General features: G+C 67.8%; 54 protein-coding genes and 4 tRNA genes. 28 read left to right on the top strand and 30 right to left on the bottom strand.

The window, feature by feature from the left end:
• Nucleotides 1-47 precede the first annotated feature (47 nt).
• On the top strand, nt 48-599 hold the full coding sequence (locus MicroSTF_RS02200; RefSeq protein ID WP_167254070.1) for a type IV toxin-antitoxin system AbiEi family antitoxin: 552 nt from the start codon (nt 48-50) through the stop codon (nt 597-599).
• Here MicroSTF_RS02200 and MicroSTF_RS02195 read toward each other — a convergent pair.
• From MicroSTF_RS02195 to MicroSTF_RS02160, 8 genes are all read right to left on the bottom strand, one after another.
• Nucleotides 586-2,838 carry a RelA/SpoT family protein gene (locus tag MicroSTF_RS02195; protein WP_029259269.1) on the bottom strand — a complete coding sequence of 751 codons (2,253 nt, stop codon included), beginning with the start codon at nt 2,836-2,838 and terminating at the stop codon, nt 586-588. The two genes, MicroSTF_RS02200 and MicroSTF_RS02195, sit on opposite strands and share 14 nt — an antisense overlap.
• A gap of 66 nt (nt 2,839-2,904) precedes the next feature.
• A complete protein-coding gene (secF, locus tag MicroSTF_RS02190) occupies nt 2,905-3,894 on the bottom strand; it encodes a protein translocase subunit SecF (protein ID WP_021200635.1) in 990 nt (329 codons plus the stop codon).
• The gene (gene secD, locus MicroSTF_RS02185; RefSeq protein WP_322953279.1) at nt 3,894-5,642 is read right to left on the bottom strand and encodes a protein translocase subunit SecD; all 1,749 of its coding nucleotides are present in this window, start codon (nt 5,640-5,642) and stop codon (nt 3,894-3,896) included. Before secD ends, secF begins: the two co-directional genes overlap by 1 nt.
• A 55-nt stretch (nt 5,643-5,697) precedes the next feature.
• Nucleotides 5,698-6,096 carry a preprotein translocase subunit YajC gene (locus tag MicroSTF_RS02180; RefSeq protein WP_021200637.1) on the bottom strand — a complete coding sequence of 133 codons (399 nt, stop codon included), beginning with the start codon at nt 6,094-6,096 and terminating at the stop codon, nt 5,698-5,700.
• 78 nt (nt 6,097-6,174) lie between these two features.
• Complete coding sequence (ruvB, locus tag MicroSTF_RS02175) at nt 6,175-7,200, bottom strand: Holliday junction branch migration DNA helicase RuvB (protein WP_322953277.1); 1,026 nt, start codon at nt 7,198-7,200, stop codon at nt 6,175-6,177.
• On the bottom strand, nt 7,193-7,816 hold the full coding sequence (ruvA, locus tag MicroSTF_RS02170; protein WP_021200639.1) for a Holliday junction branch migration protein RuvA: 624 nt from the start codon (nt 7,814-7,816) through the stop codon (nt 7,193-7,195). The genes ruvB and ruvA overlap by 8 nt, the downstream gene beginning before the upstream one ends.
• 9 nt (nt 7,817-7,825) lie before the next feature.
• Complete coding sequence (gene ruvC, locus MicroSTF_RS02165; protein ID WP_021200640.1) at nt 7,826-8,410, bottom strand: crossover junction endodeoxyribonuclease RuvC; 585 nt, start codon at nt 8,408-8,410, stop codon at nt 7,826-7,828.
• A gap of 45 nt (nt 8,411-8,455) precedes the next feature.
• Nucleotides 8,456-9,217, bottom strand: coding sequence for a YebC/PmpR family DNA-binding transcriptional regulator (locus MicroSTF_RS02160; protein WP_021200641.1), 762 nt, complete (start codon nt 9,215-9,217; stop codon nt 8,456-8,458).
• 86 nt (nt 9,218-9,303) lie between these two features.
• Between MicroSTF_RS02160 and MicroSTF_RS02155 the strand changes: the two genes are divergently transcribed.
• Nucleotides 9,304-10,014, top strand: coding sequence for an alpha/beta hydrolase-fold protein (locus tag MicroSTF_RS02155; RefSeq protein WP_029259271.1), 711 nt, complete (start codon nt 9,304-9,306; stop codon nt 10,012-10,014).
• On the top strand, nt 10,011-10,934 hold the full coding sequence (locus MicroSTF_RS02150; RefSeq protein ID WP_322953272.1) for an aminoglycoside phosphotransferase family protein: 924 nt from the start codon (nt 10,011-10,013) through the stop codon (nt 10,932-10,934). The genes MicroSTF_RS02155 and MicroSTF_RS02150 overlap by 4 nt, the downstream gene beginning before the upstream one ends.
• Here the strand turns inward: MicroSTF_RS02150 and pdxT are convergent, their stop codons facing one another.
• Both pdxT and pdxS read right to left on the bottom strand, forming a co-directional pair.
• The gene (gene pdxT / locus MicroSTF_RS02145; protein ID WP_322953270.1) at nt 10,935-11,555 is read right to left on the bottom strand and encodes a pyridoxal 5'-phosphate synthase glutaminase subunit PdxT; all 621 of its coding nucleotides are present in this window, start codon (nt 11,553-11,555) and stop codon (nt 10,935-10,937) included. It lies immediately after the preceding gene.
• On the bottom strand, nt 11,545-12,438 hold the full coding sequence (pdxS, locus tag MicroSTF_RS02140) for a pyridoxal 5'-phosphate synthase lyase subunit PdxS (protein ID WP_021200645.1): 894 nt from the start codon (nt 12,436-12,438) through the stop codon (nt 11,545-11,547). Before pdxS ends, pdxT begins: the two co-directional genes overlap by 11 nt.
• 90 nt (nt 12,439-12,528) lie before the next feature.
• Here pdxS and MicroSTF_RS02135 point away from each other — a divergent pair, with 90 nt between their 5' ends.
• Nucleotides 12,529-13,836, top strand: a complete 1,308-nt coding sequence (locus MicroSTF_RS02135) for an aminotransferase class I/II-fold pyridoxal phosphate-dependent enzyme (protein ID WP_322953267.1) — start codon at nt 12,529-12,531, stop codon at nt 13,834-13,836.
• A gap of 46 nt (nt 13,837-13,882) precedes the next feature.
• Nucleotides 13,883-14,734, top strand: a complete 852-nt coding sequence (pdxY, locus tag MicroSTF_RS02130) for a pyridoxal kinase PdxY (RefSeq protein WP_029259275.1) — start codon at nt 13,883-13,885, stop codon at nt 14,732-14,734.
• An 81-nt stretch (nt 14,735-14,815) separates the two neighbouring features.
• On the opposite strand, the gene MicroSTF_RS02125 is transcribed toward pdxY, so the two are convergent.
• Together MicroSTF_RS02125 and thrS are read right to left on the bottom strand one after the other, a co-directional pair.
• Nucleotides 14,816-15,370: an HIT domain-containing protein gene (locus MicroSTF_RS02125; protein ID WP_322953264.1), complete on the bottom strand. Its 555-nt coding sequence runs from the start codon at nt 15,368-15,370 to the stop codon at nt 14,816-14,818.
• Entirely contained in the window at nt 15,367-17,292 is a 1,926-nt protein-coding gene (gene thrS, locus MicroSTF_RS02120; protein WP_322956308.1) for a threonine--tRNA ligase, read from the bottom strand. Before thrS ends, MicroSTF_RS02125 begins: the two co-directional genes overlap by 4 nt.
• 181 nt (nt 17,293-17,473) lie before the next feature.
• On the opposite strand from thrS, the gene MicroSTF_RS02115 reads away from it, so the two are divergent.
• From MicroSTF_RS02115 to MicroSTF_RS02090, 6 genes are all read left to right on the top strand, one after another.
• Entirely contained in the window at nt 17,474-17,887 is a 414-nt protein-coding gene (locus tag MicroSTF_RS02115; RefSeq protein ID WP_021200650.1) for a hypothetical protein, read from the top strand.
• Between the two features lie 34 nt (nt 17,888-17,921).
• Entirely contained in the window at nt 17,922-19,274 is a 1,353-nt protein-coding gene (locus tag MicroSTF_RS02110) for a deoxyribodipyrimidine photo-lyase (RefSeq protein WP_322953261.1), read from the top strand.
• Nucleotides 19,275-19,338: 64 nt separating this feature from the next.
• Nucleotides 19,339-19,944: a hypothetical protein gene (locus tag MicroSTF_RS02105; RefSeq protein ID WP_051667849.1), complete on the top strand. Its 606-nt coding sequence runs from the start codon at nt 19,339-19,341 to the stop codon at nt 19,942-19,944.
• Nucleotides 19,945-20,065: 121 nt separating this feature from the next.
• Nucleotides 20,066-20,683 (top strand): copper resistance protein CopC, encoded by a 618-nt coding sequence (locus MicroSTF_RS02100; RefSeq protein WP_315067724.1) that lies wholly within the window; start codon nt 20,066-20,068, stop codon nt 20,681-20,683.
• Between the two features lie 11 nt (nt 20,684-20,694).
• A complete protein-coding gene (locus tag MicroSTF_RS02095; RefSeq protein WP_029265333.1) occupies nt 20,695-21,228 on the top strand; it encodes a copper chaperone PCu(A)C in 534 nt (177 codons plus the stop codon).
• Entirely contained in the window at nt 21,228-22,454 is a 1,227-nt protein-coding gene (locus tag MicroSTF_RS02090; protein WP_029259281.1) for a Dyp-type peroxidase, read from the top strand. Before MicroSTF_RS02095 ends, MicroSTF_RS02090 begins: the two co-directional genes overlap by 1 nt.
• Nucleotides 22,455-22,618: 164 nt before the next feature.
• Here the strand turns inward: MicroSTF_RS02090 and MicroSTF_RS02085 are convergent.
• From MicroSTF_RS02085 to MicroSTF_RS02075, 3 genes are all read right to left on the bottom strand, one after another.
• Nucleotides 22,619-22,690, bottom strand: a tRNA-Val gene (locus tag MicroSTF_RS02085).
• A 26-nt stretch (nt 22,691-22,716) separates the two neighbouring features.
• Nucleotides 22,717-22,787: transfer RNA gene (locus tag MicroSTF_RS02080), tRNA-Cys, on the bottom strand.
• 54 nt (nt 22,788-22,841) lie between these two features.
• Nucleotides 22,842-22,914: transfer RNA gene (locus tag MicroSTF_RS02075), tRNA-Gly, on the bottom strand.
• A gap of 151 nt (nt 22,915-23,065) precedes the next feature.
• On the opposite strand from MicroSTF_RS02075, the gene MicroSTF_RS02070 reads away from it, so the two are divergent.
• The 3 genes from MicroSTF_RS02070 to MicroSTF_RS02060 all read left to right on the top strand — a co-directional run bounded on the left by MicroSTF_RS02070 (nt 23,066) and on the right by MicroSTF_RS02060 (nt 25,387).
• Nucleotides 23,066-23,141 (top strand) — tRNA-Val (locus MicroSTF_RS02070).
• Nucleotides 23,142-23,609: 468 nt separating this feature from the next.
• Nucleotides 23,610-25,256, top strand: a complete 1,647-nt coding sequence (locus tag MicroSTF_RS02065; protein WP_322956306.1) for a sodium:solute symporter family protein — start codon at nt 23,610-23,612, stop codon at nt 25,254-25,256.
• Nucleotides 25,256-25,387 carry a putative transporter small subunit gene (locus MicroSTF_RS02060; protein WP_021200657.1) on the top strand — a complete coding sequence of 44 codons (132 nt, stop codon included), beginning with the start codon at nt 25,256-25,258 and terminating at the stop codon, nt 25,385-25,387. The genes MicroSTF_RS02065 and MicroSTF_RS02060 overlap by 1 nt, the downstream gene beginning before the upstream one ends.
• A gap of 142 nt (nt 25,388-25,529) precedes the next feature.
• Here MicroSTF_RS02060 and MicroSTF_RS02055 read toward each other — a convergent pair whose 3' ends face one another.
• Nucleotides 25,530-26,687: a PQQ-dependent sugar dehydrogenase gene (locus tag MicroSTF_RS02055; RefSeq protein ID WP_322953255.1), complete on the bottom strand. Its 1,158-nt coding sequence runs from the start codon at nt 26,685-26,687 to the stop codon at nt 25,530-25,532.
• A gap of 90 nt (nt 26,688-26,777) precedes the next feature.
• On the opposite strand from MicroSTF_RS02055, the gene MicroSTF_RS02050 reads away from it, so the two are divergent.
• Nucleotides 26,778-27,215, top strand: a complete 438-nt coding sequence (locus tag MicroSTF_RS02050) for a GIY-YIG nuclease family protein (RefSeq protein ID WP_021200659.1) — start codon at nt 26,778-26,780, stop codon at nt 27,213-27,215.
• A gap of 75 nt (nt 27,216-27,290) precedes the next feature.
• Here MicroSTF_RS02050 and MicroSTF_RS02045 read toward each other — a convergent pair whose 3' ends face one another.
• Complete coding sequence (locus MicroSTF_RS02045) at nt 27,291-27,677, bottom strand: SPW repeat domain-containing protein (RefSeq protein ID WP_021200660.1); 387 nt, start codon at nt 27,675-27,677, stop codon at nt 27,291-27,293.
• 277 nt (nt 27,678-27,954) lie between these two features.
• Here MicroSTF_RS02045 and MicroSTF_RS02040 point away from each other — a divergent pair, with 277 nt between their 5' ends.
• Nucleotides 27,955-29,112: a DUF1611 domain-containing protein gene (locus tag MicroSTF_RS02040; RefSeq protein WP_322953251.1), complete on the top strand. Its 1,158-nt coding sequence runs from the start codon at nt 27,955-27,957 to the stop codon at nt 29,110-29,112.
• Here MicroSTF_RS02040 and MicroSTF_RS02035 read toward each other — a convergent pair.
• From MicroSTF_RS02035 to zapE, 3 genes are all read right to left on the bottom strand, one after another.
• Nucleotides 29,078-29,662 (bottom strand): type II toxin-antitoxin system PemK/MazF family toxin, encoded by a 585-nt coding sequence (locus MicroSTF_RS02035; protein ID WP_021200662.1) that lies wholly within the window; start codon nt 29,660-29,662, stop codon nt 29,078-29,080. The two genes, MicroSTF_RS02040 and MicroSTF_RS02035, sit on opposite strands and share 35 nt — an antisense overlap.
• Nucleotides 29,663-29,682: 20 nt before the next feature.
• Nucleotides 29,683-30,921, bottom strand: coding sequence for an ammonium transporter (locus tag MicroSTF_RS02030; RefSeq protein ID WP_021200663.1), 1,239 nt, complete (start codon nt 30,919-30,921; stop codon nt 29,683-29,685).
• Between the two features lie 134 nt (nt 30,922-31,055).
• Nucleotides 31,056-32,093: a cell division protein ZapE gene (gene zapE, locus MicroSTF_RS02025; protein WP_029259286.1), complete on the bottom strand. Its 1,038-nt coding sequence runs from the start codon at nt 32,091-32,093 to the stop codon at nt 31,056-31,058.
• A gap of 146 nt (nt 32,094-32,239) precedes the next feature.
• Between zapE and MicroSTF_RS02020 the strand changes: the two genes are divergently transcribed.
• Entirely contained in the window at nt 32,240-33,133 is an 894-nt protein-coding gene (locus MicroSTF_RS02020; RefSeq protein ID WP_021200665.1) for a sulfurtransferase, read from the top strand.
• Nucleotides 33,134-33,152: 19 nt separating this feature from the next.
• Nucleotides 33,153-33,584: a SufE family protein gene (locus MicroSTF_RS02015; RefSeq protein ID WP_021200666.1), complete on the top strand. Its 432-nt coding sequence runs from the start codon at nt 33,153-33,155 to the stop codon at nt 33,582-33,584.
• Here the strand turns inward: MicroSTF_RS02015 and MicroSTF_RS02010 are convergent.
• Nucleotides 33,568-34,722: an alpha/beta hydrolase family protein gene (locus tag MicroSTF_RS02010; protein WP_322953245.1), complete on the bottom strand. Its 1,155-nt coding sequence runs from the start codon at nt 34,720-34,722 to the stop codon at nt 33,568-33,570. The two genes, MicroSTF_RS02015 and MicroSTF_RS02010, sit on opposite strands and share 17 nt — an antisense overlap.
• Nucleotides 34,723-34,747: 25 nt before the next feature.
• Here MicroSTF_RS02010 and MicroSTF_RS02005 point away from each other — a divergent pair, with 25 nt between their 5' ends.
• From MicroSTF_RS02005 to MicroSTF_RS01985, 5 genes are all read left to right on the top strand, one after another.
• Nucleotides 34,748-35,329: a DUF3000 domain-containing protein gene (locus tag MicroSTF_RS02005; RefSeq protein ID WP_021200668.1), complete on the top strand. Its 582-nt coding sequence runs from the start codon at nt 34,748-34,750 to the stop codon at nt 35,327-35,329.
• Nucleotides 35,322-36,515: a ribonuclease D gene (locus tag MicroSTF_RS02000; RefSeq protein WP_322953242.1), complete on the top strand. Its 1,194-nt coding sequence runs from the start codon at nt 35,322-35,324 to the stop codon at nt 36,513-36,515. The genes MicroSTF_RS02005 and MicroSTF_RS02000 overlap by 8 nt, the downstream gene beginning before the upstream one ends.
• A 72-nt stretch (nt 36,516-36,587) precedes the next feature.
• A complete protein-coding gene (locus MicroSTF_RS01995; protein WP_322953240.1) occupies nt 36,588-37,793 on the top strand; it encodes a thiolase family protein in 1,206 nt (401 codons plus the stop codon).
• 8 nt (nt 37,794-37,801) lie between these two features.
• Complete coding sequence (locus MicroSTF_RS01990; protein ID WP_322956304.1) at nt 37,802-39,946, top strand: 3-hydroxyacyl-CoA dehydrogenase NAD-binding domain-containing protein; 2,145 nt, start codon at nt 37,802-37,804, stop codon at nt 39,944-39,946.
• A 50-nt stretch (nt 39,947-39,996) separates the two neighbouring features.
• Complete coding sequence (locus MicroSTF_RS01985; RefSeq protein ID WP_322953238.1) at nt 39,997-40,176, top strand: hypothetical protein; 180 nt, start codon at nt 39,997-39,999, stop codon at nt 40,174-40,176.
• Here MicroSTF_RS01985 and MicroSTF_RS01980 read toward each other — a convergent pair.
• From MicroSTF_RS01980 to MicroSTF_RS01970, 3 genes are read right to left on the bottom strand one after another with little or no spacing between them, the layout of a single operon-like run.
• Nucleotides 40,161-41,792 (bottom strand): GMC family oxidoreductase, encoded by a 1,632-nt coding sequence (locus tag MicroSTF_RS01980; protein WP_322953236.1) that lies wholly within the window; start codon nt 41,790-41,792, stop codon nt 40,161-40,163. The two genes, MicroSTF_RS01985 and MicroSTF_RS01980, sit on opposite strands and share 16 nt — an antisense overlap.
• A complete protein-coding gene (locus tag MicroSTF_RS01975; protein ID WP_029265314.1) occupies nt 41,785-42,690 on the bottom strand; it encodes a YegS/Rv2252/BmrU family lipid kinase in 906 nt (301 codons plus the stop codon). The genes MicroSTF_RS01980 and MicroSTF_RS01975 overlap by 8 nt, the downstream gene beginning before the upstream one ends.
• A 1-nt stretch (nt 42,691) precedes the next feature.
• Entirely contained in the window at nt 42,692-44,314 is a 1,623-nt protein-coding gene (locus tag MicroSTF_RS01970) for an FAD-binding oxidoreductase (protein ID WP_322953233.1), read from the bottom strand.
• A gap of 20 nt (nt 44,315-44,334) precedes the next feature.
• Here MicroSTF_RS01970 and MicroSTF_RS01965 point away from each other — a divergent pair, with 20 nt between their 5' ends.
• The 3 genes from MicroSTF_RS01965 to MicroSTF_RS01955 all read left to right on the top strand — a co-directional run bounded on the left by MicroSTF_RS01965 (nt 44,335) and on the right by MicroSTF_RS01955 (nt 47,194).
• A complete protein-coding gene (locus MicroSTF_RS01965) occupies nt 44,335-44,913 on the top strand; it encodes a helix-turn-helix domain-containing protein (RefSeq protein ID WP_322953231.1) in 579 nt (192 codons plus the stop codon).
• Nucleotides 44,910-46,361, top strand: a complete 1,452-nt coding sequence (locus tag MicroSTF_RS01960; RefSeq protein ID WP_322953230.1) for a glycerol-3-phosphate dehydrogenase/oxidase — start codon at nt 44,910-44,912, stop codon at nt 46,359-46,361. The genes MicroSTF_RS01965 and MicroSTF_RS01960 overlap by 4 nt, the downstream gene beginning before the upstream one ends.
• A 71-nt stretch (nt 46,362-46,432) precedes the next feature.
• Complete coding sequence (locus tag MicroSTF_RS01955; RefSeq protein WP_231494445.1) at nt 46,433-47,194, top strand: SPFH domain-containing protein; 762 nt, start codon at nt 46,433-46,435, stop codon at nt 47,192-47,194.
• 39 nt (nt 47,195-47,233) lie between these two features.
• On the opposite strand, the gene dxs is transcribed toward MicroSTF_RS01955, so the two are convergent.
• From dxs to dut, 5 genes are all read right to left on the bottom strand, one after another.
• On the bottom strand, nt 47,234-49,174 hold the full coding sequence (dxs, locus tag MicroSTF_RS01950; RefSeq protein WP_029259296.1) for a 1-deoxy-D-xylulose-5-phosphate synthase: 1,941 nt from the start codon (nt 49,172-49,174) through the stop codon (nt 47,234-47,236).
• Nucleotides 49,175-49,343: 169 nt separating this feature from the next.
• Nucleotides 49,344-52,178, bottom strand: coding sequence for an aconitate hydratase (locus MicroSTF_RS01945; protein ID WP_021200680.1), 2,835 nt, complete (start codon nt 52,176-52,178; stop codon nt 49,344-49,346).
• Between the two features lie 153 nt (nt 52,179-52,331).
• A complete protein-coding gene (locus tag MicroSTF_RS01940) occupies nt 52,332-53,066 on the bottom strand; it encodes a DUF3159 domain-containing protein (RefSeq protein ID WP_322953227.1) in 735 nt (244 codons plus the stop codon).
• Nucleotides 53,063-53,650, bottom strand: coding sequence for a DUF3710 domain-containing protein (locus MicroSTF_RS01935; RefSeq protein WP_021200682.1), 588 nt, complete (start codon nt 53,648-53,650; stop codon nt 53,063-53,065). The genes MicroSTF_RS01940 and MicroSTF_RS01935 overlap by 4 nt, the downstream gene beginning before the upstream one ends.
• Entirely contained in the window at nt 53,643-54,116 is a 474-nt protein-coding gene (gene dut, locus MicroSTF_RS01930) for a dUTP diphosphatase (protein ID WP_046398983.1), read from the bottom strand. The genes MicroSTF_RS01935 and dut overlap by 8 nt, the downstream gene beginning before the upstream one ends.
• A 12-nt stretch (nt 54,117-54,128) precedes the next feature.
• Here dut and MicroSTF_RS01925 point away from each other — a divergent pair, with 12 nt between their 5' ends.
• Nucleotides 54,129-54,593, top strand: a complete 465-nt coding sequence (locus MicroSTF_RS01925) for a DUF3093 domain-containing protein (protein ID WP_322953223.1) — start codon at nt 54,129-54,131, stop codon at nt 54,591-54,593.
• A 113-nt stretch (nt 54,594-54,706) separates the two neighbouring features.
• On the opposite strand, the gene MicroSTF_RS01920 is transcribed toward MicroSTF_RS01925, so the two are convergent.
• Nucleotides 54,707-55,000, bottom strand: a complete 294-nt coding sequence (locus MicroSTF_RS01920) for a DUF4193 domain-containing protein (protein WP_029259298.1) — start codon at nt 54,998-55,000, stop codon at nt 54,707-54,709.
• Between the two features lie 198 nt (nt 55,001-55,198).
• Between MicroSTF_RS01920 and sepH the strand changes: the two genes are divergently transcribed.
• The gene (gene sepH / locus MicroSTF_RS01915; protein ID WP_021200685.1) at nt 55,199-56,248 is read left to right on the top strand and encodes a septation protein SepH; all 1,050 of its coding nucleotides are present in this window, start codon (nt 55,199-55,201) and stop codon (nt 56,246-56,248) included.
• Nucleotides 56,249-56,287 lie beyond the last annotated feature (39 nt).

Genomic DNA, 56,287 nt, shown 5'->3' with positions numbered 1-56,287 from the left:
GCTCAGCACTGCTGAAGAGACGGGGTGCACTACGTCAGACTGACGTGATGCACCCCGTCTTCCTGTATGTCCCCGGCGATCGGCTGAGCCTGTCCGAACTCAGCGCCGCGCGGATCGACGGCCATGTGGTCGAGGTCGGCGAGGTCTACGTCCCGGCTGACCTCATCGAAGGGCCGGATGTCAGGGCAGGCGCAGTCGGGTCCCTCGTGCAACCGGGAACCGCAGCCGCGGGTCCGACTGCTGCCTGGATCCACGGCGCCGGTGACACCCCGCCCGTCGTGCACCATGTGCGACGCTGCGTCGAGAGACGGATCCGCGCGACCACCAGCGCACGCCTCGTGTTCCACGACACCGTGCTGCCGGCGTCTGACGTGCAGGTGCTCGGCGGAGTCCGAGTGGCGCGGCCGGAACGGACGATGCTCGATCTCGCGACGGCTCTCCATCGCGACCCCCGGATGCTGACCTGGATGGAACGACTCGCGCTGGTGTTCCCCGATGCCCCGGCGGCCGCAGCCGACGTACTGCGCGGCATGAGCCGCGTTCCGGGAAGCAGAGCGGGATCGGCGGTGCTCGAGAGACTCGCCCTCAGGAGGAGGTGACGCGGTAGACGTCGTACACGGCATCGATCCTGCGTACGGCGTTGAGCACACGGTCGAGGTGCACCGCATCGCCCATCTCGAACACGAACCGGCTCAGTGCCAGACGCTCGTCGGTCGTCGTGACCGTCGCCGACAGGATGTTGACGTGGTGCTCGCTCAGCACGCGGGTGACGTCGGAGAGCAACCCGGAGCGGTCGAGCGCCTCGACCTGGATCTGCACCCGGAACACGCTCTTGGTGGTGGGCGCCCACGACACCTCGACGAAGCGGTCCTGCTCCGCACCGAGGGCCTTCACGTTCACGCAGTCCGCCCTGTGCACGGAGACACCACTGCCGCGGGTCACGAATCCGACGATCTGGTCCCCGGGGACCGGGGTACAGCACTTGGCGAGCTTCACGAGGATGTCGTTGGCTCCGCGCACGAGCACGCCCGAGTCGCCGGATCGCGGCTCCCGGGTCTGGACGCTGCCGGGAAGGTCGATGGCACCGGTGGTCGGATCGTTCGCCGCGACGAGAGCGGTCACCTTCTCCAGCACCGACTGCGTGGACACGTGGCCTTCACCGACAGCGGCGTAGAGCGCCGAGACGTCTTCGTAGTGCATGCCCCGCGCCACCTCGGTGAACGAGTCATGGCTCATCAGGCGCTGCAACGGCAGGTTCTGTCGGCGCATCGCGCGCGCGATGGCCTCCTTGCCCTGCTCGATCGCCTCTTCGCGGCGCTCCTTCGTGAACCACCCGCGGATCTTGTTGCGGGCGCGGGTGCTCGCGACGAAGCCGAGCCAGTCCTGGCTGGGACCGGCATCGGGGTTCTTCGAGGTGAAGACCTCGACGACGTCACCGCTCTTGAGCTCGGACTCCAACGGCACCAGGCGTCCGTTGACCTTCGCGCCCATCGTGCGGTGCCCGATCTCGGTGTGCACGGCATACGCGAAGTCCACGGGAGTGGCGCCGGCGGGGAGTCCGATCACCCGCCCCTTCGGCGTGAAGACGTAGACCTCCTTCGCGCCGATCTCGAACCGGAGCGATTCGAGGAACTCGCCCGGATCGGCGGTCTCCGCCTGCCAGTCGGAGATGTGCGCGAGCCACGCCATGTCGGTGTCGGAGGCACGGACCTCGGTCTTGCCACCGCCGTTCATCCGCTCCTTGTACATCCAATGCGCCGCTACACCGTACTCGGCCTGCTGGTGCATCTCGTGGGTGCGGATCTGGATCTCGACGGTGCGGCCGGCGGGGCCGATGACGGTGGTGTGCAGCGACTGGTAGAGGTTGAACTTCGGCGTCGCGATGTAGTCCTTGAAGCGGCCGGGCAACGGGGTCCAGCGCGCGTGGATGGCGCCCAGCACCGCGTAGCAGTCGCGCACGGAGGCGACCAGGACGCGGATGCCGATCAGGTCGTAGATGTCGTCGAACTCACGCCCGCGGATGACCATCTTCTGGTACACCGAGTAGAGCTGCTTCGGACGCCCGACGACCTTGCCGCGGATGCGGAGGTCGCGCAGATCCTCGTCGATCTCCTCGACGACCTGGTTGAGGTACTTCTCGCGCTGCGGAGTGCGCTGGGCGATGAGACTGTGGATCTCGTTGTAGATCTTGGGATGCAGCACCGCGAAGGAGAGATCCTCGAGCTCCGACTTGATCGCCTGGATACCGAGACGATTCGCCAGCGGAGCATAGATCTCCAGAGTCTCCTTGGCCTTCTTCGCCGCTTTCTCGGGCGGGACGAAGCCCCAGGTCCGCGCGTTGTGGAGGCGGTCGGCGAGCTTGATCAGCAGCACCCGGATGTCCTTCGACATCGCCACGATCATCTTGCGCACGGTCTCGGCTTGGGCGCTCTCGCCGTACTTGACCTTGTCGAGCTTGGTGACGCCGTCGACGAGCATCGCCACCTCGTCGCCGAACTCGGCGGTGAGGTCCGTCAGGGCATAGCCCGTGTCCTCGACGGTGTCGTGCAGCAGTGCGGCCGCGATCGCCCGTGGGCCGAGTCCGAGCTCCGCGAGGATCTGCGCGACGGCGAGCGGATGCGTGATGTACGGCTCGCCGCTCTGCCGCTTCTGCCCCTCGTGCTTCTCCTTCGCGACGGCGTAGGCCCGTTCGATGACAGAGAAATCACCCTTCGGGTGATTCGCGCGGACCGTGCGGATCAGGTTGTCGAGATCGTTGATCCTCGACGCGCGGGAGAAGATGCGGGGAACCAGCCGTCGCAGACTCGAGCCCTGCGATGACGTCTGCGGTTCCGCCATCTACTCACCTCCTGATCGATCAATCCTACGCGTGCTGTGCGGGACCGGGCCCGCTGAGGAACCCGATCAGACCTCGACAGCCGCCCTGCTGCGAGCCTCGCGGATGCGGGCGTCGCGGGCTTTCAGCTGCGGCTCGTTCTCGCGGAACAACGAGTAGAGCGGAGCAGCCACGAAGAGCGTCGAGTAGGTCGCCACCAGGATGCCGACGAAGATCGACAGCGAGATGTCGGTGAGCGACTCCGCACCGAGCCAGAAGGCGCCGATGAAGAGCACCGCGCCGACCGGCAGCGCTGCGACCACAGAGGTGTTGATGGAACGCACGAGCGTCTGGTTGACCGCGAGGTTCACCGACTCCCCGAACAGCCGGGCGGACTTCTCCCCGTCTTCCGTGGTGTTCTCCCGGATCTTGTCGAACACGACCGTGGTGTCGTACAGCGAATACGCCAGGATCGTCAGGAAGCCGATCACCGCGGCGGGCGAGATCTCGAAGCCGGCCAGCGCATACACGCCCACCGTGATCACCAGCACGTCGAGAAGACCGATGATGGCGGCGGCCGACATCTTCCACGTGCGGAAGTAGATCGCGAGGATCAGGAACGTGAGGGCCAGGAAGATCGCGAGGCCCCACAGGGACTGCTTCGTGACGTTCTCACCCCACGCGGGTCCGATGAACGACGACGTGACGTCGGAAGGATCCACACCATAGGCCTCTGCCAGAGCTTCGCCGACCTGCTGGGTCTCGGCCGCACTCATCTGGTCGGTCTGGACGCGCACGTCCTTGCCGCTGACGACGACGACCTTGGTGGCGGCCCCCGGTACGACCGACTGCACGGCGGTGGTGGCGGTCTCCTGGTCGAGGCTGTCCGGTGCCTGCACCGTGAACTGCGATCCGCCGGTGAACTCGATCGAGAACTGGATCGGACGAATGAGCGGTACGAGTGCCGAACCGACGACGAGGGCGATCGCGATGATGAACCACAGCCGGCGCTTGCCGACGAACGGGAAAGACGTCTTGCCCGAATAGAGGTTGTTGCCGAACTCATTCATGGAAGGCATCAGGCGTCTCCCTCACTTCCGGCGTTGGTGGGTTTGTCGCCCGCGAGGGCCTCGGCACGTTTACGTTCGGCGATGGTCTGTCGACGATCCGCCTCACCGCGCGAGCGGGCGTTCTTCGCACCCCGACCTGCGGATGCAGTGGTGACCTCGCGATACTGCGACCGGCTGCGGTACACGGCACCGAGCGCTTCGGGGTCGAGACCGGAGAGCTTGTGTCCGCCGCCGAAGAAACGCGTGCGAGCGAGCAGCTGCATGACCGGGTGCGTGAAGATCACGAAGATGAACACGTCGATGAGCGTCGTGAGTCCGAGCGTGAACGCGAATCCCTTCACCGTGGCGTCGGCAAGGATGTAGAGCACGAGCGCGGCCAGGATGTTGATCGACTTGGAGATGTAGATCGTCCGCTTCGCGCGGCCCCAGCCGTCCTCCACCGCGGCGGTGATGGACTTGCCGTCACGGAGCTCGTCTCGTATTCGCTCGAAGTACACGATGAACGAGTCCGCCGTGAAGCCGATGGAGACGATCAGACCGGCGACTCCCGCGAGCGAGAGCCGGAAGCCGATGCGCCACGCCAGGATGCAGATGATGATGTAGGTCAGGATCGCCATCACCGCGATCGACGCGATGATCACCGACCCGAGCGCTCGATAGACGATCAGGGAGTAGATCGCCACCAGCGCGAGACCGATGAGCCCGGCGATCAGACCGATCTGCAGCTGCTGGGTGCCCAGCGTCGCCGAGATCGTGTCCGAGCTCTGGACCGTGAAGCTGAGCGGAAGGGCACCGAACTTGAGCTGGTCGGCCAGGGTGGTCGCCGACTCCTGCGTGAAGCTGCCCGAGATGCTGGGGCGCCCGTCGAGGATCTGCCCGTTCATGCGCGGGGCGCTGATCACGTTGCCGTCGAGCACGAACGCGAACTGGTCACGCGGGGTGAGACCGTCGATGCGGTTCTGGTTCAGCCGCGTGCTCACCTTGCCGAACGCATCGGCACCATCGGCGTTCATCGTGAGCTGGACGAGCCATGCACCCGACTTCGGGTCGCGGCCGGCTGCGGCATCGGTGATCGCGGTGCCGTCGAGCTCGGCCGGTCCGAGGAGGTACTTCGCTGACCCATCGGCCGAGCACGCGATGAGCGGCTCGTCCTTCGGCGCCTTCGCGGCGTCGTTGTCCGGGTTCGCGCAGTCGTACGCCTGGAACTCCGCTGCCAGCTTGTCCGTCACCCAGGAGAGGTCGCTCGCGTCGGTCGGCTCGGCCGTCGGCGTCGAGTTGAGTCCCGGGTCCGGGCTGGGGTAAGGCGTGGAGTTCCCGTCCTCGCCGAAGAACTCGTTGGTCGCCGCCGTCGTGTACAGCACGGGCCGGAACTCGAGCTGCGCGCTGGACTGGATCCGCTCCCGTGTCTGCGCGTCCGCCTCGCCAGGGATCTGGACGACGATGTTCTGGCCGCCCTCGGTGGTGATGTCCGCCTCCGCGACGCCGGAGGCATCGACGCGCTGACGGATGATCGCCGCCGCCTGGTCGAGCTGTTCGGAGGACGGCGCCGCGCCGTCCTCGGTCTCCGCGCTCAGAACGATCTGCGTGCCGCCCTGCAGGTCGAGGGCGAGCTCAGGGGACCACGAGCTCGCAGCCTCCCCGTTGCTGTCCTTGAAGACGTAGACGCCCAGCGCATTGATGCCGAAGAGCACGCCCGTCACGAGGAGCAGGCCGAGAAGGACCCGCCAGGCGTGACGGACGGGAGAGGATGAAGCCACGTGTGTTCAGCTTTCTGGAAGGACGGAGATCCGAGCGGCCGTGTCGGCCCCGGGCTTACTTGTCGTCGGCGTCGCGCTCGAGGCGGGCGCGGGTCTCCTCGGGGGTCTCGACGGCCGGAGCGATCGACTCGTCGGCGACCGACGGGTCGACGACCTCATCGGCCGGAGCGTCGACGATGGCGTCCTTGGGCTCGACGACGCGCAGGATGGCCTGGCTGTGGACGTCGATGATGGTGCCGGGAGCGATCTCGACGAGTGCCGGCGTGTCGAGGTCCTCGGGGTCGTAGGAGACGATCGTCCCGTAGATGCCTCCCTGAAGGAGCACCTTGGCGCCCGGAACGGTCTTGGTGGCCTTCTCCTCCTGCTCGGCCTTCATCTGCTTCGTGCGCTTGCGCGTGTTGAAGATCATGAAGACGAGGAGGACGGCGAGAAGGCCGAAGAGCAGGAATTCCATGGGCATGGGGGAAGCGCCTTTCTCAGGTGCACGCTCCAGCCTTTGGGCGCGCGAAGGTAACCGGGAAGTCTTCAGTGATTATAGGTCATCCAACTTCAGCATCCCGTCCGGATGCGGGACGCCCAGATGCGAGTACGCCTCGGGCATAGCCACGCGACCCCGCGGAGTGCGCCCGAGGAAGCCGATCCGCACGAGATACGGCTCCACGACGCTCTCCACCGTCTCCGCCTCCTCGCCGACGGCCACCGCGAGCGTGCCGAGCCCGACCGGGCCGCCACGGAACCGCCGGACGAGCGCTTCCAGGACCGCGCGGTCCAGGCGGTCCAGGCCGATCGGGTCGACGTCGTACAGCTCCAGAGCCGCGCGCACCTCGCGGATCGTGGCCACTCCCCCCGTGTGCACCAGGGCGTAGTCGCGCACGCGGCGGAGCAGGCGGTTCGCGATGCGTGGTGTGCCCCGCGAACGCCGGGCGATCTCGGAGAGCGAGTCGGTCGGCAGATCCACACCGAGGACCGCAGCCGACCGGGCGATCACCTGCTCCAGCTCCGACTCCTCGTAGAACTCGAGGTGCCCGGTGAATCCGAAGCGGTCGCGGAGCGGGTTGGGCAGCAGCCCGGAGCGCGTCGTCGCGCCGACCAGGGTGAACGGCGAGAGCTCGAGCGGGATACTCGTGGCCCCCGCGCCCTTTCCCACCATGATGTCGATGCGGTAATCCTCCATCGCGAGGTAGAGCATCTCTTCTGCGGAGCGCGCCATGCGGTGGATCTCATCGATGAAGAGGACCTCGCCGGGGACCAGGCTCGACAGCAGGGCGGCGAGGTCACCGGCATGCTGGATCGCCGGGCCGCTCGAGAGACGCAGCGGACGCTCGCTCTCGTGCGCCACGATCATCGCGAGCGTCGTCTTGCCGAGTCCCGGGGGGCCCGCCAGGAGGATGTGATCAGCGGGACGGCTCTGGATGCGGGCCGCTTCCAGGAGCAGCTGCAGCTGACCGCGGACCTTCTGCTGTCCGACGAACTCCCCCAGGCTCGTCGGGCGCAGGGCGCCCTCGATCGCGAGTTCGGTCTCGTCGGACGGCTCACTGGCGTCGAACGGATCAGACACGCGCCTGGCCTCCCTGAGCCGGCCCGAGAAGGGCGAGAGTGCGTCGGAGCAGCGCGGCGACCGATGCACTCTCCGCCTCGGTAGCCTCTGCCGCGGTCTGGGCTGCGGCTTCCGCGGCCACCTTCTCCGACCAGCCGAGGCCGACGAGCGCTGCGGCCACCTGCGTCACGACGTCCGTGCCTCCCGTGGCGGCGGCCGGCCTCGACGGCGCGGCGAAGGCCTGCACCTTGCCGGCGAGCTGCAGCACGATGAGCTTGGCGGTCTTGGGACCGATCCCGGACACCCGCCGGAACGGGGCGTCGTCTTCGGCCGTGACGGCTTCGGCGATCTGATCACCCGTGAGGTGCGAGAGCACACCGAGCGCCGACTTCGGACCGACGCCGGTCACACCGATCAGCAGACCGAAGATCTCCAGCTCACCCCGGTCGGCGAAGCCGAACAGCGACAGCGAGTCCTCGCGGACGATGAGACTGGTGTGCAGCAGGAGCTTCTCCCCCACCACGGCCGTGTGCGCCACATCAGTGGGGACGGCGACGGCGAATCCGACTCCGCCCACGTCGATGACGACCTGATCGGATGTCGCGTGCAGGACGACACCGTGCAGAGAGGAGATCATCCCCTCAGCCTAAGGCGTCGCTCGTAGGTATGTTCGACCGACACGCTTCTCGGCATCGGCCCAGGCCTGTTGCGCCGGAGTCAGCGCTCCCTGGCCGGGAGATGCAGCGCCTCCGCGTCGCCAGGCGTGGCACAGGGCGATCGCCAGGGCGTCGGCCGCGTCGGCCGGCTGCGGGAGCGCGTCCAGCCGCAGGATGCGGGCGATCATCGTCTGCACCTGCCGCTTGTCCGCCGCGCCGTATCCGGTGACGGCCGCCTTCACCTCGCTGGGGGTGTGCGTCGCCGCGGGGAGCCCGGACTCGGAGGCGATCAGCAGCGCGACGCCGCTGGCCTGCGCCGTGCCCATCACCGAGTGCGTGTTCTGCTGAGCGAACACACGCTCGACGGCCACCGCATCCGGGCGATGCTCGGCGATCACGGCACGGATCCCGGCGGCGACGATCGCGAGGCGATCGCCGGGCTCGGCATCCGGGGACGAGCGGATCACCCCCACGTGCACCAGCGTTCCTCGACGCGAGCCGTCGACGTCGACGACGCCGACACCGCACCGGGTGAGCCCGGGGTCGATGCCGAGCACGCGCAGAGAGGAGGTCACTTCCCCAGGCTAGGCCGCGGCACCGACATGGACCGTCCGGCGCGCCTACGCCTCGTCGTTCTCCAGCTCAGCCTGCACCTCGGGGGTGAGGTCGAAGTTCGTGAACACGTTCTGCACGTCTTCGCTGTCTTCCAGAGCGTCGATCAGACGGAAGATCTTGCGAGCGGTGTCGGCGTCGATCTCGACCTTGAGGTTCGGAACGAACTCGACGTCGGCGGATTCGTAGTCGATACCCGCCTCCTGGAGCGCGGTGCGCACGGCCACCAGGTCGGTGGCTTCGGTGATGACCTCGAAACCCTCGGCATGCGGCTCGATCTCCTCGGCGCCGGCCTCGAGTGCCGCCATCATGACGTCGTCCTCGGTGGTGCCCTCGGAGCCGACGACGATGACGCCCTTGCGGCTGAAGTTGTAGGCGACGCTGCCCGGGTCCGCCAGCGTGCCGCCGTTGCGGCTGAGAGCCGTGCGCACCTCTGCGGCCGCGCGGTTCTTGTTGTCGGTCAGACACTCGATCATGAGAGCGACACCATTGGGTCCGTAGCCTTCATACATGATCGAGAGGTACTCGACGGCCTCGCCGCCGATGCCCGCACCGCGCTTCACCGCGCGGTCGATGTTGTCCTTGGGGACGGAGGTCTTCTTGGCCTTCTGCACCGCGTCGAAGAGCGTCGGGTTGCCCGCAAGGTCGGGCCCGCCGAGCTTCGCGGCGACCTCGATGTTCTTGATGAGCTTGGCCCAGGACTTCGCGCGCCTGGAGTCGATGATGGCCTTCTTGTGCTTCGTGGTCGCCCACTTGGAATGCCCGGACATAAGTCTCCGCTCGTCGTATCCGCGTGAGCTCGCACTCAGCGCGTCGTCCAGTCTAACGAACCGCGCAAGTGGAGCAGGATGGATGCATGCGCCGATCGCGACACATCACCCCTGCATCCCATTCGTCGGACGTGCATGACGGCGAGCCGTCACCGGCCGACTCCTTGCGGTATCTGGTGCATCTGCCGAACGACTACGAAACGGATCCGGACAGGCTCTGGCCCCTCGTGCTGTTCCTGCACGGTGCGGGCGAACGAGGATCCGACGTCGATCTCGCCGCGGTGCACGGGCCGCCGAGGCTGGCAGATGCCGGCCACGAGTTCCCCTTCATCCTCGTCACACCGCAGTGCCCCGAATCGAGTCAGTGGGTCGCCGAGCTCACGACGTTGTCCGTGCTGCTCGACGAGGTCGCCGCGGCGCACCGCATCGATCCCGCCCGCGTAGCCGTGACCGGACTCAGCATGGGCGGGTTCGGGACCTGGAGCCTCGCCGTGCGCTACCCCGATCGGTTCGCGGCGATCGCCCCGATCTGCGGAGGACTGTGGATGCAGAGCGCTGCCCCTATCCGCGCCCTGCCCACGTGGGCGTTCCACGGCGACGCCGACGACGTCGTGCCGATCTCCGCGACGGAGCAGATCGTGGCGGAGCTCAGATCGCTCGACGCCGACGTGCGGTTCACGCGCTATGCGGGCGTCGGTCACGATTCCTGGACCGAGACGTACGCGAACCCCGAGCTCTACAGCTGGCTGCTCTCCCACCGGCAGAACGATCACGACACGGAGCGGGCGGCACCATGAAACCGGGAGCGGACCGCCTCCGACCAGCCTGGAGTGCCCTCCCCGCTTCGCTGCGCACGCAGATCGTCAGTGTGATCGGTGGCGACTTCGTGGGGGACGAACCCGCTCATGGCGGCTTCAGCGCGTCCTATGCGGGCGTCGTGACGACCACCGCCGGTCACGCTTTCGTCAAGGCCTGCGGCGCAGACTGGCACGCGGACTCTCTGCACTTCCTTCGCGAGGAGTTGCGCACGCTCGCACATCTGCCGCCATCTGTCGCCCCGCGTCTCCGTGGCGCCATCGACGACGCCGTCGGTACCGCGCTCGTGATCGAGGCCATCGACGGACGCCATCCCGGCCGACCCTGGACGACCGAGGACCTGCATTCCGTGGCACGGGCCCTCCGCACCCTGTCGACCACCCCCGCGCCATCGGCGATGCCCCGCGCGGAGGACGGCATGATCCCGGGTTTCACACGATGGCGCGAGATCGCAGCGGATCCACCGCTCCTGGAGGCTCTCCCCCACGGCCTGTCCAGCCGCGTGCGCGCGCTCCTCTCGATCGAGGACTGCTTCCAGGACGCGCTGCACGGCGACGTCATCGTGCACGACGACGTGCGATCCGACAACATCCTGATCAGCGACGGGCGCGCCCATCTCCTGGACTGGCCACACGCGCGACGAGGTGCCGCGTGGATCGATCTCCCCTGTCTGCTGCCGAGCGTCGAGGCGTCCGGGGGGCCGTCCTGCGAAGAGGCCTGGGCCATCTTCGAAGAGCACGGCGCGCCGCCTCAGGCTGCACTGCTCCCCGTCATCTCGGCGTTCGCGTCGTTCCTCTGGTATCAGCAGGCGCAGCCCGAGATCCCTCAGCTTCCGGGCCTCCGCGAGTTTCAGCGCGCACAGGCGGATCCGGCTCTGCGCTGGCTCGCCACACTGATCTGATCACACCTGCGGCGGTGCCGTCACTCCTCGACGTGCTTCCACCCGTGCGAGGAAGCGCTGGTGAAAGCGCTTCTCCCCCGTGATCTCGGGGTGGAAGCTCAGCCCGAGCAGATTTCCCTGCTCCACCGCGACCACGCGGCCGTCGGACAACTCAGCCAGCACCTCTGCACCCGGGCCGACCGATTCGACCACGGGACCGCGGATGAATGCCGCGGAAACGGGTTCGTCCCCGAAGGCGGGAACATCGAGCACAGCCTCGAACGACTCGACCTGACGGCCGAAGGCGTTCCGGCGCACGACGACGTCGAGTCCACCGAATGACTCCTGGCCGTCGATCGCGTCGACGATGTCATCGGCGAGCATGATCAGTCCCGCGCATGTTCCCAACACCGGCATCCCCGCCGCGATCGCGTCACGGATCGGCTGCTGCATGCCGAAGATGCGGGAGAGCTTGTCGATCACGCTCGACTCGCCGCCCGGGATCACGAGTCCATCGACGGAGGAGAGCTCGTCGGGTCGACGGACCAGGACCGCATCGGCACCCAACTGCGCGAGCAGGGCGGCGTGCTCTCGCACGTCGCCCTGCAGCGCGAGGACGCCGACGCGGGTCTTACCAGCCACGCTCGGCGAGGCGGTGCGGGGCCGGGAGATCGCTCACGTTGATGCCGACCATGGCCTCGCCCAGTCCGCGCGAGACCTCGGCGATGACCTTGGCGTCGTCGAAGAAGGTCGTCGCCTTGACGATCGCCTTCGCGCGCTCAGCCGGGTTGCCCGACTTGAAGATGCCCGATCCGACGAACACGCCGTCGGCACCGAGCTGCATCATCATCGCGGCATCCGCCGGGGTCGCGACCCCGCCGGCGACGAACAGCACGACGGGGAGCTTGCCCGTCTCGGCGATCTCCGCCACGAGCTCGTACGGCGCCTGCAGCTCCTTCGCGGCGACGAAGAGCTCGTCCTTGGGCAGCGCCGTGAGCGCGGCGATCTCGCCGCGGATCTTGCGGATGTGCTTCATCGCCTCGGAGACGTCGCCGGTGCCGGCCTCGCCCTTGGAGCGGATCATCGCCGCCCCCTCGTTGATGCGACGCAATGCCTCGCCGAGGTTGGTCGCTCCGCACACGAACGGAACCGTGAAGCCGTACTTGTCGATGTGGTTCACGTAGTCGGCCGGCGAGAGCACCTCGGACTCGTCGATGTAGTCGACACCGAGCTCCTGCAGCACCTGCGCCTCGACGAAGTGACCGATGCGCGCCTTCGCCATCACGGGGATGGAGACAGCATCGATGATGCTGTCGATCATGTCGGGGTCGCTCATGCGGGAGACCCCACCCTGCGCGCGGATGTCGGCCGGGACGCGCTCGAGCGCCATCACGGCGACCGCGCCGGCGTCTTCGGCGATCTTCGCCTGCTCTGCCGTGACGACGTCCATGATGACGCCGCCCTTGAGCATCTCGGCGAGGCCGCGCTTGACGCGCGCGGATCCGGTGGTTGTCTGCTCTGCCATGGGGAACTCCTGTCGGATGCACCGAAGTCGGTTTTGATCTAGATCAAACATAGCACTGTCCGATTCGACCTAGAATCGCTGAGGAGGACCATGAGCGACCAGATCACAGGCACCACCGCATCGGACATCGCCGACAGCGTGCGTTCCCTGCGCGACCGCGGAATCCTCCAGGCCGGTGCGGTGCTCCCCCCGGTGCGGGAGTTGGCTGCCACCCTCGGCGTCAATCGGAATACTGCCGTCGCCGCCTATCGACAGCTCGCGCAAGCGGGCCTCGTGATCTCCCGTGGGCGCGCCGGAACCGTCGTCGCCGGGATCGAGGCCGTGGCTCAGGAGGGCTATGCCCCCGACACCGTGCTCCGCGACATCGGCACGGGGAACCCCGATCCGCGCCTCATCCCCGACCCGGCGCCGGCGCTCATGACCATCGCGTCCCGTCCCGTCCTCTACGGCGAGCCCGTGATCGACCGCGGTCTCGAAGAGTGGTCCCGGCACTGGATCTCGACCGACCTCGACGACGTCGACTTCCGCATCACCGTGACCAGCGGCGCCGTCGACGCCGTCGAGAGGCTGCTCGCCCAGGCGCTCATGCGTGACGACGCGGTGGCTCTGGAAGACCCGTGCTTCCTGGCGAGCATCCACACCGTGCGCCTGGGCGGATACCGGGCCGTCCCCGTGCCTGTCGATGCCGAGGGGATGACGGTCGACGGCCTGCGTTCCGCGCTGGAGGCCGGTGTCCGCGCCATCATCTGCACCCCGCGCGCTCAGAATCCGACCGGCGCGAGCCTCACCGCCTCGCGTGCCGCCGACCTTCGTGCCGTGCTCGCCGACCACCCGTACGTGCTGATCATCGAAGACGACCATTTCTCGATGCTGTCGCAGCGACCCTACGAGTCCCTCATCGGCCCCGACCACCGCCGTTTCGCCCTCGTGCGCTCGGTGTCGAAGTTCCTGGGACCGGACATGTGCCTGGCCATCGCCGCCACCGATCCGGAGACCGCGGAACGCCTCGCGATGCGGCTGAGCCCCGGCACCACCTGGGTGAGCCATCTCCTTCAGCGACTCGCCCTCACACAGTTGACCGACGATGCGGTGATGGCCGAGGTCGCCGCCGCCGCCGCGCACTACGCGCAGCGCAACGCGGCGTTCGCCGCGCGACTGCGTGAGAGCGGCGTCGATGCGACGGTGTCCGACGGCATGAGCCTGTGGATCGAATTCCCCCGGCCCGCGCGGACCGTCGCCGACCGGCTCATGCGCCGCGGTTGGCTCGCCCGCACCGGAGACGACTTCGCGCTCGATGAGAAGGCCGGGCCGTCGCATCACCTGCGCCTGACGGTGCACGACCTCTCGGACGACCAGGCCGAATCACTGGTCGCAGACCTCGTCGCCGCCGGGCGATGACCATCCGTCGCGGGCGCCGGCCCGCCCTGAACGAAAGAGTCGGAGAATGAAGATCCTCTCCATCCAGTCAGCCGTGGCCTTCGGACACGTGGGAAACTCCGCCGCCGTGTTCCCTCTGCAGCGCATCGGCGTCGAAGTTCTCCCGGTCTACACCGTGAACTTCTCGAATCACACCGGCTACGGCGCCTGGCGCGGACCGATGATCGCTCCCGACGATGTGCGCGAGGTCATCACGGGCATCGAGGAACGCGGCGTCTTCGGCCAGATCGACGCCGTCCTCAGCGGCTACCAGGGCGGAGAGGGCATCGGCGACGTGATCATCGACGCCGTCGCGCGCGTCAAGTCCGCGAACCCGAACGCCGTGTACGCCTGCGACCCGGTCATGGGCAACGCGAAGTCGGGTTGCTTCGTGGCGCCGGCCATCCCGGTGCTGCTGCGCGAGCGCGTCGTTCCGGTCGCCGACATCATCACGCCGAACCAGTTCGAGCTCGGCTTCCTCACCGACACCGAGCCCGACACGCTCGAGTCCACGCTCGCCTCGGTCGATCTCGCGCACGCGATGGGTCCGCGCACCGTGCTCGTGACGAGTGTCGAGCGCCCCGACCGCGAAGAGGGCACGATCGAGATGCTCGCTGCCGACGGGGAGGGCGCCTGGCTCGTGCAGACCCCGCACCTGCCGATGAAGGCGAACGGCTCAGGAGACGTGACCGCAGCACTGTTCACCGCCCACTACGTCGAGACGGGCAGCGCGAGGATCGCGCTCGAGCGCACGGCATCCAGCGTGTACGACCTGCTCAAGGCCACGCTCGAATCCGGTGAGCGCGAGCTGCAGCTCGTCGAGGCACAGGAGTTCTACGCGAACCCGCAGATGCAGTTCACCGCCCGCCAGGTGCGCTGAGGCCCGTACTCGCTCTCGCCGCTCCCCCGCTCGACGGATGCCCGCCGGACGGGTGGGCGGTGAGGGACGAAGCCGTCGGCCTCAGTGGTCGGATTCCGGCCAGGCCGCTGCCACGGCCTCGCGCACCTCGCCGAGGAGCTGGGGAAGCGCCTTGGTCTTCGCGATGATCGGGAAGAAGTTCGCGTCCGACGTCCAACGCGGCACCACATGCTGGTGCAGGTGGGCGTCGACGCCGGCACCGGCGACCGCGCCCTGGTTCATGCCCAGGTTGAAGCCGTCGCATCGGGATACGTCCCGCAGCACCCGCATCGCCGTCTGCGTCAGCGCTCCGATCTCGGCGACCTCTTCCGGCGTCGCCTGGTCGTAGGTGCCGATGTGGCGGTACGGGCAGACCAGGAGATGTCCCGAGTTGTAGGGGAAGAGGTTCAGCAGCACGTAGGCCGTCTCGCCGCGGGCGACGACCAACCGCTCGGCATCCGGGAACTTCGGGGCCTCGCAGAACGGGCACTCCTGGCGCAGCGGCTCTGGCCCCGCCTGGATGTACGCCATCCGGTGCGGGGTCCACAGCCGCTGGAACTCGTCCGGTACGCCGGCGAGACGTCCGGCGTCCTCCAGCGGCTGCTCCCCTTCGGTCACGCCAGGTCCCCTGCCTTCAGCACGAGCGCGTGCGAAGCGATGGCGGCGTTGATCCGGCGCACCGCGTCCGCGACCGGGACGCCGTTCTCCTGCGTGCCGTCGCGGAAGCGGAACGACACCGTCCCCGCGGCACGATCCTGTTCGCCGACGATGAGGATGACGGGCACCTTCGCCGTCGTGTGGGTGCGGATCTTCTTCTGCATACGGTCATCCGAGTGGTCGACGTCTGCCCGGACGCCCGCAGCGCGCAACTGCCCGATGACGTCGTCCAGGTAGTCGCCGTACTGCTCGGCGACCGGGACGCCGACCACCTGGCTGGGTGCGAGCCAGAGCGGGAAGTCGCCGGCATAGTGCTCGAGGAGGATCGCGAAGAAGCGCTCGACAGAGCCGAGGAGTGCGCGATGGATCATCACCGGCCGGTGCTTCTGCCCGTCGGGTCCGGTGTACTCCAGTTCGAAGCGCTCCGGCTGGTTGAAGTCCAGCTGGATGGTCGACATCTGCCAGGTGCGGCCGATCGCGTCACGCGCCTGGACGGAGATCTTCGGCCCGTAGAAGGCCGCACCGCCGGGATCGGCGACGAGTTCGAGCCCGGACTCGATCGCGACCTCACGCAGCGTGTCGATCGCCGTCGACCACTGCTCCGGCTCGCCGAGGAACTTCGGGTTCCCCTCCTCGTTCGTCGACAGTTCGAGATAGAAGTCGTTGAGGCCGTAGTCGCGGAGCAGGTCGAGGACGAGGTTCAGGTTGGTGGTGAGTTCTTCCTTGACCTGGTCCTGCGCGACGTAGATGTGGGCGTCGTCCTGCGTCAGACCGCGCACTCGGGTCAGTCCCGACAGCGTGCCGCTCTTCTCGTAGCGGTAGACCGTCCCGAACTCGGCCAGACGCAGCGGCAGCTCGCGGTAGGAGCGCCCGCGCGAACGGAAGATGAGGTTGTGGAACGGGCAGTTCATCGGCTTCAGGTAGTAGTCCTGACCCTGGCGGGTGATGTTCCCCTCCTCGTCGACGATCTCGTCGAGGTGCATCGGCGGGAACATGCCGTCGGCATAGGTCTGCAGGTGACCCGACGTCATGAAGAGATCCTTCTTCGTGATGTGCGGGCTGTTCACGAGGTCGTACCCGTTGCGCAGCAGGTGCTTGCGCAGATTCTCCTCGATCTCGTAGCGGATGATGCCGCCCTTGGGATGGAACACCGCGAGTCCCGAGCCGATCTCGTCGGGGAAGGAGAACAGGTCCATCTCCGCACCGAGCTTGCGGTGGTCGCGGCGCTCCGCCTCGGCGATGCGCTCCTGATAGGCACGCAGCTCGTCCTTGGTCGGCCATGCCGTGCCGTAGATGCGCTGCAGCTGCGGGTTCTTCTCGCTGCCGCGCCAATACGCGGCGGCGATGCGCGTGAGGTCCCAACCGTTGCCGATCATGCGCGTGTTGGGCAGGTGCGGGCCGCGGCAGAGGTCCTTCCAGACGACCTCGCCATCACGGGTGGTGTTGTCGTAGATCGTCAGCTCGCCTTCGCCGACCTCGACGGAGGCGCCCTCTGCGGCTTCCTTCCCGCCCTTGAGACCGATGAGCTCGAGCTTGAACGGCTCGTCCGCGAGCTCGGCCCTGGCCTCGTCGTCGGTCACGACACGGCGGACGAAGCGCTGTCCCTCGCGGACGATGCGCTGCATCTCCTTGGAGATCGCCTTGATGTCCTCAGGCGTGAACGGGGTCTCGACCCCGAAGTCGTAGTAGAAGCCGTCGGTGACGGGCGGGCCGATGCCGAGGTTCGCCTGCGGGTTGATGCGCTGCACCGCCTGCGCCAGCACATGGGCTGCCGAGTGACGGAGGATGTTCAGCCCGTCCGCACTGTCGATGGTGACCGCATCGACCACATCGGTGTCGGTCACGGTCGTGGCGAGATCCTTGAGGTCGCCGTTGACGCGCATCGCGACGACGTTTCGGTCAGTGAACAGGGCGAAGCCGTCATTCGGCCGGGCGTTTTCAGGCACAGAAACTCTCCATCTGGGTCGATACCCAGGTTACTCGCATGACCCGGTCCTCCTGACCGTCCTCGTCCGCGCCGCACGACGTCCACGCCGCCTCGCGAGCATCACGTAACGTGAACGGATGGACAGAGCAGTCGCACGATGGATCCTCGCGATCGCGCTCGGCGCGATCGGGGTCGGCCACTTCCTCAGCACCCGCGGATTCCGGGTGGTGGTGCCGGACTGGGCGACCCGCCTGACCAAGCTGGACAAGGACACGATCGTGATCGCCTCCGGTGCCACGGAGGTCGCTCTCGCCACCGGCCTGCTCACGCTGCCGAAAGAGCGGCGCCGCATCGGCTGGGCGACCGCCGCGTTCTTCGTCGCCGTGCTGCCGGGGAACATCCACCAGTGGCGCACGAAGCGCTCGACCCCGGGACTCGACACGGATGCTCGCCGATTCGGCAGGCTCTTCCTGCAGCCGCTTCTCGTTCTGTGGGCGCTGTGGGCGACCGGAGACGAGAACCCGCGCCGCCGCGACCGCCGTCGTCGTTGAACGACCGAGCCCGACCTCCAGGAGAATTGTCCCCATGACGTCCCCCTCCATCGTGTGGTTCCGCGATGATCTCCGACTCGCCGACAACCCTGCGCTGCGGGCCGCGATCGAACGAGGCGAAGCGGTCATCGCGCTGTATGTGCTCGACGAGGAGTCACCGGGCATCCGTGCGCTCGGTGGCGCTGCGCGCTGGTGGCTGCACCACTCTCTGGCGTCGCTGGACGAGCGGCTCCGCGAGCGCGGTGGCGCACTCGTGTTCCGTCGCGGCCCGGCCGAGCGCATCGTGCGTGAGATGGTGACGGAAGTCGGAGCGGGTGCCGTCTACTGGAATCGCCGTTACGGAGGTGCCGAGCGCGCGATCGACTCCGCGCTGAAGGCGTCCCTCCGGGCCGAGGGACTCGAGGTCGCCTCCTTCGCCGGCTCTCTGCTGCATGAGCCGTGGACGGTCACGACGGGCAGCGGCACGCACTACTCCGTCTTCACTCCCTTCTGGCGGGCGTGCCTCGCGCTCCCCGCGCCCCGCGCTCCGCTCCCGGAGCCGCGAACGGTCGAGGGCCCGCAACGCACTCCGGCAACCGAGGCCCTCGAGGACTGGAGCCTGCTGCCCACCGCCCCCGACTGGGCCGACGGCCTGCGCGAGACCTGGGAGCCCGGTGAACCCGCCGCGCGACGGCGTCTACGCCATTTTCTCGACGAAGACCTGGGGCACTACGACCGCGCACGCGATGAACCCGCTTCCGGTGCCACGTCGCGGTTGTCACCGCACCTCCGCTGGGGCGAGATCAGCCCGTTCACGGTCTGGCACGAGGCAGTGGGTGTCGACGGTGCGGGAGGTTTCCTCTCCGAACTGGGCTGGCGCGAGTTCGCCTGGCACACGTTGTACCACTCCCCCGATCTCGCCTCGGAGAACCTGCGACCGGAGTTCGACGCCTTCCCCTGGCCGCCGCTGGACCCCACCCACCTCGATGCCTGGCAGCACGGTGAGACCGGCGTGCCTCTGGTCGACGCCGGCATGCGAGAGCTCTGGCACACCGGCTACATGCACAACCGGGTGCGGATGGTCGTGGCTTCCTTCCTCGTGAAGAACCTGCTCATCGACTGGCGCCGGGGTGAAGAGTGGTTCTGGGACACGCTCGTCGACGCCGATGAAGCCAGCAATCCCTTCAATTGGCAGTGGGTCGCCGGATCCGGTGCCGACGCCGCTCCGTACTTCCGTGTGTTCAACCCCGAACTCCAGGCGAAGAAGTTCGACCCCCAGAACCTCTACATCTCGCGCTGGGCCGCAGACGCCCCCGCCGAGCCGATCGTCGACCTGGGTGACACACGCAAGGCGGCACTCGCCGCGTACGACGTCGTCAAGCGCACCCCACGCACTCGCCGCGAGTGACCGGAGGGCGTGTCACCTGATGGTCGGAGAAGGACGCGCGCGCCGTCCATGCCAGACTGGAGCCGTGACCGAGTCCAGGAAGCCAGCCGTCATCCGCGGCTTCGCTGCCTCGTCGCTGGCGATCTTCGTCGCACTCGCAGGGCACGTGTCGGGTGGCGGACAGATGCCCGGTGCGCTCGGCATCGTGGTGCCGTGGGTGTTCTCCTTCATGATCTGCGTGCTGCTCGCCGGCCGCTCACTGTCGCTCATCCGCTTGACGTTCTCGGTCGCGGTGAGCCAGTTCCTGTTCCACACCCTCTTCGTGCTCGGAACCGTCACGCCCTCCGGTGTCTCCGTCCCGCACGTGCACGGTGCGCCTCTCGTGATCCCCGCGACGCCTGGCCTCCCTGAGGCTGTCACCGCCGACGCATCGATGTGGCTGGGCCATGCGCTCGCGGCGCTGCTGACGGTGTCCGCGCTGTATCGAGGCGAGCGGTTGATCATCGCCGCACGCAACCTCGCCGTGCAGCTGGGGCGATGGCTGCGCCGCCGGGTCGATCACGTGCTGGTCCTCCCGGCTCTCCGCCTCCCGCGCGCTCTCCGCGGCATCTTCGACGTCGCACGCACGGGCGATCTCGTTCTCCTCGCGACCCTCAGAGGCCGCGCTCCTCCCCTCTCCGCAGCGATCTGATCCGCGCCCTGGGCTTTCACCGGTCCTGTGGTGCGTCACCTCCGTGCGCCGTTCCTCGCGCACGGGTTCTGAACGCATGCATGCACGTCGCTCACGCGACGTCTGATGAGAGGCCATTCCCATGTCCCCTGTCCGCAGGATTGCGGCCGGGCTGGCGTTGGCGACGGTCGCGACCCTCGCGATCGCCACGCCCGCGTCTGCCCACGACCAATTGATCTCCAGCTCCCCGGCCGCCGACGAGCAGTTGGCGGTCGCGCCGGAGAGCATCACGATGACCTTCTCCGGTGAGCTCCTGGTGCTCGACGAGTCACTGACCGGGGCTGTCGTCCTGGTCGTCGACGCCTCGGGGAAGGACTGGGTCTCCGGTGACGTCACGGTCGCCGGCCGCACGGTGACAGCCCCGCTCGAGCCGGGCATGCCTACCGCCGGCTACCAGGTGCGGTGGCAGGTCGTGTCGGAAGACGGCCATCCGATCGCCGGCGTCGTCCCGTTCACCGTGGGCGATGCCGAGCCGATGGCGGCCCCCGCGCCCGGCGGCGCGGCGGAGACCCCGTCGGCATCCGCAGAACAGCCGGATCAGAACGCAGCAGATTCCGGCGGCACCGTCAGGGTGCTGCTCATCGGCGCAGGCGGAGCGGCAGTGGCCGTCCTCGTCCTCGTCCTCATCCGATTCCTCCGCCGTCCTCGGACGGCAGCCGCTCCGCCGGAAGACGGCGGTTCCGCGGCAGATGACCTGTGAAAGGCACCATTGTGAACACCAGCAAGAACCTTCCCCGCCTCGCGGCCGTTATCGCGGTCTCCCTCCTCGCGCTCACCGGGTGCACCCCGGAGAGCTCCCCGACCGAATCCGCATCCCGCCCCGCCGGTGACGCCGTCACAATCGAGGATGCGTGGGTGAAGTCGGCGGAAGAGGGCATGTCCGCCGGTTTCGGCACCCTCGTCAACAGCGGTGACGACGACGTGACCGTCGTCTCCGTCACGTCCGAGGCGTCGAACATGCTCGAGCTGCACGAGACGGTCGAGAACGAGGCCGGTGAGATGGTGATGCGCGAGAAGGACGGCGGGTTCGTCATTCCCGCCGGCGGGAAGCTCGCCCTGGAGCCGGGAGGCAACCACATCATGATGATGGACCTGACCGGTCCTCTCACGGCAGGCAGCGACGTGACCTTCACCCTCACGTTCTCCGACGACTCCACGTATGAGTTCACCGCTCCCGTCAAGGACTACTCCGGCGCGAACGAGAACTACGAGGGCGGCGAAGAGCAAGACGGCTCGGGGCAGTGATGTCGGCGCCCGCCGAGGGCGCCCGCTCCCGCCGCGCCGGGTCGACCCGGCGACAGTTCCTCCTCGGGGGAGCCGTCGCCGGCGTCGGCGCGGTCGCGGCCGTCGGAGTGGATCTCGCCCTGAACAGTCAGGAGAACGGTGCGAAGCCGGTCTCCACGCCGATGAACGGCGAGCAGACCGTTCCGTTCTTCGGCACCCACCAAGCCGGTGTCGACACCGCGGCGCAAGCCCACGGTGTCTTCCTCGGGCTCGATCTCCGCGAGGATGTGGACCGCGACGGGCTCACTCGCCTGATGCGGATCCTGACGGACGACGCGGCTCGTCTGACGCAGGGGCTCCCCGCCCTCGCCGACTCCGAGCCGGAGCTCGCGCTCTCGCCGGCGCGGCTCACGATCACCTTCGGCTTCGGACCCGGTCTCGTCGCGCGCGCCGCGGGCTCCGGCCCTGCGTGGCTCGCACCGCTCCCGGCTTTCGGGGTGGATCAACTGCGACCGGAATTCTCGGATGGAGACCTGCTGTTGCAGATCGCCGGGGACGATCCGTTGACGGTTGCCCACGCGACACGGATGCTCCTGAAGGACGCCCGCGGCTTCGCGAGCATCCGATGGACGCAGCAGGGGTTCCGGCGCGCGTACGGCACGGAACGCCCCGGGACCACGATGCGCAACCTCTTCGGACAGGTGGACGGCACGACCAACCCCGAACCGGGCACCTCGGACTTCGACGAGGTCGTATGGAATGCGGACGGCTGGCTGACAGGCGGTACCGGGATGGTGATCCGTCGCATCCGCATGGACCTCGACAAGTGGGACCGCCTGGACCGCGGCGGCCGCGATGCCTCTGTGGGGCGAACACTCGCCAACGGGGCGCCGTTGACCGGGACGGACGAGTTCGACGAACCCGACTTCGAGGCGAAGACGTCGATAGGGTTCCCCGTGATCCCGCAGTTCGCACATATCCGGCGGGCGCGCGGCGACGGGGAGGAGCGCATCTTCCGGCGCGCGTACAACTACGACGAGCGTCCGATCGGCGCCGAGGTCTCCGAGTCGGGGCTGATCTTCGTCTCCTTCCAGGCCGACATCGCGCGGCAGTTCATCCCGATGCAGCGCAGACTCGACGAGCTCGACCTGCTCAACGAGTGGACGGTCCCGATCGGCTCAGCCGTGTTCGCGATCCCGCCCGGATGCGCGGAAGACGGATTCATCGGCGACACGCTTCTGGCGTGATCGGCTGCGGGCGTGCCCGGGCCCATCCGGGCACGCCCGCAGCGGCGGGCGGCACTCCCCCGACGAGGAACGGCCTGCTTCGGGAACCGATGGGCGCGACATCCTCGGAGTACGAGAGACTTTCGAGACACGAAAAAACCCCCGGAGTTCCGGGGGTTTCAGTGTGCGCGATACTGGGATCGAACCAGTGACCTCTTCCGTGTCAGGGAAGCGCGCTACCGCTGCGCCAATCGCGCCCGTTGGGGCTTTTCAATTTTCCGTGAGGTGGCGACGGGATTCGAACCCGTGTAAACGGCTTTGCAGGCCGGTGCCTAGCCGCTCGGCCACGCCACCGTGTGGATTGACCCCACGTGCGGCAGACCTTCCGAAGAAGACCTACTGCACTCGAGCGGATGACGAGACTCGAACTCGCGACCCCAACCTTGGCAAGGTTGTGCGCTACCAACTGCGCTACATCCGCATTTCGTTCCCGGTTGTCCCGGGCACTCATGAAACATTAGCCGAAGATCCGCACTCCGCCAAACCGGCAGCGAATCTCGCGCGTGTCTCGCCGAGTGGTCCGCGAGGCCTCCGAGCGTCCGGTAGTATCGGTTGACGTACCCCACGGGTATGGGCGATTGGCGCAGTTGGTAGCGCGCTTCCTTCACACGGAAGAGGTCATCGGTTCGAGTCCGGTATCGCCCACCACACCGCCCCGCCCCCGGTTCTCCCGGGGGCTTTTTCATCCCCTGCCCGCTCCCCCGGCGGCGTTCCTGGGAACTTGCTATGGTCGAGAGACGCTCTCACCCCCTGAGCGATGGTCGTGGCTCCGCCGCGATCTCACGTGTCAGACGCCGACCGGCGACCACGCGATCACCGAATCCCGTTCGAGGATGCACCGCTGTTCGGTGCGCCCGGAAACGGACGTCCTCGAAAGGAGCCGCACCCCGGGCTACTCGTCTGTGTGCTGTGATGCGCCTCAGTGGTCCAGGTTCGTTCTCGCCATGCCGACCCTTCTCCACTCCCCGCAGAACCCTCAACACCAGACGACGCACTACTCCCCCACTTAGCGGGACTCCTTCTCCATCGACAGGCGGCATCGCCGCACCAAGACGAGAAAGCGAGTACCCGGTGGAAGACTTCCACACACTGTCAGGACCGGTCGTGATCCTGCTCATGCTGCTGTTCTTCGGCGGCAGCCTCTACATGTCCATCCGCATCTCCCGCAGAAAGGAGAACGCCGACGGATACATGACCGGTGGCGGCAAGATCGGGTTCGGCATCTCCGCCGCCTCGATGACCGCTACCTGGATCTGGGCATCCTCGATGTACGCCTCCGCGACATCCGGATACACCTACGGCATCTCCGGCCCCATTCACTACGGCCTCTGGGGTGCACTGATGATCCTCCTCATCTATCCCTTCGGGCGCCGCATCCGCACGGTCGCACCCCACGCGCACACCATCGCCGAGGTCATGTTCGCCCGCCACGGACGTTCGAGTCAGCTCATGCTCGCCGGCTCCAATGTGCTCGGCAGCCTGATCAGCCTCACGTCGAATCTGATCGCCGGAGGCGCGCTCGTCTCGATGCTGTCGCCGTTCACCTTCACACAGGGCATCGTCGCCATCGCGATCGGCGTGCTCGCCTACACGCTGTGGTCGGGCTTCAGGGCGTCGGTGCTCACCGACTTCGCGCAGGTCATCGCCATGCTGGGGGCCGTCGCGATCATCGTTCCGGTGATCTTCTTCGCCGCGGGTGGCCCCGAGCTGTTCGTCACCGGCGCAGCGAACCTCACCCCGCAGCAGGGCGACTTCTTCTCTTCCGACGCGTTCTTCAACCAGGGCGCTCCCTACATCGCCGCGGTGCTCGCCTACGCGATCGGCAACCAGACCATCGCGCAACGACTGTTCGCCGTGCGAGAGGACCTGATCAAGAAGACATTCGTCACCGCGACATTCGGGTACGGCGCGTCTATCATCGGGATCGGCATGCTGGGAGTGCTCGCCCTGTACGCAGGGATCCAGCCGATGGACGGCGACGTCAACAATCTGATCCCGCAGATGGCCTCGACATACCTGCCCCCGCTGCTGATCTGCGTGTTCTTCGTCATGATCATCGGCTCGTTGTCGTCCACCGCGGATGCCGACATGACGGCTCTCTCGTCGATCATGATGGCTGACATCTACGGGCAGAACATCGCGGGCAAGAAGAACGCCAACCCGAAGACGATGCTGCTCATCGGCAGACTCACCATGATCGGCGCAACCGCCGCGGCACTCGGCTTCGCATCGATGCAGTTCAACATCCTCGACCTCCTGGTGTTCGTCGGTGCACTGTGGGGAGCGCTCGTGTTTCCCGTCATCGCGAGCTTCTACTGGGACCGCGTGACGAACTCCGCGTTCAGCATCGCCGTGATCGCCGCGCTCGCCGCGTTCCTGCCCGTGCGTTTCGAGTGGATCTCCCTGTCGGGGGGCTGGGGTCTCGCGAGTGACGTCCTCTCCGTCGTCGGGATCGGGGTGGTCCTGGCCCTGATGTCGTTCGGCTTCTTCGGTCTGCGGGTGGCGCTTGTGGTCGGGACGCTGGCCACGCTGGTGTCGGCGCCGTTCGCGATCGGCTTCCTGCACCAGTACCCGGTGTTGTCGGGGTCACTGGTCGCATACGCGGTGAGCACGTTGGTCTGCGTCGCCCTCACGATGACGAACCGGACGCGGAGATTCGACTTCGACCTGATCAAGGAGCGCACCGGCAGCTTCGACACCGGGGACATCACGCGAAGCGCCGATGTGAAGGGCGACGTCACGCTCGCCGGGAAGGACGCCTGATGGAGACCATTCTGTTGACCGCGTACGTGCTGGTGTGGCCGATCATCGTCGTCGGGGTGCTCACCGTCGTGATTCGGGCTTTCGTGAAGGACGCCAAGGAGGCGAGACGCGAAGGGCGCGACATCATCTGATCATCGATGGCTCCGCACAGATGTCGACAAGGCGTGTGTGCGGAGCCATCGGCGCACTGCCCCGCGCCTGCACCTCTCGCGCTCGGACGAAGAGGATTGCCTCGATGCCGCCCGTCGTCGCGCGTCGCCGCCCTCCGTGGCGCTACTCGATCGGAATACGCAGGACCCGGTCGTCGCCCTCGCGGGGATCGCCCCGCCCGTCCGTGTTGTTCGTGAGAACCCAGAGTGCCCCGTCTGGCGCGACCACGACGTCGCGAAGCCTCCCGAGCGATTCGACGAAGTATTCTCCGGCGGTGCGCACGTCGGAGAGCGGCACCTCCCTGAGCCGCTCTCCACGGAGATTCGCGATGAAGATCGATCCCGACGCGATCGTGATGCCGCTCGGACTCGCGGTGTCCGGCGACCACTGCTGGACCGGATCGACGAACCCGTCATGATCGGCGATGCCCTCGACCGTCGGCCACCCGTAGTTCCCACCGGCCTCGATCACGTTCAGTTCGTCCCAGGTGTCCTGGCCGAACTCGCTCGCGTAGAGCGTGCCCTCGTCGTCCCACGCCAGGCCCTGAGGATTGCGGTGGCCCAGGCTGTAGACGGGTGATCCCGGGAAGGGGTTGTCCTCCGGCACGTCCCCGTCCGGTGTGATGCGGAGGATCTTCCCGGCCAGCGAGTCCCGATCCTGAGCCCCCTCACGGTCGCCCGCGTCGCCGACCGTCACGTAGAGCATGTCGTCGGGGCCGAACGCGATGCGTCCGCCGTTGTGATTCCCGGCGGCGGGGATCCCGGAGAGGATCGTCTCGGATTCGCCGAGCTCGAACGAACCCGGCGCCCCCGACAACGCGAAGCGCTGCACCCTGTTCTCGCCGACAGCCGTCGAGTACGCGTACAGCCAATCGTCCCGCAGCGCGATACCGAGCAGTCCCCCCTCTCCTCGAGGCGCGACGCCGTCGATCATCCCGAGCTCGCGAAGCCTCCCGTCGCCGGAAACCTCGACGATGCGGGCGGTGTCCCGTTCGCTGATCAGCGCCGTGCTCCCGAAGAAGGCGATGGACCATGGGGCCTCCAGTCCAGCCGCGACCGTGGACGCGCGCCCCGGAACGATGCTTCCCGATCCGGCGGACGGCGAGGGTGCGAGCGGCGCGGGAGAGGACGAGGCGGGGGACGTCGGAGCGCACGCGGCGAGAGCGATCGCGATGAGAGCAGTCGAGACGAGAGCAGTCGAGACGAGAGCGCCCGCCCCGCGAGCGACCGCGGCGACACGCGGATCGGCCGGCGTCCTCTGCGCCCTCCGCGTCGTCGTCATCGCCGATCCCTTCATCCTCCGTTCGAGAGTAGGCGAGCGGCGCGCACCGCAGAAGAGGCAGGTGTCCGAGGGGGCGCGTAGCCTGCCACGGTGTCGAAGGAACAAGCTCTCCCGGGCCCGTGCACCCTCTGCGGAGGAACGGTCGGTGCCCGCGGTGACGACTCCTGGCGCTGCGCCTCCTGCGGATGGCGTTACGGGGACGTCCCCGACGCCGATCTCCCGCTCCCCCGTATCGACATCGTCTACTACATCCGTTTCGACCGTCGGGTGAAGATCGGCACGAGCCGACGACCGCGACAACGGCTGGCGAGCATCCGACACGACGAGCTCCTCGCCTTCGAGCGAGGCGGACGCCCGGTCGAGCAGCAGCGACACCGCGAGTTCGCCTCGGTCCGCGAAGGCGGAGAGTGGTTCACGTTGACGGACGATCTGCGGACGCACGTCGACGCCCTCCGCCGCGAGGGTGAGCCGTGGCTGCTCTACGGGCGATGGCTGAGCAACGCGCTCCGCGGTCTCGATGCCTCGTGACCTGCGCCAGGACATGACGATGCCGGGCGACCGCTTCGGGAAGTCCAGTCGCCCGGCACCGCGTCTCTGCGGGGATCAGGCCGTGGCCGCATGCCCCCTGGTGGTCGCCGGCTGCGGCTGCGAGAACAGCACCACGACGATCACGGCGACGCCGACGACGACGTGCGGGAGCCAGACGTTCAGCGCCTCGCCCGCGAACCCGAAGATCCACGGCGAGAGGGCGAGGAAGAGGCTGGCGACGATGTCGAACACCAGGTGGACGGGCATCGGGATGAAACCGAAGGGACCCCATTCGTACTTCGTGAAGAGGCTGTACACGATCAGCCCGACACCGAGGACGATCGGGATGATGACCGCCGCTCCGCCCACGTTCGCGAAGCCGAACAGCCAGGGAGCGGCGATCAACGCGACGCCGACGATGTAGTCGAGAATTCCATGGACCTTGGTGGGGATGAAACGCATGATTCCTCCTTGTGTGGCGCCGCTTCCGCGACTCACCACTGGTTCGAAGCCCGCCCCGGATCGGATTGCCTCCCCGCCCCGGAGAACGATCGAACTGCGGGCCGGAGAGCTCGATTCGAGTCTCTCGACGGCACACTCGCGGCCCGGTCCCAGGCAGCCCTGCTACGTTGAGCATGCCGGTATCTCGCCGGCATCAGGGAAGACTTCTCGTCGACCAACGGGCCTCCTGGGTCATTTCGTTCTCCGTCGCCTCCTCTGTGTGAGCCCGAGGAGCATCATGCCCACCCCGTCAGTCCCCTCTTTTCTCGACCCTGCGCACGCCTGGGCGGCGCCCATCGCCCTCCCCGTCGGCACCACGGCCATCGTGTATTGCGAGGGCCAGTTCGGCGAGCAGGACGGCAAGACTGCGAACGGTCTGGTCCGACACTCGGAGAAGTACGAGATCCTCAGCGTCATCGACAGCACCCACGCGGGTGCGGACGCCGGGGTGCTCCTGGACGGTCTCGCGAACGACATCCCGATCCTCGACGGACTCCCGACGGCGATCGCGCATGCAGGTCACGTGCCGGACTACCTGATCTGCGGTGTCGCACCGGCTGATGGGCTGCTCTCCGCCGACCAGCGCACCGTGCTGCTGGACGGCATCGCCCGCGGGATGCACATCATCAACGGCCTGCACGAGTTCCTCACCGACGATGCCGAGTTCGTCGCGGCTGCCCTTCTCGCCCAGGTCACGATCACCGATATCCGTCGCCCCCGGGACAAGAAGGATCTCCATCTGTTCTCCGGCCGCATCTTCGACGTGACCTGTCCGCGGATCACCATCCTCGGGACCGACGGCGCGATCGGCAAGCGCACCACCGCGACGATCCTCGTGAAGGCCCTCAACGATCGTGGCGTCCACGCCGTGATGGTCGGCACCGGACAGACCACGATCATCCAGGGCGGCCGCTACGGCGTCGCGCTCGACGCCCTCGTGCCCCAGTTCTGCTCGGGTGAGGTCGAGAACCAGGTGGTCGCGGCGTTCGAAGGCGAAGACCCGGACGTCATCATCGTGGAGGGCCAGGGCGCGCTCAGCCACCCCGCATACATCACCTCGGCGCACATCCTCCGCGGCAGTCAGCCTGCGGGGGTCATCGTGCAGCACGCCCCGGGCCGGACGGTCCTGGGCGATTTCCCGATGGTCGCGATGCCGACGGTCACGAGTGAGATCGCCCTGATCGAGGCTTTCGCCGACACGAAGGTCATCGGCGTCACGGTGAACCATGAGAACCTCACGGCGGAGCAGCTCGCCGCCGCCATCGACGAGATCGAGCTCGACACCCGACTCCCCGCCACCGACCCGCTGACCCGACCGCTGGCGGAGCTCGTGGAGATGGTGCTGCAGGCGTTCCCGACGCTCAGCCCGCGACGGACCACCCGTAGCGCCGCGTGAGAGCCGCTCCGACCCGGTCATAGCGCCCCCGATCGAGAACGGCGGCCTCTCGCCGCAACCCGCGCTCGTGCACGCTGTACAGCTGCTCGACATCCACCCAGGACTCTCGACCCTGAGAGTCCCAGTCGCCCGTACCGATCGACAGATAGTCGCGGTCACCGTCATGGGGCTTGCTCGTCATCCGCACCGCGTACACGCGCTCTGCGGACTCCCGTCCGATGACGAGCACGGGACGATCCTTCCCGCGACCGTCGTTCTCCTCGTAGGGAACCCAGGTCCAGACGATCTCTCCCGCGTCCGGTGCGCCGTCCCGCTGCGGTGCATAACCGACCTGCAGGTGCGTGATCCGATCCGGATCGATGCGGACGGTGTCGGTGCCGCGCGCCCGTCCCGGGTCGGTGCCGCCACCCGCGGGCGTCGGGCGCTCCTGTGGGGTCCGTAGACGCGCGTCCGGGCGTCTCGGATCTGATGTCCGAGACGCCCGGCCGGAGCCCACTGCCTTGAGCAGGATCTCCGCGAGTGTTGCCAGGATGCCGTTGGTCTTGCTCACACGGTCACCCTAACCGCTGATCACGCGTCTGCGAGTGCGTAGCCCTCCTCGCCGTGCACGACCTGGTCGACACCGGCGATCTCGTCTTCGTTCGTGACGCGGAAGCCGATGGTCTTCTCGATCGCGAAGCCGATGATGAACGCGACGATGAAGGAGTAGATCAGCACTCCGAGCGCCGCGATCAGCTGTACGGCGAGCTGGCGGGCGTCGCCGCCGACGAACAGTCCCGTCTCGGTGGCGAAGAAGCCGAGGTACAGCGTTCCGATGAGACCGCCGACGAGGTGGATGCCGACCACGTCGAGCGAGTCGTCGAATCCGAGGCGGAACTTCAACTCGATCGCGAGGGCGCACACGACACCGGCGAGTGCGCCGAGAAGCAGAGCCCAACCCGGCGTCAGGTTGGCGCAGGCCGGTGTGATCGCGACCAGACCGGCGACGGCACCGGACGCTGCACCGACCGAGGTGGGCTTGCCGTCCTTGATCTTCTCGACGAGGATCCAGCCGAGGATGGCGGCCGCTGTGGCGCCCAGGGTGTTCAGACCGATGAGTCCGACGCCGCCCATGTCTTCGGCCAGCCATTCCGCTCCCGCGTTGAAACCGAACCAGCCGAACCACAGCAGGGCGGCCCCGAGGAGCGTGAGCGGCACGTTGTGCGGCTTCAGGATGCCCTTCTGGAACCCGATGCGCTTGCCGAGGACCAGGGCGAGTGCCAGAGCCGCGGCGCCCGCGTTGATGTGCACGGCGGTACCGCCGGCGTAGTCGATCACGCCGATGCCGCTGTCCTCGCCGAAGAGCGTGGTGCCGAGGTTCATGATCCAGCCACCGCCCCAGACCCACGCGGCGACCGGGAAGTAGCCGACGGTCGCGAAGATGCCGGCGAAGATGAGCCAGCTGCCGAACTTCGCACGATCCGCGATCGCTCCGGAGATCAGCGCGACCGTGATGATCGCGAATGTGGCACCGTAGGCCACCCCCAGGAGCGCGACGTTCGAGCCCTCACCGGCCGCCAGGCTCGACAGCCCGAAGTCCGCGAAGGGGTTGCCAGCGAACGCGGTCGGGCTGTCGACCGCGCTCATCGAGAAACCGAAGAGAATCCAGAGCACGGCGACGAGTCCGATGGAGCCGAAGCTCATCATCATCATGCTAACGACGCTCTTCGCCTTGACGAGACCGCCATAGAAGAAGGCGACGCCGGGCGTCATGAGCAGCACCAGCGCTGTCGCGGTGATCGCCCACGAGATGTTGCCGGGAGCATCCATAGGAAAACCTCACATCCGAAGTAATTGAGAGCTTCAGTGTGACGACCTGCGGTTTCGTCAATGCGTGAGGTTTGTTTCCCCGCTGTTACAGCGCGGCTCCGCCCGTGAACATCGCGTTACGCGCGCCTGCAGGCTTACGCAGAATGTGTCAGGGCATTGAGTCGGGAGATGGCGCGGAGGTACTTCTTGCGGTACCCGCCGGCGAGCATCTCGTCGGAGAAGACCGCGTCGAGGCCGAGCCCGGTGGCCACGATCGGGATCTGCGCGTCGTACACACGATCGACGAACGCGACGAAGCGCAGCGCCTCCGACTGATCGGTGAGCTGGCGCACGCCGCGCAGGCCCACGCTTCCCAGTCCGTCGATCAGCCTGATGTAGCGCGAGGGGTGCACCTGCGCGAGATGACGGATCAGGTCGTCGAACCGGTCGTCCGACGCTGCGCCCGCAGCGCCGGCCCTTTCGATCGCCGTCTCGTACGCGTCGTCGTCGAGCACCACCGCGTGTCCGTCGAGGGCGCGCTGGCGGAAGTCGACGCCATCGATGCGCAGCGTCTGGAAGCTGTCGGACATCGCATGGATCTCGCGCAGGAAGTCCTGTGCGGCGAAGCGCCCCTCGCCGAGCGCGTTCGGCGGGGTGTTCGAGGTCGCGGCGAGCCGGGTCCCCGTCGGCACGAGCTCTCCCAGAAGGCGGGTCATCACCATCGTGTCGCCCGGGTCGTCGAGCTCGAACTCGTCGATGCACAGCAGGTCGGCACCTTTGAGCAGATCGACGGTGTTCTTGTAGCCAAGTGCGCCGACCAGGGCGGTGTACTCGATGAACGAGCCGAAGTATTTCCGGCGGGCGGGCATCGCGTGATAGATCGAGGCGAGCAGGTGCGTCTTCCCGACGCCGAAACCACCGTCGAGGTAGACGCCGGGCTTCAGCTCGGGCTCCTTCTTCGCCCGGCTGAACAGCCCTCCGCGCTTCGCGGGGGTGCCGCGCCCGGCGAAGCGCATCAGCGTCTCCTTCGCCTCCTCCTGCGAGGGATATGCGGGATCGGCGCGATAGCTGTCGAACGTCGCGGTGTCGAACTGCGGCGGCGGCACCAGGCTCGCCAGCATCTCGGGTCCGCTGACGGTCGGCTGGCGCTCGGTGAGGTGCACGATTCCCGTGCGGCTGGTCGGGTCGGTCATCACGGTCCTGAATCAGGTGCTCACCTGTGTCGAAGTCTTACGAATCGGGCGCAGGGTGCTCGGCGGGGATCTATCGTCGAAGGGACGGATCAACACTACGCCGTCTGCAGCCGCACCCTCGTCCGCTCAAACGCTTCGGAGATCCCATGGCCATCGAGTTCGATTCCTCCTCCCCCAAGTTCGCCGAGTACGCCGAACCCGGCCGGCTCGTCACCACCGAGTGGCTCGCGGAACGGCTGGGGACTCCTGGACTCGTGGTCGTCGAGTCCGACGAAGACGTGCTCCTCTACGAAACCGGCCACATCCCGGGCGCGGTGAAGGTCGACTGGCACACCGAACTCAACGACCCGGTCGTGCGCGACTACGTCGACGGCGAGGGCTTCGCCGAGCTGCTCAGCCGCAAGGGCATCGCACGCGACGACACGGTCGTCATCTACGGCGACAAGAACAACTGGTGGGCCGCCTACGCCCTCTGGGTGTTCTCGCTGTTCGGCCACGAAGACGTGCGTCTGCTCGACGGCGGACGCGATCGGTGGATCGCCGAGGGGCGCGAGCTCACGCGTGAGGCAACGAACCGGCCGCCCACGGAGTACCCCGTCGTCGAGCGCGACGACTCGATCATCCGTGCATACAAGGAAGACGTCCTGGCCCACATCGGCAGCCCGCTGATCGATGTGCGCTCCCCAGAGGAGTACAGCGGAGAGCGCACGACGGCGCCCGCGTATCCCGAGGAGGGAACCCTCCGCGCCGGTCACATCCCGACCGCGCAGAGCGTGCCGTGGGCGAAGGCGGTGGCCGAGGACGGCGGCTTCCGCAGCCGTGCGGAGCTCGACGCGATCTACCGCGACGGCGCAGGGCTCCGCGACGGGGATGATGTCGTCGCCTACTGCCGGATCGGCGAGCGGTCGAGCCACACCTGGTTCGTGCTCAAGCACCTCCTCGGCTTCGAGAACGTGCGCAACTACGACGGATCCTGGACAGAGTGGGGCAGCGCGGTACGCGTGCCCATCGTCACCGGTTCCGAGCCCGGCACACTCTGAACATGTGACAATGACAGGGATGAGCACAAGCGACGTTCCTGACACTCTCGCCGAGATCCGCGACGGCTTCCTGGAGACCCCGGAGCCCGATCGCCTCCTGCTGCTGCTCGAGTTCTCGGACGAGCTTCCCGACGTCTCCGACGAGGTCGCGGCCCACCCGGAGATGTACGAGCGCGTCGCGGAGTGCCAGTCGCCGGTGTACATCCATGTCGAGGTGAACGATGACATCGTCACGATGCACGCGACAGCCCCGCCCGAAGCTCCGACGACCCGCGGGTTCGCAAGCATCCTGGTGCAGGGTCTCACCGGCCTCACCGCAGACGAGGTGCTCGCGATTCCCAATGACTACCCGCAGTCGATCGGTCTCACGAAGGCCGTGTCCCCTCTGCGCATCGGGGGCATGACCGGGATGCTGATGCGGGCGAAGAACCAGGTCAGCCAGAAGCGCTGAGAGCCTGTGTTTCGAGCCAGTCCGTGATCGCGATCGTCCAGCCGGTCTGGTCGTAGTTCCACAGCTTCGTGTGGCGTGCCACCGTGAACTTCGGCATCGTCACGAGATCCGGACGTGCCTCCTGCAGCGCGTGCGATGAATCCGCCGGCACGAAGCCGTCGTCGTCGCTGTGCAGGATCAGCACGGGCGCGGTCAGTTCGTCGGCACGAGCGACCATGTCCAGACGATCGAAGTGGATCGGTTCGTCCGCTCCGCTCAGGCGCGCGGTCAGAGGCATCTGGAGTGCCCCCATCGCGAGTTCCGGCAGCGGCGCACGCACGCCGGCCAGTTTCGCCTGGAACCGCAGCACCGTGCGCCAGTCGACCACGGGAGACTCGAGGATGATCCCGGCGATGCGCTCCCGGTGGCCGGACGTCACTGCGGCCTGCAGCGATACGGCGCCCCCCATGGACCAGCCCATCAGGATCACCCGCTCGGCGCCGTGTCGGAGCGCATAGGCGATGGCGGCGTCGACGTCACGCCACTCCGAGGCTCCGAGGGCGTAGGCACCCGTCCTCGTGCGCGGGGCCTCGCCGTCGTTGCGGTACGACACGACCAGGTTCGGCAACCCCGCGGCGTGCAGCACCGGCACCGCCCGCAGGCACTCGGCGCGGGTCGCTCCGCGTCCGTGAACCTGGATCACCCAGGTCGACGACGACGCCGGGAAGTACCAGGCAGGGCATGGCCCTGCGGGAGAGCCGATCAGCAGGTTCTCCCAGCGCAGATGGAGCTCGCTCGGAGACGAGTAGTAGTAGCCGCTGAAGGCCGCGGCACGATCGACACGTGCGCCGGGTTCGATCTGGGTGAGGAGCTTGCGCCGCACGGCCGAACCATCGGCGCTGAGCACCGCCCCGAGTTTGACGTAGCCGTAGGTGCCCGTCGTGAACAGGCCGTAGCGACCGGGAAGCTCGGTGTCGGGTGTGCGCTTCAGCTCGATGGTCTGGGCACCCGTGTCGACCGAGAGGATCTCCGTGTCGGTCGCGCGGCGCATGGGCGTGACGACCCGACGCGCCACGGCGAACACGACGAGAGCGAGCGCTGCTCCGAACGCGAACAGGGCAGGGACAAGGAGCGTAACGGCGTGCCTGAGACTCTTCATCGCTTCCTGACTCTAGCCTGTTGCCGTGACCGCACACCCCGAGGCCGGGACGCCTTTCGAGAGCGCCGTGGCCGAACTGCGCGAGACCGAGTTCCGCGATGACATCACGGTGCGCGAGATCGCCACGCCACAGGGCCTCGCGCCTTTCGCCATCGCCCTCGCCGCCGACGTGCGCCCGGAGGGTGACGGCGAGTCCGTGTACGGCACCGGCCGGTTCGTCCTGCTGCACGATCCGGACGAGCCGGGAGCCTGGGGAGGCTCGTGGCGCATCGTCATCTTCGCGCAGGCGCCGCTCGAGACCGAGATCGGCACCGATCCGCTTCTCGCCGACGTGACGTGGTCATGGCTGGTCGATGCTCTCGACTCGCGCCAAGCGGTCTATCACTCGGAATCGGGCACGTCGACGAAGACGCTGTCGAAGGGATTCGGCGGGCTCGCCGTCGAAGGAGACGGCGCCCAGATAGAATTGCGGGCGTCCTGGACTCCGGAGGGCCCGTTCCGACCGCACGTCGAAGCATGGGCCGAGCTGGTCGGAATGCTGGCGGGGCTTCCGCCCGGCTCCGAGGGCATCGCCGTGATCGGCGCGCGAAAGGCTGTACGTGACTGAATACTCCGTGATCTCGGATGCCGAGGAGTTCCGCGCAGCCTGCGCCGTGCTCGCCGCCGGTACCGGACCCGTCGCCGTGGACGTCGAGCGGGCGTCCGGCTTCCGCTATTCGCAGCGCGCCTATCTGGTGCAGGTGTTCCGTCGCGAGGCCGGCCTCTTCCTCTTCGACCCGCCGGCGATCGGCGATTTCGCACCTCTCCAGGAGGCGATCGGTGACGTGGAGTGGGTGCTCCACGCGGCGAGCCAGGACCTGCCGTCCCTTCGCGAACTGCACCTCGAACCGCCGGTGATCTTCGACACCGAGCTCGCCTCGCGCCTGCTCGGCCACGAGCGTGTCGGCCTCGGTGCCGTCGTCGAGGACACGCTGGGCATCATGCTCAAGAAGGAGCACTCCGCCGCCGACTGGTCGACACGCCCGCTCCCCGATTCCTGGCTCGAGTACGCCGCCCTCGACGTGCTGCACCTGATCGACGTCCGCGACGTCCTCGTTCTCGAGCTCGAAGAGCAGGGCAAGACCGAGTTCGCCGCCGAAGAGTTCGCCGCCACCCTCGCCCGCGCTCCCAAACCGCCGCGCGAAGATCCCTGGCGCCGCCTCAGCGGCCTGCACCAGGTGCGTGGAGCCCGGAACCTCGCCGTCGCCCGTTCCCTCTGGCAGGCACGCGAAGCGTACGCGCAGGAGCAGGACGTCTCCCCCGGACGACTCGTGCCCGACCGCTCCCTGGTGGCGGCGGTGCTGGCGAACCCGCAGTCGAAACAGGCGCTGGCCGGCCTCAAGGAGTTCCAGGGCCGCGCGAGCCGCACGCAGCTCGACCGCTGGTGGCAGGCGATCGTCGAAGGCAGGGCGTCGGAAGAGCTTCCCCGCGAACGCGTTCCGAGCGACACCCTTCCGCCCCCTCGCGCGTGGGCTGATCGGAATCCCGAAGCGGATGCACGACTCAAGGCCGCCCGTCCGATCGTGGAGGCCGTCGCCGAGGAACTGGGCATGCCCACCGAGAACCTCCTCACTCCGGAGCACCTGCGCCGCGTGGCCTGGGACCTGCCCGGTGAAACCCCCGAGGCGATCGCGGATGCGTTGGCAGCGCTGGGTGCCCGGCCCTGGCAGATTGCACAGACCGCACAGAAGATCGCTGCCGCCTTTGTAGAGGCGGCGCAAACGCCCGACACGACGCCCGCACCGGCTTCGTAGGTTCGACCCAACCGATTCCTCCCCGTTTCGCGGGCTTCATAGACTGAGGCCACGCACTAACTTGGAGGCAGAGTGGCCGAGATCTCGGACGTCTTCTTCGTCGATGGAGTACGCACCCCCTTCGGGCGCGCCGGCGAAAAAGGCATGTACTGGAACACCCGCGCAGATGACCTCGCCGTGAAGGCGACCATCGGCCTGATGGAGCGCAACGCCGCCGTCCCGGCAGACCGCATCGATGACGTCGCGATCGCCGCGACGAGCCAGACCGGCGACCAGGGGCTGACGCTCGGACGCTCGGTGGCGATCCTCGCCGGGCTTCCGCAGACCGTGCCCGGCCTCGCGGTCGAGCGCATGTGCGCCGGCGCCATGACGAGCGTCACGACCATGGGAGCCTCGATCGGCGTCGGCATGTACGACTTCGCCCTCGCCGGCGGTGTCGAGCACATGGGTCATCACCCGATCGGTGGCAACGCGGATCCGAACCCGCGCTTCGTCGCCGAGAAGATGGTCGACCCCGGTGCACTCAACATGGGTGTCACCGCCGAGCGCATCTTCGACCGGTTCCCGCACCTGACCAAGGAGCGCTCCGACCGGTTCGGCATGCTGAGCCAGCACAAGGTGCAGGCGGCGTACGACGCCGGCAAGATCCAGCCCGACCTCGTGTCGGTCGCCACCAAGGGTGCCGATGGCGCCTGGGGTCTCGCGACCGAGGACGAGGGCCGTCGCCCGCACACCACGATGGAAGACCTTGCGGCTCTCAAGACGCCGTTCCGCCCGCACGGCCGCGTCACAGCCGGCACATCCTCCCCCCTCACCGACGGCGCCACGATGTCGCTGCTCGCCGGAGGTGGCGCGGTGAAGGAGTTCGGACTCGCGCCGAAGATGCGGATGGTCTCGTTCGCGTTCGCCGGCGTGCAGCCGGAGATCATGGGCATCGGACCGATTCCGTCGACCGAGAAGGCGCTCAAGAAGGCCGGACTGACGATCGCCGACATCGGGCTGTTCGAACTGAACGAGGCATTCGCCATCCAGGTGATCTCCCTGCTCGACCACTTCGGCATCGCCGATGACGACCCCCGCGTCAACCAGTGGGGCGGTGCGATCGCGCTGGGCCATCCGCTCGCGGCATCCGGTGTGCGTCTGATGATCCAGCTCGCCGCGCAGTTCGCCGAGCGTCCCGACGTCCGCTACGGTCTGACCGCCATGTGCGTCGGTCTCGGTCAAGGCGGTTCGGTCATCTGGGAGAACCCGCACTACGACGGCAAGAAGAAGAAGTGAGCGCGAAAGTGACCAACTACGACGAGATCGACTTCTCCCCCATCCAGGCACTCACCGAGGGCGAGGTCATCACGCAGTCGCCGGTGCGCGACATCCGTCTCGCGTCCGGCAAGGTGCTCGCGCTGATCACGCTCGACAACGGCCGTGACCACACGCGTCCGAACACGCTGGGTCCCGCGACGCTTACGCAGCTGGGCGAGACGCTCGACGGCCTCAAGGCGCGAGCCGCGGCCGGCGAGATCCAGGCTGTCGGCATCACCGGCAAGCAGTACATCCTCGCGGCCGGCGCCGACCTGTCCGACATCAGCAAGGTCGGATCGCGCGACAACGCCCGCCTGATCGCGCAGCTCGGCCACAAGGTCCTCGGCACGCTCAGCGACCTCGGTGTGCCGTCCTTCGCCTTCGTGAACGGCCTCGCACTGGGTGGCGGCCTGGAGATCGCCCTGAACTCCAGCTACCGCACCGTCGATTCCTCTGCTGCGGCGGTAGCTCTGCCCGAGGTCTTCCTCGGCATCATCCCCGGTTGGGGCGGCGCCTACCTGCTGCCGAACCTGATCGGCATCGAGAACGCCCTCGAGGTCGTCATCTCCAACCCGCTCAAGCAGAACCGGATGCTGAAGCCGCAGCAGGCGTTCGACCTGGGCATCTTCGACGCGATCTTCCCTGCGGCGAACTACCTCGAGAACTCGCTGGCCTGGGCGGATGCCGTCCTGGGTGGCAAGAAGGTCGAGCGCAAGAACGAGCCCGGCAAGATCGAGCGTCTCACCAAGTGGCCGATCGCCATCAAGATGGCGCGCGGGATGCTGGAGTCGAAGATCGGCACCATGCCGAAGTCGCCGTATGCGGCCCTCGACCTGCTCGACAAGGCCAAGGGCGGCACCAAGGCCGAAGGCTTCGCCCGCGAGGACGAGGCACTCGCCGAACTCGTCACGGGCGACCAGTTCGCTGCATCCATGTACGCCTTCGACCTCGTGCAGAAGCGCGCGAAGCGACCTGTCGGAGCTCCCGACAAGGCGCTGGCGAAGAAGGTCACCAAGGTCGGCATCATCGGCGCCGGTCTCATGGCGAGCCAGTTCGCACTGCTCTTCGTGCGCAAGCTCCAGGTGCCCGTGCTCATCACCGACCTGGATCAGGCACGCGTCGACAAGGGCGTCGCCTACATCCACGAGGAGATCGGCAAGCTCGAAGCGAAGGGACGCCTGGACTCCGATTCGGCGAACAAGCTGCGCGCGCTCGTCACCGGCACCACCGCCAAGAGCCTGTACGCGGACTGCGACTTCGTGATCGAGGCCGTGTTCGAAGAGGTCGGGGTCAAGCAGCAGGTGTTCGGCGAGATCGAGAAGATCATCGCCGAGGACGCGATCCTCGCGACCAACACGTCGTCGCTCTCCGTCGAGGAGATCGGATCGAAGCTCGCTCACCCCGAACGCCTGGTCGGCTTCCACTTCTTCAACCCTGTCGCGGTGATGCCGCTGATCGAGATCGTGAAGACACCGGCGACGGACGATGCCGCTCTGTCGACGGCGTTCGTGGTCGCGAAGAACCTCGGAAAGAACGCGGTCCTCACCGCCGACGCCCCCGGCTTCGTCGTGAACCGACTGCTCGCCAAGGTCATGGGCGAGGCGGCTCGCGCCGTCTACGAGGGCACCCCCATCGCCGATGTCGAGAAGGCCTTCGGCCCGCTCGGCCTGCCGATGGGCCCGTTCCAGTTGATCGACCTCGTCGGCTGGAAGGTCGCCGCCCACGTGCAGGACACGATGGTGAAGGCCTTCCCAGACCGCTTCTACGCCAACGAGAACTTCCATGCGCTCGCGGAGCTCGACACCGTCGTGGAGAAGGACAAGGGCGGGCGCGTCGTCGGCTGGAGCAAGCAGGCGGAGAAGGTTCTGAAGCCCGCCGTCGGCAAGAATCCCGCAACGGCGGCGACGATCCTCCAGCGTGTGCAGGACGGTCTGGCGCAGGAGATCAAGCTGATGCTCGACGAGGGCGTCGTGCCCGAGGTCGAGGACATCGACCTGTGCCTGATCCTCGGCGCCGGCTGGCCGTTCATCGACGGTGGTGCTTCACCGTACCTCGACCGTGAGGGAGCCTCGGAGCGGGCCTTCGGCGGCTCGTTCCACACCCCGCAGATCCGCGGCGTCGAGAGCCGCTGATCGTCGGACGCCATCCCGCGAAGCGCTCCACAGGATTCCTGGCGAATCCGGTGGGGCGCTTCGTCGTCCGCCGCATCAGCACGCACACCTCCGAGCCGTACATCGCGCTGCCGCTCCTGGGTGTGAGCGCCCTCAGTGTCGCGTACGGCTGGTACTGGACCGCGTCACGGGCACTGTGCGAAGACCCTGCGCCGCAGGCCCCGATCGCCGAGACTCAGCTCGCGGGCTGAGCCGGTCTGGGGTCTTCGTCACCGCGACGAGGCCAGTACGACAACGCGCGTTCGGCCAGCGCGGTGATCGTGAGCGAGGGGTTCACGCCGGGATTCGCGGGAACGGCCGCCCCGTCGACGACGTGCAGGTCGGGATGCCCCCAGACCCGGTGATATGCGTCGACGACCCCTTCCGCCGGCGACGCCGAGATCACCGCGCCTCCGAGGAAGTGCGCCGTGAGCGGGATGCCGAACACCTCCGGCCACGATCCGCGCGCAGCCGCAGGCACTCCGCCGTCCGCCTCGACCCGCGCGGCGATCGCCGCCGCCGCGGTGTGGGCCTGGGGCAGGTGGCTCGGGTTCGGCTGCCCGTGCCCCTGCGCGCTCGTCATCACGAGGCGGCCGAATCGGCGGCGCAGCGAGAGAGTGAGCGAGTTGTCGGCGGTCTGCATCACCAGCGCGATGATGCCGCGCTCGCTCCATCGGCGGAGGCTCCCGAGTCGGTACTGCCGCAGCGGAGAGCGGAGCAGCTGTGCGATGAGACTGCGCAGCCGCACCCCGAGCGGCCGACCGCCGGGGACGATGACGGTCGCGAGCGCGCCCATCAGGTTCGATCCCGGACCGTAGCGGACGTTCTCGACGTGCGTGCGATCGTCGATGTGGAACGAGGTCGTGATCGCGACGCCCCGGGCGAGCTCGAGCGATTCCGGGACGCTCGTGGCGACCGCGCCGTCCAGCGCCTCGGAGTTCGTGCGCGTGAGACGGCCGATCGACGTCGAGACATGCGGCAGGGCTCCGGACTCCTTCATCCGATGCAGCAGCTGCTGCGTGCCCCAGGTGCCGGCAGCCAGCACGACCTGCCGGGCGGTCACGGTACTCCGCGCCCGCCGGAACCAGGCGCCGCTGCGCTGCGTCGTCACCGCGAACCCGCCTCCGGGGAGCTCTCGCACCTCGCTGACCGTGCGCAGCGCCTCGATCGCGACCCCTCGGCGCTCCGCGAGAGGCAGGTAGTTCTTCATGAGCGTGTTCTTCGCGCCGACGCGGCATCCCACCATGCAGTTGCCACAGAGGGTGCAACCGGTGCGATCAGGGCCCTCACCACCGAAGAACGGATCCGGCGTGCGCTCCCCCGGCTTCCCGAACCAGACCCCGACGGGCGCGTGGCGGAACGTCGCACCGACGCCGAGGTCGTCCGCGGCGCCGGCCATGATCCGCTCCACCGGACCCGTGTGCGGGTAGCGCTCCACGACGCCGAGCATCCGCTTCGCCGTGGCATAGTGGGGCGCCAGCTCGGACTCCCAGTCCGCGATGCCCTGCCACTGGGGGTCCGCGAAGAAGGCCGCCCCCGGCTGGTACAGCGTGTTCGCGTAGTTGAGTGATCCGCCACCCACCCCGGCGCCCGCCAGAATCATCACGTGCGGCAGTCGGTGGATGCGCTGCACACCGTAGCAGCCGAGCGCTGGTGCCCACAGGTACCGGCGGACGTTCCAGTTGGTCTTCGCGAAGTCATCGTCGTCGAAGCGGCGACCCGCCTCGTAGACGCGGACGCGGTAGCCCTTCTCCGCAAGTCGCAGAGCGGCCACGGAACCTCCGAATCCGGAACCCACGACCACGACATCCTCGTCGAACTCAGTCATCGCACTCCTTCGGCACCATCATCGTGAGCGCACCCGGCAGCACCGCGATGGTGCACTCATCCTCGCCGATCCGCTCGCCGTCGGCATAGACCACCAGGCCGGGAGCCGACACCGTGACGGAGCGTCCACGACGATGCACCACCTCGTCGCGCGCGAGATGCGTCCCGCGGAGCAGCAGGGGGAAGAGACGCAGCAGGCGCAGTCGGCCCAACGGGGCGACACGGACGATGTCGAGGAGCCCGTCGTCGGGCAGGGCCCCGGCGCAGATCGGCATCCCGCCGCCGTAGCTGGAGGTGCTGCCGGCCGCGATCAGCGTACCCGGCTCACTTCTCGGCGGCTCGCCATCGATGGCGAGGGTGAACTCCATGGGACGCAGCCGCACGAGTTCGATCAGCAGGGCGAGGTAATAGCGAGGCGCACCGTGCGGCCAGCGGAGCCGGTTGGTGCGATCGCTGACCTTCGCGTCGAAACCCAGCGCCGCGATGGTCAGGAATTTCCTGCTGCCCTTCGCGGTGCGGACCACGCCGACGTCGATCGACCGAGGCACGCCCGTGAGAGCGAGTTCGGCGGCAGCCCGTGCGTCGCTGCGTGGGAGTCCGAGAGCGCGGGCGAGGTCGTTCCCGGTCCCGGCCGCGACCAGGACCACGGGGACCGATGCCGCACATACCGTGTCGAGCACACCGGACAGTGTGCCATCACCACCGACGACGACCAGTGCTCGCGGATCGTCTGCCACGGCCGCGACCGCGAGCCGTGCGGTGTCCTCTGCGGATCCTCCCGCATAGGCCCGCACCTCGACTCCACGATCGCGAAGATGCAGAACAGCAGCCTCCGCTGCTCGCCCGCCCCGCCCTTTGCCGGAGAACGGATTCGCGAGCACGGCGATGTGCTCGGCCATGTCAGAGCGTCCGCTCGATCGGGATCACGGCACCCGGGTTGAGGATGCCCGACGGATCGAGTTCGCGCTTGATCGCACGGAGGATACGGACGCCCGTCTCGCCGATCTCCGCACGGAGCCAGGGCGCATGATCCCTGCCGACCGCGTGGTGATGGCTGATGGTCCCCCCCGACGCGACGATCGCATCGTTGACACGCGCCTTCACGACATTCCACACACCGAGCGGGTCCGAACGGATGCCGGCGAGCACGGTGAAGTACAGGGAAGCCCCGGTCGGGTAGATGTGGGAGACGTGGCACATGATGTACGACTTCGCCCCGGCGTCGGCGAAGCCGTCTTTGAGTGCAGAGTCGACCGCCGAACGCAGTGTCTGCAGGTTCGACCATGTGGTCGCGGTCTCGAGCGTCTCGCAGAAGACACCGGCGTCGAGCAGCGAATCCCGCAGGTAGGGGCCGTCGAACCGACCTTTCAGCCAGTCCTCCGCCGCCCCTTCACCTGCCGAGACTCCGCCGGCCGCAGCGAGCTGGATACTGGCGCGGGCACGCCGCTCGGCGATACCGTCACCTTCGTACACGGTCACCACGCTGGCGCCCTTAGCGAGAGCCCTGCCGATCTTGCCGACCTGCGCGAGACTCACCGCCGTCTCCGCTTCGTCGGAGAGCCGGATGACGGTGGGGCCATCGCCCTGCTGCGCGACCCGCCGCAGCCCCTCGGCGCCGCTGGTGAAGTCGGGGAAGGACCAGGATTCGAACACGCGGTCGCGCGGGATCCGATGCACCCGCACCCGTACCTCGGTGATCACGCCGAAGATGCCCTCGGAGCCGAGGAACACCCTGATCAGGTCTGGCCCTGCGGCGGAACCGGGCGAGCGCCCGAGCTCGATGTCGCCGGTCGGCGTCGCCACTCTGATCCCGGTCACCATCGTGTCGAAGCGCCCGTTGCCCGCCGAGTTCTGTCCCGAAGACCGGGCCGCCGCGAATCCGCCGATCGTGGCGTAGCGGAAGCTCTGAGGGAAGTGGCCGAGTTCGAAGCCGTGCGCGGACAGCGATGCTTCCGCCTCCGGCCCCGTCGTCCCGGCCGCGAACAGGGCTTCGCCGCTGAACTCATCCAGCCGGATCAGACCGCCGAGACGTCGCAGGTCGAGGCTCACGACCGCATGATGCGTGCCCCGCTCGGGCTCCAGCGCTCCGACGACGCTCGTGCCGCCCCCGAAGGGGATCACCGCGATCCCTCGCGCGACCGCGATGTCGAGGCACGCGCGCACCTCTTCGTGATCGGCAGGACGGAGGACGGCATCCGGCGCCTCCTGACGCACCTCACGACGACGGAGGAGGTCGGGTGTCGAACGCCCACCTGCGTGGCGGATGCGCGCCTCGACGGCATCATCGATGTTCGTCGGGCCGAGCGCGGCGCTGAACGCCGCATGATCCTCAGCGGTCAGCCGCGGAGGATCGAGCTGCACGTGCGCGAGCTCGATCGCCGGTCCGGGCTTGCGCACTCGCCCCAGCAGCATCGGCAGCAGCGCGCGCACCGCCAAGGGCAGGTCCTTCGCCTTGGCCGGATCACCCCAGCCGTTCCATCTCATCGACGGGTCCGCATCGACCCTGCCACTGTCTTGGCCCATGCGTTACAGTGTGACACATCATGGAAGAACGTCAACCACACTGGGATGCGACACAGACGCGGATCCTCGACGCCGCCGACGCCCTGATCGAGCGTCGCGGCGTGCACGGCGTCACCATCGCCGAGCTCGCCCGTCGCGCCGATCTCAGTCGCCCCACGATCTACCGCAACTGGAGCGATGCCGATGATGTCGTCCGCGCCGCGCTGCTGCGGCGCGTCGACGGCATCCTGGGCACCTTCCCCGCGGAAGCGCGCACCCGGACGGTCCTCGTCAACGACGTCCTCCATTTCACGACGCTCTTCCGCAATGACACCCTCTACGGGCGTCTGCTCGCCGATGAACCCGAAGCCTTCACCCGCTACACGCTGCAGCGGGTGGGATCGAGTCAGCGCTTGATCCTCGACTGGCTCGCCACGGCGATCGGCACCGCACAGGCCGACGGCTCGGTCAGATCGGGACCACCGCAGGAGATCGCGGTCATGCTGCTGCTCATCGCACAGTCCGCGGTCCTCTCCCACGGCACCGTGGCAGACCTCATCTCGGAGAACGCGTGGGAGCGCGAACTGCGGGCCGCACTCGACGGGCTGCTCCGCCCATGACCCGGGAGTCATCCGCGCTCAACGTCGCGCGACGGAGGATCGAACTCGCACGCGCAGCCGACGAGACGGTCGACGTGCTCGTCGTCGGGGGCGGCATCACGGGCGTGGGTGTCGCTCTGGACGCGGCCTCGCGCGGGCTCCGTGTGACGCTGATCGAAGCCGAGGATCTCGCCTTCGGGACCAGCCGATTCAGCTCGAAGCTCGTGCACGGCGGCCTGCGCTACCTCGCGACCGGTGACATCGCGACCGCGCGAGAGAGCGCACACGAGCGACATCTCCTGATGACCACGATCGCCCCGCATCTGATCCGCCCGCTCGGACAGCTCCTGCCCTTCTCCCGCGGAGTCACGCTCCGCCAGCGCACTGCGGGCGCCGTCGGGATGGGGCTGGGAGATCTGCTCCGCATGCGCGCGCACACCACCCGTACGACGCTACCTGCCCCCGCTCTCGTGTCCGCGCGCTCCGCCACCCGCCTGGTGCCTGCGCTCGACCCGCATGGCCTCCGCGGCGGAATGCTGTCCTTCGACGGCCAGCTGGTCGACGACGCGCGGCTCGTGGCGACCGTCGCCCGCACGGCGGCATCTCTTGGCGCTCGCATCCTCACCCGCGTCCGCGCGGTCGTGTTGCGGGAAGACGGCGCATCGGTCGAGGAGACGACCACGGGCGAGCGGTTCGACATCAGAGCCCGCGCCGTCATCAACGCGACCGGCGTCTGGGCGGGTGCGCTCGATCAGACGATCCACGTGCGCCCGAGCCGAGGAACGCACATCGTCCTCGCCGCCGCCGACCTGGGTTCGCCGTCGACCGCGCTCGCCATCCCGCACGAGGGATCGATCAGTCGCTACGTCTTCGCGCTGCCGCAGGGCTTCGGCCGCGTGATCGTCGGCCTCACCGACGAAGACTCCCCCGGTGTCGTACCGCGTGTCGCCCGGCCGACGGAGCCGGAGATCGATTTCCTGCTGCAGAACCTCAATCGCGTGATCGCTGCTCCCCTCGGCCGCGATCGGGTGCGGGGCGCGTTCGCCGGCCTGCGTCCGCTGGTCGACAGCGGGACCGACTCCACCGCCGATGTCTCTCGCCGGCATCTGGTGACGGTATCCACCGCCGGATTCGTCACGGTGCTCGGGGGAAAGCTGACCACCTACCGTCGGATGGCCGAGGATGCCGTGGACCTTGCGGGACGCACCCGCGGACTGCAGTCGGGGCGGAGCCGCACGGCGTCGTTGCGCCTCGTCGATCGGGAAGTGCCCGCCTCGGACGACGTGCTCGACGACGCCACGGGGTTGACCACCGCGGAGGTCGAGTTCGCGGTTCACACGGAGGGTGCGATGAGCGTCGATGACGTCCTCGACAGGCGCACCCGTGTCGGACTCGTGGATGCCGATCGCGCACGCTGCCACGCGGCGGTCGAGAACGTCGTCGCCCGCACTCTCGCCGACCTCGCCTGACCCGCCGCGGCGAATCCTGAGCGGTGCGTATCCAGCGCACAGCGCCGCGGGTAACGTGCGCGGAACAGCGCATGAACTCCCCCGCCCGACCCGTCCCGAAGGCACCCCGCACCCCGGCGACCCTGCACAGTGGTGACATGGACATGCTCTTCACGATGCTGGGCGGCAAGGGGATGTCGGGTCTGCTGAAGACCGGAACGGCGATCCTCACCACGCTTCTGGTCCTCCCCGCCCTCCTCAAGCTCTTCATCGTCACCGTCGACGAGGGGTGGGCGGCGATCCGGACGCGCAACGGCAAGCCGATCATCCGCAACCGCCCGCAGCGTCGTCCGCGGAACCGCGGCGGGGCTGTCGGAGAAGTCGTCGTTCTGGACCCGGGCTCGCACGGAGCATTCCCGCTGTTCTACTGGTACAAGCTCATCGACGTCCGTTGCCGTGCGACCGATCTGCCCGCGCGAGAGATGAGCGGCGCGAGCGGACACCAGCACCGCGTGCATGCCTCGTTCGAGTGGCGTCCGATACCGACGGGAAGCGATCTTCGGGTGTTCGAGCTCGACGTCGTGAACGTCAAGGAGCGAGCCTCGAACATCGTCGGCGCCGCGCTGAGGGACGTGATCCGTGGTCTCGAGGGAGCCGAGCTGCCGCACAACGACGAGATCAACACCCGAGTGATCGCGGCCAGCGCCGCGGAGGTGCGTCGCGCCTGCGGCGTCGAGCTGGTGCGGGTCATGGTCACCGGCGACGCCCTCACCGACGGTTACCTGCTGTCGACCGCGCTCCGAGATGCCGATCGCGGAGCACAGGCCGTCGCCGCGTTGCACGCTCTGAACTGACGTCTGCGCGCAGGGGATTCCGCAAGGTCGGAGCGAGCGTCAGTGCCGTTCGTGCAGCGGAAGATCGATGGTTCCTGTCTCTCCCGCGTGACGCGCCTTCGGGATTCGCGTCCCGAGCACCTGCGACACGATGTCCTGTGCGATCTTCGGCGCTGTGAGGCCGGCGTCGACGAGGATCTGATCACGCGATGCGTGGTCGATGAACTCGTCGGGAAGACCCAGCTCATCCACCGCGGTGTCGATGCCCGCCTCGCGAAGGACCTGACGTACACGGGTGCCGATGCCTCCGACCCGGATGCCGTCTTCGAGGGTGATCACGAGGCGGTGATGGGCGGCGAGTTCCACGATCGACGGCTGCACCGGAATAGCCCAGCGCGGGTCGATGACCGTCGCGCCGATCCCCTGCGCTCGAAGGCGGTCCGCGACATCGAGAGCGAGTTCGGCGAATGGTCCGATGGCGACGATCAGGACGTCTTCGGATTCGCCGCGGGCGAGCACATCGACGCCGTCGCTCAGACGTTCGATCGCGGGAAGATCGGCGGCGACCTCGCCCTTCGGGAAGCGGATGACCGTCGGAGCGTCTTCGACGTCGACGGCCTCCCCGAGGGCCTCCGTCAGCCGCGCCCCATCACGCGGCGCGGCGATGCGGATGTGCGGGACGATCTGCAGCATCGCGAGATCCCACATGCCGTGGTGGCTGGGACCGTCGGGACCGGTGACGCCCGCTCGATCGAGGACGAAGGTGACTCCGGCACGGTGCAGAGCCACGTCCATCAGCACCTGGTCGAAGGCGCGTCCCATGAACGTGGCGTACAGGGCGACGACGGGGTGCAAGCCCCCGTAGGCCAGACCAGCCGCTGACGCCACCGCGTGCTGTTCTGCGATGCCCACGTCATAGACGCGATCGGGGAAGCGTTCGGCGAACGGCGCGAGGCCGGTGGGGCGCAGCATCGCAGCCGTCATCGCGATCACATCGTCGCGCTGCTCGCCGACGGCCACCAACGCGTCGGAGAACACATCGGTCCACCCACGCCCACCGGACGACAGGGTCTCGCCGGTCGTGGGGTCGATCTTGCCGACGGCGTGGAACTGATCGGCTTCGTCGTCGCGGGCCGGCTGGTAGCCACGGCCCTTCTCGGTGATGGTGTGGACGATGACGGGCGCACCGTACGACTTCGCCAACTCCAGAGTCTCGAGGAGCGCGGGAAGATCGTGGCCGTCGACCGGACCGAGGTACTTGATGTCGAGGTTGGAGTACAGCGCCTCGTTGTTGGTGAACCTCGACAGGAACCCGTGCGTGCCTCCCCGGACGCCGCGGAACACCGCACGTCCCACAGGCCCGAAAGCGCGGAACAGGCGATCGGACCGCTGGTGGAGGTCCTTGTAGGCTGCTGCCGTGCGCACGCGGTTGAGGTACCGCGACATGCCGCCGATCGTCGGCGCGTAGGAGCGTCCGTTGTCGTTGACGACGATGACCAGGTTGCGGTCGTTGTCATCGGAGATGTTGTTCAACGCCTCCCAGGTCATGCCGCCGGTCAGCGCGCCGTCGCCGACGACCGCGACCACGTGCCGGTCGGCACGACCGGTGGCCGTCAAGGCGCGGGAGATGCCGTCCGCCCAGCTGAGCGAGCTGGACGCGTGCGACGACTCCACCACATCATGGGCGCTCTCGCCCCGCTGCGGGTACCCGGCGAGACCACCGCGCACGCGCAGCGCCGAGAAGTCCTGGCGCCCGGTGAGGAGCTTGTGCACGTAGGACTGGTGTCCGGTGTCGAAGATGAAGGGGTCGTCCGGGGAGGAGAACACTCGATGGAGAGCGATCGTGAGTTCGACGACGCCGAGGTTGGGGCCGAGGTGGCCGCCCGTCCTGGACACGTTCTCGACCAGGAACGTGCGGATCTCCGCAGCGAGCTCGGTCAACTGGTCGGTCGAGAGTGCATCGAGATCACGGGGTCCAGAGATGCTCGGAAGAATGGGCATCTGCACCTCCTCACAGGCTCCGTCAGAAGCGCCCGACGACGGTGCGAGCGCCCCTCGATCCTACCCCGCCGGACTCGGAGAGCACGGCGAATCGGACCCCCTTGACAGGAAGGGTCGGCACGACGAAGGGGCCCCGGTCCGCAGACCCGAGCCCCTTCGTCTCGTGCGATCAGACCAGCGAACGCAGCACGTACTGCAGGATGCCGCCGTTGCGGTAGTAGTCGGCTTCTCCGGGGGTGTCGATGCGGACGACAGCATCGAACTCCACCGGCTGCTTGCCCTCGGGCGAGTTCTCGCTCGGGGTGGCCGTGACCTTGACCGTCTTGGGCGTGACACCGTTGTTGAGCTCTTCCAGACCCGAGATCGAGACGATCTCGGTGCCGTCGAGGCCCAGCGATTCCCAGCTCTCGCCGGCGGGGAACTGCAGCGGGACGACACCCATGCCGATCAGGTTCGAGCGGTGGATGCGCTCGAAGCTCTCGGTGATGACCGCCTTGACGCCCAGCAGGCTCGTGCCCTTGGCCGCCCAGTCACGCGACGAACCCGAGCCGTACTCCTTGCCACCGAAGATGACGAGGGGCGTGCCCTGCTCCTGATAGTTCATGCTCGCGTCGTAGATGTACGACTGCGGGCCACCGGGCTGCGTGAAGTCGCGGGTGAAGCCACCCTCGACGACCTGTCCGTCGTTCACGGCAGCGACCATCGCGTTCTTCAGACGGATGTTCGCGAAGGTTCCGCGGATCATGACCTCGTGGTTGCCGCGACGCGAGCCGAAGGAGTTGAAGTCCTTGCGGTCCACGCCGTGCTCCGTGAGGTACTGCGCCGCGGGCGTTCCGGCCTTGATGTTCCCGGCGGGCGAGATGTGGTCGGTGGTGACCGAGTCGCCGAGCGTCGCCATCACGCGCGCACCCTCGATGTCCTTCACCGGGGTGAGCTCCATCGTCATGCCCTCGAAGTACGGCGCCTTGCGCACGTACGTGGAGTTCTCGTCCCACTGGAAGATCGCGTCGTCCGGAGTGGGCAGGCTGCGCCAGCGCTCGTCACCGTCGAAGACCGTCGCGTACTGCTTGATGAACTGCTCGCGCGAGATCGAGGAGTCGACGAGTTCCTGCACCTCGGCCGGGGTCGGCCAGATGTCCTTCAGGAAGACGTCTTCGCCGTCGGTGCCCTTGCCGAGCGCGTCGTTCTCGAAGTCGAAGTGCATCGACCCGGCCAGCGCGTACGCGATGACCAGCGGCGGGCTGGCGAGGTAGTTCATCTTCACGTCGGGGCTGATGCGACCCTCGAAGTTGCGGTTTCCGGAGAGGACCGCGGTGACGGCGAGGTCGTGCGAGTTGATCGCTTCGGAGACCTCTTCGATCAGCGGACCCGAGTTGCCGATGCAGATGGTGCAGCCGTAGCCGACGGTGTAGAAGCCGAGGCCCTCGAGGTCCTTGTCGAGTCCGGACTTCTCGTAGTAGTCGGTGACGACCTTCGACCCCGGGCCGAGCGTGGTCTTGACCCACGGCTTCTGCTTCAGACCCTTCTCGAGAGCCTTGCGTGCGACGAGACCGGCGGCGATCATCACCGACGGGTTCGACGTGTTGGTGCACGAGGTGATGGCCGCGAGGGTGACGGCACCGTTGTCGAGGATGTACTTCTCCCCCGACGGCGTCGTGACCGGCACGGGCTTCGAGGCGTTAGCCGGTGCGCCGCTGTTGATGTGCACCGGACGCGTGGTGGGCTCTTCGTCGCCGGGTGCCTGTCCGGGGTCGGAGGCCGGGAAGGAGTGCTTCGATTCGAGGTCGACGATCGAGTCGGAGGTCGATGCCGTCGCGTAGCTCAGGATGTCCTGCTCGAACTGCGACTTCGCCTCGGAGAGCAGGATGCGGTCCTGCGGGCGCTTCGGGCCGGCGATCGACGGCACGACGGTGCCGAGGTCGAGCTCGAGGTACTCGCTGAACGTGGGCTCGTGCGCGGCGTCGTGCCAGAGCTTCTGCTCCTTGGCGTAAGCCTCGACCAGCGCGACGGCCTCTTCGCTGCGGCCGGTGAGTCGCAGGTAGTCGAGCGTCACGTCGTCGATCGGGAAGATCGCGGCGGTGGAGCCGAACTCCGGCGACATGTTGCCGATGGTCGCGCGGTTGGCGAGCGGCACCGACGCGACGCCCTCGCCGTAGAACTCGACGAACTTGCCGACCACACCGTGCTTGCGCAGCAGGTCGGTGATCGTGAGCACCACGTCGGTCGCGGTCACGCCGGCGGGGATCTCGCCGGAGAGCTTGAAGCCCACGACGCGCGGGATGAGCATCGACACGGGCTGGCCGAGCATGGCTGCCTCGGCCTCGATGCCGCCGACGCCCCAGCCCAGCACGCCGAGGCCGTTGACCATGGTGGTGTGCGAGTCGGTGCCGACGCAGGTGTCGGGGTATGCGCGGAGCACACCGTCGACGTTGCGGTCGTAGATGACCTTGGCCAGATGCTCGATGTTCACCTGGTGGACGATGCCGGTGCCCGGCGGGACGACCTTGAAGTCGCTGAACGCAGTCTGACCCCAACGCAGGAACTGATAACGCTCGCCGTTGCGCTCGTACTCGATCTCGACGTTGCGCTCGAGGGCGTTCTCCGAGCCGAACAGGTCGGCGATCACGGAGTGGTCGATGACCATCTCGGCGGGCGAGAGCGGGTTGATCTTGTTCGCGTCACCGCCGAGTGCCGTCACGGCCTCGCGCATGGTGGCGAGGTCGACGATGCACGGCACACCGGTGAAGTCCTGCATGACCACACGGGCCGGCGTGAACTGGATCTCGGTGTTCGGCTCGGCCGCGGCATCCCACGAACCCAGCGCCTCGATCTGCGCCTTCGTCACATTCGCGCCGTCTTCGGTGCGAAGCAGGTTCTCCAGGAGGACCTTGAGACTGAAGGGAAGCTTCTCGAAACCCGGCACCGTGTCGATGCGGAAGATCTCATAGTCGGTGCTGCCGACTGTCAGGGTGCTCTTGGCACCGAAGCTGTTCACCGTGGACACGAATCCGTCTCCTTCTATTCGGATGGGAGCGACAGGCGCCTCCATCTTGCTCGCCAGCGAGCCCCTGCGGCTAGCAAGGCGGACCTAACCAGTCTGCTCCGCGCAGCTCACCGGCGAAAGCCTGCGATTTATCTTGATGTCAAGATAAATCTATCACGCCTCGGGGGCATCCTCGCGCGCGGGCTCGCGCGGGTGCAACGCGCGGACCACGAGCCACGTGACGGCGATCAGCGGGGCGAACAGCGGCAGCCCCATGATGAGTTTGAGCGTGCCCAGCGCCGTGACGTCACCGGCCAGATAAAGGGGCAGCTGCACAGCCAGCCGGGTGAAGAACAGCGCGGCCCAGGCGATCCCCAGCCAGAAGTAGGCACGTCGCTTGCGGCGATCGTTCCGCCAGGTGGTGCCCTCCCCCATCAGGAATCCGACGGCGAGGCCGATCAGCGACCAGCCGATCAGTGCCGACACCAGGATGACCGAGCCGTAGACCGCGTTGGTGATGAGCCCCGGGACGAAGTTGTCGGCGCCGCGTCCGGTCCACAGAGCCAGCGCTGCCGCGCCGACCGCGGCGATGAGACCGCCGAGGGCGGCCGAGGGCGGCGACTTCTGCACGAGTCGGACGATCGTGAAGACGGCTGCGAGACCGACCGAGATGCCGAGCGAGAGGATCAGCGGCTCGGGGCGGATCGTGAAGATGATCACGAACGCGAGGCTGGGCAGCACCGACTCGAGGATGCCCCGCCACCCGCCCATGGCGGTCCACACGACCGTGTGGGTGGCCGCACTCTCCGACGGGTCGAGCCCGGCACGACGCGCGACTCCTCCGAGGGCCTCCCCGAGGATCTCGGAGGTGCTCTTCTCCCGTTCGGCGTCGGGCTCGGGAGTGCTCACGCGGAACCAGGGGTCGCCGGCATCTTGAGCGGGATCAGGTCGCGCGGCGGCATCGGAGACCCGCCGCGGACGACCACGATCGACCGGAAGAGGTCTTCGACCTTCTCCGCCGCTTCGGGGTCCGAGGCGCCGGCGCCGCCGATCACGCCGCGGAGGAACCAGCGCGGGCCGTCGATGCCGATGAAGCGCGCGAGGCGCAGACCGGATCCCTCCGCCGCCGTGGCGGGGACCTCGGCGAGGAGCTCCTTGCCCAGCGGGCCTTCGCGCTCTTCCACGCGGCCGCCCTGCGCCTTGACCTGGTCGCGGAGCTGTACGCGGGTCTCGTCCCACAGTCCTCCGGTGCGCGGTGCGGCGAAGGGCTGCACCTGCAGCGAGGAGTCCGCGTAATCGAGGCCGACCGCCACGATGCGCTTCGACTGCTCCTCGACCTCGAGGCGCAGGTTCAGACCTTCGCGCGGCAGGATCTTGATGCCGCCGAGGTCGATGTAGGGACGGACCGGGTTCGCCTCGGAATCGTCGAAGGGACCGTCGGTGGCACGATTCAGCGGTGCCGACTTCGAAGGGGTCTCGTTGTTGTCAGTCATTGGCCTGTCCTGCTTCGTTCTGGTGGGTCGCTGCCTGGTAACCGGTGGAACCGAACCCACCGGCACCGCGGACGCTGTCCGGCAGCTCGTCGACCGGGATGAACGTGGCGCGCGTGACCGGCATGATGATCAGCTGCGCGATACGATCGCCGACCGCCACATCGTACGCGCTCTGGGTATCCGTGTTGATCAGGCTCACCTTGATCTCACCGCGATACCCGGCATCCACCGTCCCCGGCGAATTCACGATCGAGATCCCGTGCTTCGCGGCCAGTCCGCTGCGCGGAACCACGAAAGCGGCGTACCCGTCGGGCAGCGCAATGCTGACGCCCGTCGGCACCAGTGCACGCTCCCCCGGCTCGAGGTGCACGGCCTCCGCCGCGACCAGATCGGCACCGGCATCGCCCGGATGCGCATACCCGGGCACCACTGCAGCGATAATGGGGACATCAACGGAATCGGTCACCCCATGAGGCTAATGCAGAACCCCGCCACAGACGCACGTCCCCGCTACCGCGAAAGACTCTCGCCGAGCCTCTGGCTGCTCGTGACCGTCGCGGTCGCCGGCCCCATGGTGTCGCTCGTCTTCGTGCCGATCGGCTCGACAGTCGCACTGGCCCTCGGCGCCGCCGTATCGGCCCTCCTGGTGCTGGGCTTCATCGCGGCCACCCCTGTCGTCTCCGTCATCGGCACGGTACTGCGCGCCGGCCGCGCGCACATCGACACGAAGCATCTCGGCGAGCCGGTGGCCCTGACCGGCGACGACGCCCGGCAGGCTCGCGGCCCCGGGCTCCCGGCGCGCGGGTGGCACCTGATCCGCGGTGGCATCGACGGAATCGTCGTCGTCCCGAATCTCGACCCGGACGACCCCGTCGACACGTGGACCGTCTCGACACGCACGCCGGATCGACTGGCAGCGGCGATCCGCGCTGCGCAGAGCTGAGACGCGGCACGAAGAGGCAGAGCTGAGGTGCGGAGCCGAGAGGCACCCGCATACGACAGCGCGCCCCTGACCGGAGTGGTCGGGGGCGCGTGATACGTCGCTCGGAGGACTGCTTACGCAGCGCACTCCTTGCAGATGGGCCCGGATGCGCCCTCGTGGTCGAGCTGTGAACGGTGCTTCACGAGGAAGCAGCTCATGCACGTGAACTCGTCCTGCTGCGCGGGCAGCACGACGACGTCGAGCTCGAGATCGGAGAGGTCGGCACCCGGAAGGTCGAAGCTCGACGGGTTGTCGGAGTCTTCGTCCCCGCTTGAGCCGGAGAGCTTGTCCGGCACACGCTCCTTCAGGGCTTCGATCGACTCGGAGTCGTCTTCGCTCTTTCGGGGGGCGTCGTAATCGGTTGCCATGCGGTAGATCTCCACTTTCATGGTGCGAGTGGGTGGTGCGCCGTCGGGTATTCGGCGGCCATAGTTTGCACGACCGGACGACATAACGCAAATGCTCGCCCGTTCGCCTGAACAAACTCACGGCACGCCCAGGGTATTCCCGGCCCGGATGCCCCATGCGTGACACCATGATGAGACACCCATCAGAGGGGCATTCGCATGGAAAACGTCACCATCGTCGGCACAGAAGCAGGAGTCCTCGTACTCGCGACCGAGTCGGGCGAGCGGTTCGCGCTGCCCATCGACGACATGCTGCAGCGCGAGATCCGTCGCGCCACCCGTCAGAGTGAGCCGACGGCACAGAAGCTCGCCGCGAGTCCGCGTGATATCCAGGCGCAGATCCGAGCCGGTCTCACGGCTCCGGAGGTTGCCGAGCTCCTGGGTATCAGCGTCGACGACGTCGCCCGTTTCGAAGGCCCCGTCCTGGCCGAACGCGAGCACGTCATCGGCCAGGCCCTCGCCGTTCCCGTTCTCATCGGCAGCGAGGTCGAGCCCGACGCGCAGCCCACCTTCGGAGTTGCCGTCCGCGCCAAGCTCGCGGAGGTCGAAGCGACGTCGGAGCGTTGGGCGAGCTGGAAGGAGGACTCGGGCTGGACCATCAAGCTCGAGTTCACCGCCAACGACGTCGAGCACGACGCCCGCTGGAGCTTCGATCCCCGCCGCAGCGCCCTCTCGCCGCTCAATGCGGACGCCACGCAGCTGTCCCGCCAGGGCTCGCTGCCCGAGGGACTCATCCCCCGCCTGCGGGCCGTGGACGCAGAACGGATCACCTCTCCGTACAAGGACGAGAGCCGCTTCGACTCCGGCGCATTCGGCCCCCGTCTGCTCCCTGCTCCCGACGCCGAGATCGAGGATCCCTCCCTTCCCGAGCGTTCCGACGCGGCCGCACAGGACGCCGCGATCAAACGCGCACCGGCATCACAGACGACGAGCCCCGAGACCGCAGACCTTCTCGAAGCTCTCCGCCGTCGTCGCGGCCAGCGCGAGACCGCGCCGCTGCTGGATGAGCCCACGGACGCAGATCGGGCCGATCAGAGCCCGATCTCGCTCTTCGAGGTCCTGGAGCAGCCGGACGACGAGCCGCAGTCTCCGCAGCCCGCGCCTCAGACGACCAACTCGGATTCCGGCGAATCCACAGGCCGGAGACGTCGTCGCAACGCCATGCCCTCTTGGGACGAGATCGTCTTCGGCGCACGAACGGACGAGTGAGACCGGCCTGAGAGTGCTCGCCGGGAAGTCGTGCCGGAG

This window comes from Microbacterium sp. STF-2 (assembly GCF_034650155.1).
Classification (GTDB): Bacteria; Actinomycetota; Actinomycetes; order Actinomycetales; family Microbacteriaceae; genus Microbacterium; species Microbacterium maritypicum_A.
This window is presented reverse-complemented; position numbering and strand designations above follow the sequence as displayed.

Excerpts from the sequence above, each read along its gene's own strand:
- MicroSTF_RS02010 (WP_322953245.1), bottom strand. The coding sequence starts at position 34,722 with ATGAAGAGTCTCAGGCACGCCGTTACGCTCCTTGTCCCTGCCCTGTTC.
- MicroSTF_RS01935 (WP_021200682.1), bottom strand. The coding sequence starts at position 53,650 with ATGACTGACAACAACGAGACCCCTTCGAAGTCGGCACCGCTGAATCGT.
- MicroSTF_RS02040 (WP_322953251.1), top strand. The coding sequence starts at position 27,955 with ATGCCCACCCCGTCAGTCCCCTCTTTTCTCGACCCTGCGCACGCCTGG.
- MicroSTF_RS01920 (WP_029259298.1), bottom strand. The coding sequence starts at position 55,000 with ATGGCAACCGATTACGACGCCCCCCGAAAGAGCGAAGACGACTCCGAG.
- MicroSTF_RS02135 (WP_322953267.1), top strand. The coding sequence starts at position 12,529 with ATGAGCGACCAGATCACAGGCACCACCGCATCGGACATCGCCGACAGC.
- pdxY (WP_029259275.1), top strand. The coding sequence starts at position 13,883 with ATGAAGATCCTCTCCATCCAGTCAGCCGTGGCCTTCGGACACGTGGGA.
- MicroSTF_RS02195 (WP_029259269.1), bottom strand. The coding sequence starts at position 2,838 with ATGGCGGAACCGCAGACGTCATCGCAGGGCTCGAGTCTGCGACGGCTG.
- MicroSTF_RS02115 (WP_021200650.1), top strand. The coding sequence starts at position 17,474 with ATGGACAGAGCAGTCGCACGATGGATCCTCGCGATCGCGCTCGGCGCG.
- MicroSTF_RS01970 (WP_322953233.1), bottom strand. The coding sequence starts at position 44,314 with ATGGGCCAAGACAGTGGCAGGGTCGATGCGGACCCGTCGATGAGATGG.
- MicroSTF_RS01965 (WP_322953231.1), top strand. The coding sequence starts at position 44,335 with ATGGAAGAACGTCAACCACACTGGGATGCGACACAGACGCGGATCCTC.
- MicroSTF_RS02065 (WP_322956306.1), top strand. The coding sequence starts at position 23,610 with ATGCTGCTGTTCTTCGGCGGCAGCCTCTACATGTCCATCCGCATCTCC.
- thrS (WP_322956308.1), bottom strand. The coding sequence starts at position 17,292 with ATGCGCGTCAACGGCGACCTCAAGGATCTCGCCACGACCGTGACCGAC.
- MicroSTF_RS02030 (WP_021200663.1), bottom strand. The coding sequence starts at position 30,921 with ATGGATGCTCCCGGCAACATCTCGTGGGCGATCACCGCGACAGCGCTG.
- MicroSTF_RS02100 (WP_315067724.1), top strand. The coding sequence starts at position 20,066 with ATGTCCCCTGTCCGCAGGATTGCGGCCGGGCTGGCGTTGGCGACGGTC.
- MicroSTF_RS02160 (WP_021200641.1), bottom strand. The coding sequence starts at position 9,217 with ATGTCCGGGCATTCCAAGTGGGCGACCACGAAGCACAAGAAGGCCATC.
- MicroSTF_RS02155 (WP_029259271.1), top strand. The coding sequence starts at position 9,304 with ATGCGCCGATCGCGACACATCACCCCTGCATCCCATTCGTCGGACGTG.
- MicroSTF_RS02055 (WP_322953255.1), bottom strand. The coding sequence starts at position 26,687 with ATGACGACGACGCGGAGGGCGCAGAGGACGCCGGCCGATCCGCGTGTC.
- zapE (WP_029259286.1), bottom strand. The coding sequence starts at position 32,093 with ATGACCGACCCGACCAGCCGCACGGGAATCGTGCACCTCACCGAGCGC.
- MicroSTF_RS02020 (WP_021200665.1), top strand. The coding sequence starts at position 32,240 with ATGGCCATCGAGTTCGATTCCTCCTCCCCCAAGTTCGCCGAGTACGCC.
- ruvA (WP_021200639.1), bottom strand. The coding sequence starts at position 7,816 with ATGATCTCCTCTCTGCACGGTGTCGTCCTGCACGCGACATCCGATCAG.
- MicroSTF_RS01975 (WP_029265314.1), bottom strand. The coding sequence starts at position 42,690 with ATGGCCGAGCACATCGCCGTGCTCGCGAATCCGTTCTCCGGCAAAGGG.
- dxs (WP_029259296.1), bottom strand. The coding sequence starts at position 49,174 with ATGCCCATTCTTCCGAGCATCTCTGGACCCCGTGATCTCGATGCACTC.
- pdxS (WP_021200645.1), bottom strand. The coding sequence starts at position 12,438 with ATGGCAGAGCAGACAACCACCGGATCCGCGCGCGTCAAGCGCGGCCTC.
- MicroSTF_RS02200 (WP_167254070.1), top strand. The coding sequence starts at position 48 with ATGCACCCCGTCTTCCTGTATGTCCCCGGCGATCGGCTGAGCCTGTCC.
- MicroSTF_RS02090 (WP_029259281.1), top strand. The coding sequence starts at position 21,228 with ATGTCGGCGCCCGCCGAGGGCGCCCGCTCCCGCCGCGCCGGGTCGACC.
- MicroSTF_RS02045 (WP_021200660.1), bottom strand. The coding sequence starts at position 27,677 with ATGCGTTTCATCCCCACCAAGGTCCATGGAATTCTCGACTACATCGTC.
- sepH (WP_021200685.1), top strand. The coding sequence starts at position 55,199 with ATGGAAAACGTCACCATCGTCGGCACAGAAGCAGGAGTCCTCGTACTC.
- MicroSTF_RS01960 (WP_322953230.1), top strand. The coding sequence starts at position 44,910 with ATGACCCGGGAGTCATCCGCGCTCAACGTCGCGCGACGGAGGATCGAA.
- secF (WP_021200635.1), bottom strand. The coding sequence starts at position 3,894 with ATGCCTTCCATGAATGAGTTCGGCAACAACCTCTATTCGGGCAAGACG.
- MicroSTF_RS01955 (WP_231494445.1), top strand. The coding sequence starts at position 46,433 with ATGAACTCCCCCGCCCGACCCGTCCCGAAGGCACCCCGCACCCCGGCG.
- MicroSTF_RS02110 (WP_322953261.1), top strand. The coding sequence starts at position 17,922 with ATGACGTCCCCCTCCATCGTGTGGTTCCGCGATGATCTCCGACTCGCC.
- MicroSTF_RS01980 (WP_322953236.1), bottom strand. The coding sequence starts at position 41,792 with ATGACTGAGTTCGACGAGGATGTCGTGGTCGTGGGTTCCGGATTCGGA.
- MicroSTF_RS02060 (WP_021200657.1), top strand. The coding sequence starts at position 25,256 with ATGGAGACCATTCTGTTGACCGCGTACGTGCTGGTGTGGCCGATCATC.
- MicroSTF_RS02015 (WP_021200666.1), top strand. The coding sequence starts at position 33,153 with ATGAGCACAAGCGACGTTCCTGACACTCTCGCCGAGATCCGCGACGGC.
- MicroSTF_RS02180 (WP_021200637.1), bottom strand. The coding sequence starts at position 6,096 with ATGGAATTCCTGCTCTTCGGCCTTCTCGCCGTCCTCCTCGTCTTCATG.
- MicroSTF_RS01925 (WP_322953223.1), top strand. The coding sequence starts at position 54,129 with ATGCAGAACCCCGCCACAGACGCACGTCCCCGCTACCGCGAAAGACTC.
- MicroSTF_RS02150 (WP_322953272.1), top strand. The coding sequence starts at position 10,011 with ATGAAACCGGGAGCGGACCGCCTCCGACCAGCCTGGAGTGCCCTCCCC.